The 57,671-nt window shown below is 37.5% G+C and carries 62 protein-coding genes and 1 other annotated feature (2 of these 63 running past the window's edge); of the genes, 38 read left to right on the top strand and 24 right to left on the bottom strand.

Features of this window, described 5'->3' with window-relative positions:
• From BN999_RS13035 to BN999_RS13025, 4 genes are all read left to right on the top strand, one after another.
• Window positions 1-181 carry the end of a helix-turn-helix domain-containing protein gene (locus BN999_RS13035; RefSeq protein ID WP_096272028.1) on the top strand. 1,034 nt of this gene lie to the left of the window's left edge, so 181 of the gene's 1,215 nt are visible here — the last part of the coding sequence; the start codon falls outside the window, past its left edge; its stop codon occupies window positions 179-181.
• A 26-nt stretch (window positions 182-207) separates the two neighbouring features.
• On the top strand, window positions 208-351 hold the full coding sequence (locus tag BN999_RS20665) for a hypothetical protein (protein ID WP_176481979.1): 144 nt from the start codon (window positions 208-210) through the stop codon (window positions 349-351).
• A 123-nt stretch (window positions 352-474) separates the two neighbouring features.
• The gene (locus BN999_RS13030) at window positions 475-1,788 is read left to right on the top strand and encodes a hypothetical protein (RefSeq protein WP_096272026.1); all 1,314 of its coding nucleotides are present in this window, start codon (window positions 475-477) and stop codon (window positions 1,786-1,788) included.
• A gap of 59 nt (window positions 1,789-1,847) precedes the next feature.
• The gene (locus BN999_RS13025) at window positions 1,848-2,450 is read left to right on the top strand and encodes a hypothetical protein (protein ID WP_096272024.1); all 603 of its coding nucleotides are present in this window, start codon (window positions 1,848-1,850) and stop codon (window positions 2,448-2,450) included.
• Between the two features lie 93 nt (window positions 2,451-2,543).
• Here BN999_RS13025 and BN999_RS13020 read toward each other — a convergent pair whose 3' ends face one another.
• Complete coding sequence (locus tag BN999_RS13020) at window positions 2,544-4,793, bottom strand: FIMAH domain-containing protein (RefSeq protein WP_096272023.1); 2,250 nt, start codon at window positions 4,791-4,793, stop codon at window positions 2,544-2,546.
• A 261-nt stretch (window positions 4,794-5,054) separates the two neighbouring features.
• Between BN999_RS13020 and BN999_RS13015 the strand changes: the two genes are divergently transcribed.
• The 3 genes from BN999_RS13015 to BN999_RS13005 all read left to right on the top strand — a co-directional run bounded on the left by BN999_RS13015 (window position 5,055) and on the right by BN999_RS13005 (window position 8,711).
• Window positions 5,055-6,074, top strand: a complete 1,020-nt coding sequence (locus BN999_RS13015; protein WP_096272021.1) for a DUF2804 domain-containing protein — start codon at window positions 5,055-5,057, stop codon at window positions 6,072-6,074.
• 55 nt (window positions 6,075-6,129) lie between these two features.
• Window positions 6,130-6,594: a hypothetical protein gene (locus BN999_RS13010; protein ID WP_096272019.1), complete on the top strand. Its 465-nt coding sequence runs from the start codon at window positions 6,130-6,132 to the stop codon at window positions 6,592-6,594.
• Window positions 6,595-6,884: 290 nt separating this feature from the next.
• Window positions 6,885-8,711, top strand: coding sequence for a M6 family metalloprotease domain-containing protein (locus tag BN999_RS13005; protein ID WP_096272017.1), 1,827 nt, complete (start codon window positions 6,885-6,887; stop codon window positions 8,709-8,711).
• Between the two features lie 70 nt (window positions 8,712-8,781).
• Here BN999_RS13005 and BN999_RS13000 read toward each other — a convergent pair whose 3' ends face one another.
• Together BN999_RS13000 and BN999_RS12995 are read right to left on the bottom strand one after the other, a co-directional pair.
• Window positions 8,782-9,234, bottom strand: a complete 453-nt coding sequence (locus BN999_RS13000) for a staygreen family protein (RefSeq protein WP_096272015.1) — start codon at window positions 9,232-9,234, stop codon at window positions 8,782-8,784.
• 109 nt (window positions 9,235-9,343) lie between these two features.
• The gene (locus BN999_RS12995; protein ID WP_096272013.1) at window positions 9,344-10,087 is read right to left on the bottom strand and encodes an SDR family NAD(P)-dependent oxidoreductase; all 744 of its coding nucleotides are present in this window, start codon (window positions 10,085-10,087) and stop codon (window positions 9,344-9,346) included.
• A 287-nt stretch (window positions 10,088-10,374) separates the two neighbouring features.
• Between BN999_RS12995 and BN999_RS12990 the strand changes: the two genes are divergently transcribed.
• From BN999_RS12990 to BN999_RS12970, 5 genes are all read left to right on the top strand, one after another.
• Window positions 10,375-11,292 carry an ATP-binding cassette domain-containing protein gene (locus BN999_RS12990; protein ID WP_096272011.1) on the top strand — a complete coding sequence of 306 codons (918 nt, stop codon included), beginning with the start codon at window positions 10,375-10,377 and terminating at the stop codon, window positions 11,290-11,292.
• The gene (locus BN999_RS12985; protein WP_096272009.1) at window positions 11,285-12,064 is read left to right on the top strand and encodes an ABC transporter permease; all 780 of its coding nucleotides are present in this window, start codon (window positions 11,285-11,287) and stop codon (window positions 12,062-12,064) included. The genes BN999_RS12990 and BN999_RS12985 overlap by 8 nt, the downstream gene beginning before the upstream one ends.
• 10 nt (window positions 12,065-12,074) lie before the next feature.
• Entirely contained in the window at window positions 12,075-12,746 is a 672-nt protein-coding gene (locus BN999_RS12980) for a response regulator transcription factor (RefSeq protein ID WP_096272007.1), read from the top strand.
• 110 nt (window positions 12,747-12,856) lie between these two features.
• On the top strand, window positions 12,857-13,681 hold the full coding sequence (locus tag BN999_RS12975) for a sensor histidine kinase (RefSeq protein WP_255247462.1): 825 nt from the start codon (window positions 12,857-12,859) through the stop codon (window positions 13,679-13,681).
• Window positions 13,682-13,698: 17 nt separating this feature from the next.
• Window positions 13,699-14,295 carry a class I SAM-dependent methyltransferase gene (locus BN999_RS12970; RefSeq protein ID WP_096272004.1) on the top strand — a complete coding sequence of 199 codons (597 nt, stop codon included), beginning with the start codon at window positions 13,699-13,701 and terminating at the stop codon, window positions 14,293-14,295.
• A gap of 141 nt (window positions 14,296-14,436) precedes the next feature.
• Here the strand turns inward: BN999_RS12970 and BN999_RS12965 are convergent, their stop codons facing one another.
• From BN999_RS12965 to BN999_RS12945, 5 genes are all read right to left on the bottom strand, one after another.
• A complete protein-coding gene (locus tag BN999_RS12965; RefSeq protein WP_096272003.1) occupies window positions 14,437-15,261 on the bottom strand; it encodes an MBL fold metallo-hydrolase in 825 nt (274 codons plus the stop codon).
• Between the two features lie 24 nt (window positions 15,262-15,285).
• Entirely contained in the window at window positions 15,286-15,870 is a 585-nt protein-coding gene (locus tag BN999_RS12960) for a GNAT family N-acetyltransferase (protein WP_096272001.1), read from the bottom strand.
• A gap of 19 nt (window positions 15,871-15,889) precedes the next feature.
• Entirely contained in the window at window positions 15,890-16,354 is a 465-nt protein-coding gene (locus tag BN999_RS12955) for a hypothetical protein (RefSeq protein ID WP_096271999.1), read from the bottom strand.
• A 105-nt stretch (window positions 16,355-16,459) separates the two neighbouring features.
• Window positions 16,460-16,618, bottom strand: coding sequence for a hypothetical protein (locus BN999_RS20660; protein WP_096271997.1), 159 nt, complete (start codon window positions 16,616-16,618; stop codon window positions 16,460-16,462).
• Window positions 16,619-16,676: 58 nt separating this feature from the next.
• The gene (locus BN999_RS12945; RefSeq protein WP_176481978.1) at window positions 16,677-17,054 is read right to left on the bottom strand and encodes a hypothetical protein; all 378 of its coding nucleotides are present in this window, start codon (window positions 17,052-17,054) and stop codon (window positions 16,677-16,679) included.
• A gap of 178 nt (window positions 17,055-17,232) precedes the next feature.
• Here BN999_RS12945 and BN999_RS12940 point away from each other — a divergent pair, with 178 nt between their 5' ends.
• From BN999_RS12940 to BN999_RS12930, 3 genes are read left to right on the top strand one after another with little or no spacing between them, the layout of a single operon-like run.
• Entirely contained in the window at window positions 17,233-18,063 is an 831-nt protein-coding gene (locus BN999_RS12940) for a GNAT family N-acetyltransferase (RefSeq protein WP_096271993.1), read from the top strand.
• Window positions 18,064-18,079: 16 nt separating this feature from the next.
• The gene (locus tag BN999_RS12935; protein WP_096271991.1) at window positions 18,080-18,427 is read left to right on the top strand and encodes a DUF4260 domain-containing protein; all 348 of its coding nucleotides are present in this window, start codon (window positions 18,080-18,082) and stop codon (window positions 18,425-18,427) included.
• A 49-nt stretch (window positions 18,428-18,476) separates the two neighbouring features.
• Window positions 18,477-18,671 carry a DUF6366 family protein gene (locus BN999_RS12930; protein ID WP_141249067.1) on the top strand — a complete coding sequence of 65 codons (195 nt, stop codon included), beginning with the start codon at window positions 18,477-18,479 and terminating at the stop codon, window positions 18,669-18,671.
• Window positions 18,672-18,751: 80 nt separating this feature from the next.
• Here BN999_RS12930 and BN999_RS12925 read toward each other — a convergent pair whose 3' ends face one another.
• A complete protein-coding gene (locus BN999_RS12925; RefSeq protein ID WP_096271987.1) occupies window positions 18,752-19,207 on the bottom strand; it encodes a helix-turn-helix domain-containing protein in 456 nt (151 codons plus the stop codon).
• Window positions 19,208-19,472: 265 nt separating this feature from the next.
• On the opposite strand from BN999_RS12925, the gene BN999_RS12920 reads away from it, so the two are divergent.
• Window positions 19,473-19,931 carry a hypothetical protein gene (locus BN999_RS12920; RefSeq protein ID WP_096271986.1) on the top strand — a complete coding sequence of 153 codons (459 nt, stop codon included), beginning with the start codon at window positions 19,473-19,475 and terminating at the stop codon, window positions 19,929-19,931.
• 173 nt (window positions 19,932-20,104) lie between these two features.
• The gene (locus BN999_RS12915; protein ID WP_255247461.1) at window positions 20,105-20,701 is read left to right on the top strand and encodes a YdcF family protein; all 597 of its coding nucleotides are present in this window, start codon (window positions 20,105-20,107) and stop codon (window positions 20,699-20,701) included.
• 117 nt (window positions 20,702-20,818) lie between these two features.
• Here BN999_RS12915 and BN999_RS12910 read toward each other — a convergent pair whose 3' ends face one another.
• The 3 genes from BN999_RS12910 to BN999_RS12900 all read right to left on the bottom strand — a co-directional run bounded on the left by BN999_RS12910 (window position 20,819) and on the right by BN999_RS12900 (window position 24,335).
• Window positions 20,819-21,307 (bottom strand): SRPBCC family protein, encoded by a 489-nt coding sequence (locus BN999_RS12910; RefSeq protein ID WP_096271982.1) that lies wholly within the window; start codon window positions 21,305-21,307, stop codon window positions 20,819-20,821.
• 186 nt (window positions 21,308-21,493) lie between these two features.
• Window positions 21,494-23,155 carry a M4 family metallopeptidase gene (locus BN999_RS12905; RefSeq protein WP_096271980.1) on the bottom strand — a complete coding sequence of 554 codons (1,662 nt, stop codon included), beginning with the start codon at window positions 23,153-23,155 and terminating at the stop codon, window positions 21,494-21,496.
• A gap of 283 nt (window positions 23,156-23,438) precedes the next feature.
• Window positions 23,439-24,335, bottom strand: a complete 897-nt coding sequence (locus tag BN999_RS12900) for an EamA family transporter (RefSeq protein ID WP_096271978.1) — start codon at window positions 24,333-24,335, stop codon at window positions 23,439-23,441.
• A gap of 86 nt (window positions 24,336-24,421) precedes the next feature.
• On the opposite strand from BN999_RS12900, the gene BN999_RS12895 reads away from it, so the two are divergent.
• The 3 genes from BN999_RS12895 to BN999_RS12885 are packed head-to-tail and all read left to right on the top strand — an operon-like array spanning window position 24,422 to window position 25,785.
• Complete coding sequence (locus BN999_RS12895) at window positions 24,422-25,039, top strand: NUDIX hydrolase (protein WP_096271977.1); 618 nt, start codon at window positions 24,422-24,424, stop codon at window positions 25,037-25,039.
• Between the two features lie 58 nt (window positions 25,040-25,097).
• Complete coding sequence (locus BN999_RS12890; protein WP_096271976.1) at window positions 25,098-25,580, top strand: GNAT family N-acetyltransferase; 483 nt, start codon at window positions 25,098-25,100, stop codon at window positions 25,578-25,580.
• Between the two features lie 16 nt (window positions 25,581-25,596).
• Window positions 25,597-25,785 (top strand): hypothetical protein, encoded by a 189-nt coding sequence (locus BN999_RS12885; RefSeq protein ID WP_096271974.1) that lies wholly within the window; start codon window positions 25,597-25,599, stop codon window positions 25,783-25,785.
• Between the two features lie 72 nt (window positions 25,786-25,857).
• Here BN999_RS12885 and BN999_RS12880 read toward each other — a convergent pair whose 3' ends face one another.
• Window positions 25,858-27,048 (bottom strand): coenzyme F420-0:L-glutamate ligase, encoded by a 1,191-nt coding sequence (locus BN999_RS12880; RefSeq protein WP_096271972.1) that lies wholly within the window; start codon window positions 27,046-27,048, stop codon window positions 25,858-25,860.
• A gap of 128 nt (window positions 27,049-27,176) precedes the next feature.
• Between BN999_RS12880 and BN999_RS12875 the strand changes: the two genes are divergently transcribed.
• Together BN999_RS12875 and BN999_RS12870 are read left to right on the top strand one after the other, a co-directional pair.
• Window positions 27,177-28,058 (top strand): LysR family transcriptional regulator, encoded by an 882-nt coding sequence (locus BN999_RS12875; protein WP_096271970.1) that lies wholly within the window; start codon window positions 27,177-27,179, stop codon window positions 28,056-28,058.
• A 212-nt stretch (window positions 28,059-28,270) separates the two neighbouring features.
• Window positions 28,271-29,530, top strand: a complete 1,260-nt coding sequence (locus BN999_RS12870) for a DUF5068 domain-containing protein (RefSeq protein ID WP_255247479.1) — start codon at window positions 28,271-28,273, stop codon at window positions 29,528-29,530.
• Window positions 29,531-29,618: 88 nt separating this feature from the next.
• On the opposite strand, the gene brnQ is transcribed toward BN999_RS12870, so the two are convergent.
• Window positions 29,619-30,950 (bottom strand): branched-chain amino acid transport system II carrier protein, encoded by a 1,332-nt coding sequence (brnQ, locus tag BN999_RS12865; RefSeq protein ID WP_096271966.1) that lies wholly within the window; start codon window positions 30,948-30,950, stop codon window positions 29,619-29,621.
• Window positions 30,951-31,003: 53 nt separating this feature from the next.
• Window positions 31,004-31,249 (bottom strand) — a binding site (T-box leader).
• Between the two features lie 227 nt (window positions 31,250-31,476).
• On the opposite strand from brnQ, the gene BN999_RS12860 reads away from it, so the two are divergent.
• The 3 genes from BN999_RS12860 (at window position 31,477) to aspA (ending at window position 34,404) form a co-directional block, all read left to right on the top strand.
• Window positions 31,477-31,932 carry a hypothetical protein gene (locus BN999_RS12860; RefSeq protein WP_096271964.1) on the top strand — a complete coding sequence of 152 codons (456 nt, stop codon included), beginning with the start codon at window positions 31,477-31,479 and terminating at the stop codon, window positions 31,930-31,932.
• 195 nt (window positions 31,933-32,127) lie between these two features.
• On the top strand, window positions 32,128-32,841 hold the full coding sequence (locus BN999_RS12855; RefSeq protein WP_373453634.1) for a MerR family transcriptional regulator: 714 nt from the start codon (window positions 32,128-32,130) through the stop codon (window positions 32,839-32,841).
• Window positions 32,842-32,973: 132 nt separating this feature from the next.
• Window positions 32,974-34,404 carry an aspartate ammonia-lyase gene (gene aspA, locus BN999_RS12850; protein WP_096271961.1) on the top strand — a complete coding sequence of 477 codons (1,431 nt, stop codon included), beginning with the start codon at window positions 32,974-32,976 and terminating at the stop codon, window positions 34,402-34,404.
• Between the two features lie 55 nt (window positions 34,405-34,459).
• On the opposite strand, the gene BN999_RS12845 is transcribed toward aspA, so the two are convergent.
• Both BN999_RS12845 and BN999_RS12840 read right to left on the bottom strand, forming a co-directional pair.
• Window positions 34,460-34,882, bottom strand: coding sequence for a pyridoxamine 5'-phosphate oxidase family protein (locus BN999_RS12845; protein ID WP_096271960.1), 423 nt, complete (start codon window positions 34,880-34,882; stop codon window positions 34,460-34,462).
• A 156-nt stretch (window positions 34,883-35,038) separates the two neighbouring features.
• A complete protein-coding gene (locus BN999_RS12840) occupies window positions 35,039-35,416 on the bottom strand; it encodes a VOC family protein (protein WP_096271958.1) in 378 nt (125 codons plus the stop codon).
• A gap of 297 nt (window positions 35,417-35,713) precedes the next feature.
• Between BN999_RS12840 and BN999_RS12835 the strand changes: the two genes are divergently transcribed.
• The 4 genes from BN999_RS12835 to BN999_RS12820 all read left to right on the top strand — a co-directional run bounded on the left by BN999_RS12835 (window position 35,714) and on the right by BN999_RS12820 (window position 40,377).
• The gene (locus tag BN999_RS12835) at window positions 35,714-37,222 is read left to right on the top strand and encodes a malate:quinone oxidoreductase (protein WP_373453633.1); all 1,509 of its coding nucleotides are present in this window, start codon (window positions 35,714-35,716) and stop codon (window positions 37,220-37,222) included.
• 647 nt (window positions 37,223-37,869) lie between these two features.
• Complete coding sequence (locus BN999_RS12830) at window positions 37,870-38,415, top strand: DUF7010 family protein (protein WP_096271953.1); 546 nt, start codon at window positions 37,870-37,872, stop codon at window positions 38,413-38,415.
• A gap of 149 nt (window positions 38,416-38,564) precedes the next feature.
• Window positions 38,565-39,581: a DUF1646 family protein gene (locus BN999_RS12825; RefSeq protein ID WP_096271951.1), complete on the top strand. Its 1,017-nt coding sequence runs from the start codon at window positions 38,565-38,567 to the stop codon at window positions 39,579-39,581.
• Between the two features lie 46 nt (window positions 39,582-39,627).
• Window positions 39,628-40,377, top strand: coding sequence for a hypothetical protein (locus BN999_RS12820; protein WP_096271949.1), 750 nt, complete (start codon window positions 39,628-39,630; stop codon window positions 40,375-40,377).
• 75 nt (window positions 40,378-40,452) lie between these two features.
• On the opposite strand, the gene BN999_RS12815 is transcribed toward BN999_RS12820, so the two are convergent.
• From BN999_RS12815 to BN999_RS12800, 4 genes are all read right to left on the bottom strand, one after another.
• Window positions 40,453-40,959 (bottom strand): universal stress protein, encoded by a 507-nt coding sequence (locus tag BN999_RS12815; protein ID WP_176481977.1) that lies wholly within the window; start codon window positions 40,957-40,959, stop codon window positions 40,453-40,455.
• Between the two features lie 174 nt (window positions 40,960-41,133).
• Window positions 41,134-41,958 carry an ammonia-dependent NAD(+) synthetase gene (gene nadE / locus BN999_RS12810; protein WP_096271945.1) on the bottom strand — a complete coding sequence of 275 codons (825 nt, stop codon included), beginning with the start codon at window positions 41,956-41,958 and terminating at the stop codon, window positions 41,134-41,136.
• A 54-nt stretch (window positions 41,959-42,012) separates the two neighbouring features.
• Window positions 42,013-43,461: a nicotinate phosphoribosyltransferase gene (locus tag BN999_RS12805; RefSeq protein ID WP_096271943.1), complete on the bottom strand. Its 1,449-nt coding sequence runs from the start codon at window positions 43,459-43,461 to the stop codon at window positions 42,013-42,015.
• A 787-nt stretch (window positions 43,462-44,248) separates the two neighbouring features.
• On the bottom strand, window positions 44,249-45,073 hold the full coding sequence (locus BN999_RS12800) for a class I SAM-dependent methyltransferase (protein ID WP_096271941.1): 825 nt from the start codon (window positions 45,071-45,073) through the stop codon (window positions 44,249-44,251).
• A gap of 270 nt (window positions 45,074-45,343) precedes the next feature.
• Between BN999_RS12800 and BN999_RS12795 the strand changes: the two genes are divergently transcribed.
• From BN999_RS12795 to BN999_RS12775, 5 genes are all read left to right on the top strand, one after another.
• Complete coding sequence (locus tag BN999_RS12795) at window positions 45,344-45,853, top strand: HD domain-containing protein (protein WP_096271939.1); 510 nt, start codon at window positions 45,344-45,346, stop codon at window positions 45,851-45,853.
• A 275-nt stretch (window positions 45,854-46,128) separates the two neighbouring features.
• Complete coding sequence (locus BN999_RS12785; RefSeq protein ID WP_096272398.1) at window positions 46,129-48,156, top strand: catalase; 2,028 nt, start codon at window positions 46,129-46,131, stop codon at window positions 48,154-48,156.
• A 77-nt stretch (window positions 48,157-48,233) separates the two neighbouring features.
• Window positions 48,234-48,383 (top strand): hypothetical protein, encoded by a 150-nt coding sequence (locus BN999_RS20655; protein ID WP_176481976.1) that lies wholly within the window; start codon window positions 48,234-48,236, stop codon window positions 48,381-48,383.
• Between the two features lie 115 nt (window positions 48,384-48,498).
• Window positions 48,499-48,972, top strand: a complete 474-nt coding sequence (locus BN999_RS12780) for a CBO0543 family protein (RefSeq protein WP_096271937.1) — start codon at window positions 48,499-48,501, stop codon at window positions 48,970-48,972.
• A gap of 73 nt (window positions 48,973-49,045) precedes the next feature.
• Complete coding sequence (locus tag BN999_RS12775; protein ID WP_096271935.1) at window positions 49,046-49,594, top strand: NADPH-dependent FMN reductase; 549 nt, start codon at window positions 49,046-49,048, stop codon at window positions 49,592-49,594.
• Between the two features lie 47 nt (window positions 49,595-49,641).
• On the opposite strand, the gene BN999_RS12770 is transcribed toward BN999_RS12775, so the two are convergent.
• Window positions 49,642-50,637 (bottom strand): LysM peptidoglycan-binding domain-containing protein, encoded by a 996-nt coding sequence (locus BN999_RS12770; RefSeq protein ID WP_096271933.1) that lies wholly within the window; start codon window positions 50,635-50,637, stop codon window positions 49,642-49,644.
• A 300-nt stretch (window positions 50,638-50,937) separates the two neighbouring features.
• Here BN999_RS12770 and BN999_RS12765 point away from each other — a divergent pair, with 300 nt between their 5' ends.
• Window positions 50,938-51,711: a tyrosine-protein phosphatase gene (locus tag BN999_RS12765; RefSeq protein ID WP_217988482.1), complete on the top strand. Its 774-nt coding sequence runs from the start codon at window positions 50,938-50,940 to the stop codon at window positions 51,709-51,711.
• A gap of 81 nt (window positions 51,712-51,792) precedes the next feature.
• Here BN999_RS12765 and BN999_RS12760 read toward each other — a convergent pair whose 3' ends face one another.
• The 3 genes from BN999_RS12760 to BN999_RS12750 all read right to left on the bottom strand — a co-directional run bounded on the left by BN999_RS12760 (window position 51,793) and on the right by BN999_RS12750 (window position 55,649).
• Entirely contained in the window at window positions 51,793-52,602 is an 810-nt protein-coding gene (locus BN999_RS12760) for a CPBP family intramembrane glutamic endopeptidase (protein WP_096271929.1), read from the bottom strand.
• 196 nt (window positions 52,603-52,798) lie between these two features.
• Complete coding sequence (locus BN999_RS12755; RefSeq protein WP_176481974.1) at window positions 52,799-54,178, bottom strand: amino acid permease; 1,380 nt, start codon at window positions 54,176-54,178, stop codon at window positions 52,799-52,801.
• Between the two features lie 256 nt (window positions 54,179-54,434).
• Window positions 54,435-55,649: a DUF346 domain-containing protein gene (locus BN999_RS12750; protein WP_176481973.1), complete on the bottom strand. Its 1,215-nt coding sequence runs from the start codon at window positions 55,647-55,649 to the stop codon at window positions 54,435-54,437.
• A gap of 237 nt (window positions 55,650-55,886) precedes the next feature.
• Here BN999_RS12750 and BN999_RS12745 point away from each other — a divergent pair, with 237 nt between their 5' ends.
• The 3 genes from BN999_RS12745 to BN999_RS12735 form a co-directional block, all read left to right on the top strand.
• Window positions 55,887-56,528: a TerC family protein gene (locus tag BN999_RS12745; RefSeq protein WP_255247478.1), complete on the top strand. Its 642-nt coding sequence runs from the start codon at window positions 55,887-55,889 to the stop codon at window positions 56,526-56,528.
• 115 nt (window positions 56,529-56,643) lie between these two features.
• Window positions 56,644-57,498: a carbon-nitrogen hydrolase family protein gene (locus BN999_RS12740; RefSeq protein WP_096271925.1), complete on the top strand. Its 855-nt coding sequence runs from the start codon at window positions 56,644-56,646 to the stop codon at window positions 57,496-57,498.
• 16 nt (window positions 57,499-57,514) lie between these two features.
• Window positions 57,515-57,671 carry the start of a GNAT family N-acetyltransferase gene (locus BN999_RS12735; RefSeq protein WP_096271923.1) on the top strand. 515 nt of this gene lie beyond the right edge of the window, so the window shows 157 of its 672 coding nt (coding positions 1-157); its start codon is at window positions 57,515-57,517; the stop codon falls past the right edge of the window.

Genomic DNA, 57,671 nt, shown 5'->3' with positions numbered 1-57,671 from the left:
AGCCAAAAGCTATAAAAAGAAATTATTTTCCCAAGTAGAATTTTACTCATTTATTGAAAATATATTATATCCTTATTATAAGAAAAATAACTTTTCTAAAGAAGCACAAGATCTAGCAAAAGAATTAATAGATTACTATTCTAGTAATGGTAATAATTTTAAAAAAGCGTCCTACTATTAAGCTGAAGTTCAACAGGAGGAATATACATGAAAAAAATATTAGTTACTTTAATGTTAGCGGTATTATTAATAACAGGAGTAGGGTCATTTAGTAATAAAGATATGGCGACACCAGATGAACCTATCCATCCACCTACAAATATTTCTAGCATAAACGAAATTATTCAATAAAATTTATGAAAAGTCCAACCTAAAATAATATATTTTCCCAACTAAATGTAATAGATGCACCCTCTTAAAATGTGCTACGTTTAAAACGAATAGTTTTTAAATATTTTGAGAGGGGAATGTAAATTGAGAAAGGTTATCTCGTTGCTATTTGCAATTACTTTTATTGTTACAAGTAGCATAACAGTATCTGCACAATCTACTGAAAAGAATGAAGAAATTTTAAGAGGGAAAGCTTTGTTAGAGGTACCTGAAGACGGTATTGAAAGTTTAGAATCTATTAAGCAGAAAGATGTTCAATTTATTGTAGAAGATTTATCTATGAATGGATTGAACTTACATCTAAAAGGTGAAATTTCATATAATGATCAAGTATACAGTATAAACAAAAAAGGGAAGATTAAGGGCAGTGCACAAAATAAAGGCGATTTAAACATTGAATTTAAAGAGAAAAAAGACTCTAACCAAGAAATTTCTCTTGTTAATGCTTTAGTAAAATACGATGTCGCAGAAGAAAATCTATTAGTAAATAAGTCTCTTGAAAATAATTCTATTATTCAATTAATCTTCTTAAATAACATCACAAATGATTTGATAATCGTAGAGGACAAAATTTCTGATATTAATGGAAAGGCCCTACAGCAGGTAAATAAAGATACGATGGAAAAAGCAGACTTTGATGTGTGGGGACATAAAGTCTTTAAAGCGGCTAAAGTTGAACAAAGAGATGTTACAGCTCTTTATCAAAAGGAAGAAGATGGACTTATTAGTATTATGAGCACGAATGTCAGTGATTATGTCTACAGAGATTTAATAGCAAGTTATCGAATTGTGGGCGGAACGGAAACTCATGTTACAACAGTAAGAGCATCAATAACCGGATCATCTGGATGGAGTGGAACACAACCATTTTTTACTGAGTTAGAAGTTTACTCTATGAGATATACTGATAAAAATGGTAAAAGTCATTCCGGAGCCTCGGTAGTACAGGCAGGACACTATAGTAATCCAGTAAAATGGTATGCTGAAATTAACAAGGGGTCATCATCTAATAGAGATATTCTTCAAAAGATTGGATGGGATAAATCAGCAATATCAAAATCAAGCGGAAACCTTTCATTAAGTTTTGGTATAGGTTGGGGCCCTCTAAGTTATTCTTATACACCTAGTTCTTTTTCACAGACTGTTACAGAAGCTAGCTCCACACAAATTTATAGTGGCGGTAGTCGATATCCTGGAGATGCAAGTGTAAGTTTTTCAAATACCTACTTACATAGGTCGGGACAATTTTATAACGGTACACTTTGGGTAACTCATAATGGTAGTAATACAACTAAGAATGCTAAGTCTGTTTATACAATCCCTTATTACAATAATGATACTTTGGAATACCTTGGTACTGCAACATTGACTACAGATGTGAATTATATTTCAAAATAAAAATAAAAGTTAAGTAACAGTCTAATGTAACTGTTACTTAACTTTTTTGGAGAGAGTATATGAACAAAACTAAACTGATTTTCACCTTAATAATTGTATTTTTAGTTATATTAATCGCGCTACTTGTGCTTAGCAAAAATAATAATAGCAACTTACAGGAAATGTATATTAAAAATAGTATTAGTGAACCTTTAACCCAATTTGCAGATAACTTAAAGATAATAAATACTCAATTGGAAGACGTAATATCTACCAGAGAGATAACATTGGATGAATTGAAGAACTTAGAAACTAATGTAATACTAACCTCCCAGTATTTGAGTGATTTTAAAAATAACTATAATGAATTTATAAAAGATGAAGATGACTTAATTTTGGATGCAACAATTCCTGAAAGTAGGCTTATCCAGGTGCAGAATAATCTACATTCTATGAATGAAATGTTAGTAGATAGAGATTATAATCTAAGTAAAATTCATGAACTTAGTCAAGAAGAATTAGAACTATTGGAAAGCAACCAAGTCATTACATCTTATTATGATAAAGTAATGGGCACATTAGAAAACCCATTTATAAACGAGACGATAAAAAACAAAAGTGATTTTAAAAGAAGTGAACCTTGGTTAGATTTTATAAAAGAATTAGATGGCGATATTCAATAGTTAACAGGAGAACCACTTCAGCCTTACTAGAAGTAGTACAGACTTCTTCTGAATGATAAGAAGAGCACCTTACTAATGTAAGGTGCTCTATTTTTAAGTTGCTGAGGTACCTGTCCTCATGGCACTTTTTATCTCATCCAACAATATCTCTTTAACGTCACTATCCGTATTCCATCTCTCCAAATGTTGCACCATTTTCTGTAGGTGTCTTTCTACTTTCGCTGGTTCACCTTTTTGTTCAAAGTGTTTTGCCTGTTTTAATTGGTTGGTTAATTGCTTATAGGTTGGATGTGGTAATTCACCTTCCTGATAATAGGAATCAATAAAGGAACCTAATGAATCTAGCGTTTCCTCTGTAGCAGGTGGCGTTACTTCAATCTTTAATAACTTTGTACGATTCTCGATTGGCGCATAATAGATATGACCATTCTCCCCAAGGGTAAATGTCATCGTATCCGTTATATATTGGAATTCAAGTGTAACTGGATCAATTACATATAACTTAGAACCAGCATTGGCGTAAAGGAAGCCATCTTTTGACCATTCTAGATGAACATTATTCCACGCGCCTAAGGCAGGATTCGGGACAATATTAACACTTTTAACAACCTCTAGTGTATCCGGGTCTAGTGCAAACACAAATCCTTTTGAAGCTCCCCAAATATAATCATCGTTCAAACCAACTTTAAGTTGGCCGATTTGAGCTGGCTTATCTAAACCATCTATGGATAAAGTCACTTCTTTTGTTTTCTCTTCCGTTTCCGGATCGAATACAAATAGTTTTGCTTCTTCTGCTGTTGGGGTACTTCCAAGGCCACCTGTAATGGATGTTGCACCATATACGAGGCCATTATGATAAATAATGTCATTAACACTTTGGTCTTCCACAATATGACGGAAGACTTTATGTGTTTCGCCATCATAAACTGTAAGTGCACCGCCTAGTTTCCCGTATGTTGGAATACTACCGATGAATAGTTTACCATCACCAGAAGCCATGGAATGAAGTCGTTCCTGCTCTTCTCCAATGACAAATAATTCGGTAGGTTGTGCATATGGATCTACTTCAGGATCAGAAACCGCAACACTTCCTGATGGATACAGTCCGAAATACATCTTTCCATCCATCTCATGCATCACATCTGCCTGTCCTAAGGTGATGCTAGTCATTTCTTCTGTCAGAGGATTAAATACCGCACCAACTGCTCCCGTCATCCCACTCATATAAATCTTGTCTTCTGAATAGGTGAAGAATTTATTGGTGACATTCGCAGTAGGTGGAACCATATCTTTATATTGAAGAACGGTTTCGGTTTCAATATTAAAGAAGGTCACCTCACCACCAAATGTAACCGTGGCAAGACTCTTACCAGGTAGACGTTCATCTCCTTCAATCTCCACCCAGTCAGCCCCTCTTAAGCCTGAACCATAAGCCATGTTGGTACCATGAACTTCAAGCGTTTCTAAATTAACATACTTTAATATTCCATCTGCCACAAAGTAAACATTTCCTTCAAGTGAATCTGCAACATGAAGTCCTGTGACATTTTCTAGTACAACATCTAGCCAAACACCTTCTTGAATATCATAAATATACATTTTCTTCGAGACCGAGTATCTAGCGAAAACATATCGGTCATCTACTACATTAAGGTCATAAACAAAGCCAGATTCATTCAGTTCTTCTGCGATATCTACTTTTTCTCCTGTTTCGAGATCTAAACGAATTAACTTATCATGAGCAGTTCCAGCGTAAATATAGCTATCATGATAGTCCATTGATCGAACATACTCTTGCGCCTGGTCACCAATCATTTGTCCATAATCATGTAATTCACCAGTTGCCTTTTCATATTTAAAGACCTTGCCACTAGGATATGTTCCAATATAGGCATTACTCTCTTCATCAACGGCTAATGCCCATAGGGAAGCCTCTGGAATTTCTGCTAGTGCTTGAATTTCTTTGGTCTCAGGAGAATAACCCCAAATAAAACTTCCTCCAGTAACATAAACGGTTCCGTCTGGAGCAACCTCATGATGCCAAGAATCATGTGCCCCTTCCATCATTAATGTTCGTAATGTTTCCCCTGTATCCAGGTCGATCACACTAAATTGTGCAGGGATTCCCTTTGTTGTCGTATAAAGCACATCATGCCCATCCTCAAATCCAGCCGCACCATCGTAAATCGCTGTTCCACCACTTAAAGGAAAACCTAGTTCCACTGGGTCTGAATAAGTTGGAAATGAATTGTTCTCAGCACTCGCTTGACCAAACGGTGTTGATACAAGTGCAAGCATAGTTACAATCATAAAAACTTTTACGAAAAAAGATTTATTTCGCATGAACTTCCTCCTAGCTATTTTAAATTTGCATAAAACTGGATATAGAAGCTTCTTTAACGTTAAAGCGCTTTCAATAAAATATAAATGAATATTTCCTTTATTGATAATATTTATAAAATATCCAGTGAGAGAAGACAAGTCTATTAAGAGGCGTTAAATTAAATGAGCATTTTGAATGAGGACGAAGGAACCAGTTACAGTACACTTGTGGTAATATGATATTAATCAAAACGAATCTTTCCCGAGAAAGGATGTTTACCCATGAAACCCGGCGAAATAACAAGTCTGACAAAGTTAAGCCTCCAAAGTGGTCTTCTGAATGAAGAAAGCATCGGATGGGCTCGGAAACCGTATATCATCAGTAATGTAAAGGGAAGTTTTCTGCGCAAGAAAAAGTGGAATTATTGGTGTGTCACGACGCCAGAGGTATTATTTTCAGCAACGATCTCTCATATTGATTATGCTGCGGTGATGTTTGTTTATATTTTAGATTTGAAAACGCTTCAATTCCATGAGAAAACGACACTTGTCCCTCTAGGCAAGAAGATTACCATGCCAGAAGGGGTACAGGAATCAGTTTCCTATGAAAGTAAAGGGATGACGATTCGGTTTAAAGACTCTGGACAAGTGACGACTATAACGGTACATTGTCCGAACTTTAGTGGTGATGGACAATCGCTTGAAGCGGATCTAGTGTTAACTAGACCGGAAGACTATGAATCTCTGAATGTAGTGGTTCCTTGGAGTAATAAACGATATCAATTTACGTCAAAGCAACCAGCTATTCCGGCAACAGGGAGAATTACTTGGAGAAATAAGCAATTCCAATTACAGGAGAATGATGCTTTTGGCTGCTTAGACTTTGGACGTGGGAAGTGGAACTATCAGTCCACTTGGAACTGGGCCTCTGCTTCTGGTGTTGTGGAAGGGAAAAGAGTTGGTCTTAATTTCGGTGGTCAATGGACAGATGGGACCGGTCAAAATGAAAATGGTATTCTGGTAGGAGACAAGCTTCATAAGATACATGAGGACATTACCTGGGAATATGATACAAATAACTATATGAAACCGTGGAAATTGTACACGAAAGAGACGAAACGTGTTTCGCTAGAATTTACCCCGTTATTTGAAAGGATTGCGACTACAAATGTGGTCATTATCAAGTCTAGTGTTCATCAGATGATAGGGCATTTTAATGGGTCTATTACAACAGATCAAGGGGAGAAAGTTGAAATACAAAATATGCTAGGATGGGCAGAGGACCATATGGCAAGGTGGTAAGATAATAGAATGATAGATAGTTCAATTCCTACATAAATCTTGAAGGAGAGTAATAATGGAGAATTTCTCACATAAACAAATGGCTGTAGAGTGTTTTAATAAGGCATGGGACCTTCTAGACAAGAGTGACCGAACTTCTATCGAAGAAGAGCAAATGATTCACCAATGCCATACATCATTCTGGCATTGGACACAGGTAGAAGATCATACGCCTCAAAATATATCGATAGGGTATTGGCAGCTTTCTAGGGTTTACGCAGTGGTCGGTCAAGGTGAACGAGCATTGCATTATGCAGAGCTCTGTGTAACCGTTAGTAAGGAAGCAGAACTTCCCCCATTTTTCATTGCTTATGCTTATGAAGCACAAGCAAGGGCGCAGATTGAATTAGAACAATGGGAAGAAGGAGAAAAAAGCATAGCCCGTGCAGAGGAATACATGCCGTTAGTAACGGTGGACGATAGTAGGAAATTGGTGGAAGCAGATGTGTTGGAATTAAGAGCCATGCTTGATAATAGGTAATAAATGAAGAACAACGCGGGGACAGGTACCTTGGCTAATTCCAAGGTACCTGTCCCCGCGGTTCTTTTATTTAATAAAAATACTTTTTTACATAGAACGACAAGAGAATCTAGAAAAAATAGATAATTAGGTCTATTTTCGCAAAAAAATCAGCAGAAAGTTTAGTAGTTTTATATCATTTCTACAGTTTTCTAAAGACATGTTGTCGAAACCTGTCAATATATTTTTCCCTAATTCACTGATTATTCTGATACACTAGTCCTTATATTAACGTTTAAGGGGTGGTTATCTTGTTGAAAGTCCTATCGAAAGTAGGGTTGGTTCTTGCTTTAGCAGGTGGCGTTGTGTTCTCGGGTCTGCAATTAAGCGATTCGACCGCAGAGAAAACAAGTCAGTATGATTTCAGCCCAGCAACCTATGTGGGGGTATCTCCGGATTTGGCTGATAAAGCGAGGGAGCTAGGGATTGATGTCTCCAAAGTAGATCCAACTGAAAAAATGGCGAATCACGGTAAAAAGTTCCAGCAAGCAGGGGATAATCGTGTTGCCTATAGCGAGACAAAAGGGGATGTACCCGTACTTGTATTATTAGCGAAGTATAAAGATGGTGATGAACCAATTGGGGACATGGAAGGACAAGTTCCTGCCGAATACTATGAGGATTTAATCTTTGGTACGGAGTACAATCCATATGAACTAGATGTATTTAAGCAATATGACGGTCCAGATGTACCAAAGGATCGGACGATGCAAAATGCTTATAAGGAATCTAGTTATGGGGCAGTAAATCTAGTACGTAAAGAAAATACAGAGTTCGTATGGGTTGAGCTACCAAAAGGGGCTTCCTATTACTTAGATCAAGAGGGTACCTATGCAGAAAATGGTACGTATGTATTTGGGAATGTGAACGGGGATGCACACACAGGTGAATTCATCCGTGATCTATTAAAAGCAGCGGATGAACAAGTGGATTTCTCTCAATATGCTGAAGACGGGGAAGTTCCGAATGTGTTCGTCATTCATGAAGGTACAGGTGCTGAGTTTAGTAGTGATCCTGCACAGTTCTGGTCTCATAAGTGGAATCTATTAAGTGCCCTTTACTATGGGAAATACTATGAAACAGGATTAACACCAGATGTGATTGAAGGAGTCAGTCAAGCTGAGTGGATTGATCGTACTGTTGCAGAGGATATGACGTATGATGGTGTTGTGGTAAACAACTACAATATTCAACCGGGTATTGGCGGAAACGTTGCGGGATATAACGCTGCAACAGGTGAGTATGATGAGGCTTTGAAACAAGGTCCATTCCCAGCTCAAACTGGAGTATATGCTCATGAATTTGGTCATGCTCTTGGACTACCAGATTTCTATGATACGACTTATTCATCAGAAGGTGTTGGTAACTATTCGATGATGGCGGGTGGATCGTGGATGCGTTATCCAGATGCTGCACCTTATTCTGGAAACTCACCGACACACTTTGATCCATTCTCTAAGATTTTCTTAGGGTGGGTAAACCCAATTCAAGTAACACCTGAAGATGGTAAACAAGAAATTACCTTACCTCCTGTTGATCAGGCAGATGCTGATAACGGAATCGTTAAAATGGAAGTGCCTGGTTCCAATGGGACAGAGTATTTCTTATTTGAAAATGTCCAACAAAGTGGGTTTAACAAAGGGCTAATCCGCCAAGGCGAAGACTCACACGGGTTAGTAGCTTGGCATGTGGATGAAAACATTATTAGCCTATATCAAACAGCAGGATTCCGTGTGAATAATGTGGAAAACTGGATGAATAAGCGATTCCAGTATAACCAATCTGAAGTTGCAAGCGACGGTACCGTGGTTACACATTATGGTTTGTCAGTTCTTCAAGCAGATGGGAAGTATGATTTAGAGAAATACGTAAACCGTGGTGATTCAGGTGACTTCTTCCAAACAGGATCTCAGCTAACACCTAACTCTAAAAATGTTCATACAGGTTCCTACTATTTCTGGAAAGGCTATGGAAATACACCGGCTGATTCTGGAATCCATGTAACAGATATTGTAGAAAATGAAGACGGATCGGTAACCGCTAAATTCTTCTATGGTAAAAATAAGAATAAAAAATAAGATTAAAAAGAAAACCATGGGGACAGGTACCTTGGCTCATAAGCCGAGGAACCTGTCCCCGCGGTACTTTTTACAATCTATATCTTTGAAATTCACCCCAGTTTTCTTGACCGGAAGACTGAGGAAATACTGATATAAAATGTACAAAGATTGGTACAAAATCAAGATTTGGGTAGAAAGAAAATAATTTCTGATCGCCATAACGAATAGCTTCTAATGCCAGTGGTAATTCGCGTCTAAAGACTTCATGACGTTTCTTTGATTCGCTTTCGTTATATGGTGATTTATCTACCTGTACATAAACACAATACACCATATGTTCTCCATTTGTTAACCATTCCCCTAAAACTTCGTCCCCCATTGGATTAAGTTTCTCCCAGGTAAATTGCGTTCCTATAGTGAGAAATAAGTCGCCAGTAAAATCCGAATGGGTTAAGGTATATCGGCGCGAGAAGAGTGGTCCAATAGCTGATACACCATCTACATACTCGGTTGTTAACTTTTCCGGTTTAAAGTTGCTCATAGTAATCAGCTCCAATTATTTAATAAAACATTATATTAGGAAGGCTTGGGAACTGTCCCCGTGGTATAAGTGCACGAAAAAAAAGACCCCTAGGGGTCTTTTTCAATTATTATAGGTCAGAAATCATTCCGCCATCTACTACAAATTGTGCTCCAGTGGAATAGCTAGAATCATCAGAAGCAAGGTAAACTACTAAATTAGAAACCTCTTCTACTTCTGCTCTTCTTCTTAATGGAATATCTTGTTCTAATTGCTTCAAGTATGCTTCAACATCAGGTTGGTCCGCCATTGGTGTTTTAATAATTCCTGGGTGTACGGAATTGACACGAATGTTATGTTGTCCAAGCTCTGCAGCTGCCCCTTTTGTCATACCGGTTACAGCATGTTTCGAAGCACTATAAGCGATTGCGGTTGGCGCACTTACTAGTCCATCTACTGATGAAATGTTAACAATAGAACCTACGCCAGCTTTTTTCATGGAAGGAAGTACTTTTTGCATTCCTAAGAATACACCAAGCTCGTCCACTTTAAATGTTAGTTCGAAGTCTTTCACTGTTAATTCTTCTAGTGTTTTGAAGATACCGATTCCAGCATTGTTTACTAAAACGTTGATTGGACCAAACGCTTCTTCTGTTTTTGCAACAACGTCTACCCAGTTATCTTCATTAGCTACGTCTAATTGAAGAGCTATTGCGCTTTCTCCTAACTCCTCAGTTAATTGTTGTGCACCTTCTAAGTTAAGATCTGTGATTGCTACTTTCGCGCCTTCTTCTACAAATTTACGAGCATGCATAGCACCCATACCTTGTGCTGCACCTGTAATAATGGCTACTTTACCGTCAAGTTTACCCATGATGTTTTCCCCCAATATTTAGAATGATTTTAGATAATGGAATCATGTATCTCGAACTTATTATTTGTCAGCAGGATATTATTACTCCTACATTTCTATAATTATTTCTAATTCGAGATATTTGATTTAATTATAATTTTAACACGGAAGGAAGTTAATTCAAGTTTTCTGCCTAGATGCCGTGGGGACAGGTTCGTTTCTTTACACTTTCTTTATACTTTACTAGTCTATTTATTTAAACTTGTTCCCTATACTAATCTTATCAACAAATAAAAGGATGATTAGTTATGTCAGAAACAATTCTTAAATCAATGAATGTCTCCAAAATATATGGTAAACACAAAGCTCTTGATAAAGTTTCCATCGAGATTAAACGCGGAATGATATATGGCTTAATCGGGGAGAATGGTGCGGGTAAATCAACGTTTATGCGCATTATTATGGGGTTGATTACTACCGATGAAGGCAAGATGGAGTTGTTCGGCGAAACCGATAAGAAAGGACTCCAACATGCACGAAGAAGAATGGGACAATCGATTGAGACACCTGCACTTTATCCGGAGTTAACAGCCCGTGAAAACCTGCGTGTCCAAGCAGCAAATGGTGGGGTTAGTGAACGAGAGATTGATGACTTACTTCACTTAATGAAGCTAGAACATACCGGGAAGAAAAAGGCGAAGAACTTTTCATTAGGGATGCGACAACGTTTAGCGATTGCATCTACTCTGATCACAAATCCGGAATTCTTAATTTTAGATGAGCCGACTAATGGTCTAGACCCTTCTGGAATTGTGGAAATGCGAGAAATCATTCAACGATTGGTGAACGAACGGGGGATCACGGTCTTGCTATCGAGCCACTTGCTTGATGAACTTTCACAGATAGCGACCCACTACGGTATCTTACATAAGGGGAAAATCATTAAGGAAATATCCAAAGAAGACCTTGCACTTGAAACTCGTCAATATGTTGAACTAGAGACTTCAGAAGTACAACAGGCAGTTACCGTATTAGACGAATTAGGGGTAAAGGATTATGAAGTAAAAAGTAAAACGGAGATTCATATTTATGAACGCTTAGACGATGTAGCTACAATAAACCGTTCATTGGTCTTAGCTAATTTGGATGTATCGCGGATTGGTACAACTAGACAGAAATTAGAGGATTATTTCTTGCAATTAACAGGAGGAAACCGTCATGTTTAATCTATTGGCCGCAGAAAAAATTAAATTATCACGAAGTAAAAAATTAATGATTGTAATTGGTATTTTTCTTTTGCTACCTATTATTCAAGTAGTGAATACGCAATTAAATGTTTCCAATGGGAAGGAACTCGTCCAGGCAGTTGATACCGTTATTAATGGTGCATCAGGTATTCTTATGATAGATAAAAATGGACTTACGATATTACTAGTGATTAGTGCATTTATAAGTTTCTTTATTGGAGAAGAATTTCAAAATGGTACCATCCGAAATGCCTTGTCATTAGGACGTAGCCGTATGCATTATTATTTATCCAAATTGGCGACCGCAGCGATTGTTTCTTTACTTGGGGTGTTTGTATTAACGGCAATGGGTATGATAAGCTTTTCCATAGTATTTGGCTTTGGAAGTGTTGCCGAAATTAGTAATTACCTTCCATATGCAATGAAAACGTTTAGTACGTTATATTTATTAATCCTGGCTAATGTTTCGGTCTATGTCATGATTAGTTTTCAAACTAAGAATAGTGGTGTATCCATGGTATGGTGTTTTCTTTATACGATTGCTACCGGTTTTTTACCTGATATCTTTCAACAGACAGAAAACTTTAAACATGTTTCAGACTGGTTTACAGAAACATTCTTGTTTTATTATGATTTTGCTAGCATTGAAGGATTAGCTACCTATCCAGAAATGAATCTAGTGAGTCTTATCACTATTCTATTATCATCCACATTAGGTATTATCTTATTTAATCGAACAGATATAAAGTAGGTTGATCTATATGGCAACGATATTAATTGTAGAAGATGATGTTACGATTCACTCTCTTATAAAAGAAACTCTTGAACTGCATGGATTTCTTACCGTAAGTGCCTACTCGGGTACGGAAGGGAAATTGGTGTTCGAACAACAACCTATCGATTTGGTTCTTTTAGACTTAATGCTTCCTGGTATGGATGGAGAGGAGCTCCTTCAAGCATTTAGAAAACAAGCTTCTATTCCTGTTATTGTCATATCAGCAAACCATGACCAAACTTCGAAAGTAGAGCTATTAATGAACGGAGCGGATGATTACATCACCAAACCCTTTGATGTAAAGGAACTACTTGCAAGAATTAATATTCAATTGCGTCATGCGACATCGTCTTCCGCCAGTAATCGAAAGGAAGTACAATACAACGATATTCAAGTCGATCTGGATACACGAGAAGTAAAGGTGAAGGACCAATTAATCCACCTTACAGGACGCGAGTATGAAATCCTTCTATTATTTCTTGAAAACCCGCAGAAGGTATATAGCCGAGCCAATATTTATGAAAGTGTTTGGAATGAACCGTTCTTTGATAGTGATAAAACGATCAACATGCATATAAGCAATTTGCGAAATAAGTTAAACGCAGCTGAAGCAAACTATATCAAGACAATCTGGGGCATAGGATTTCGATTTGATTAAACGAAGGGAGTGTTCATGACATGTGGGGATGGATATTTTTCTTACTATCATTAGCGCTCCTTTTTTACATATTCTTCTTAAAGCGGGAGATAAAAAAAGTACAGCGGGAAGTGAAGGAGCTTCCTACTCGTTCAAGTTACGGCAATAGACTTTCACTTGATTTTCGAGAAAGGACATTACTTGATTTAATCGATGAACTAAATCGAATGGTCGATAGCTATGAAGAAAAGCAGCGTCTCGCTAAGAACATGGAAGAGAATGTGAAATTAACTATCGCTGGGCTATCCCATGACTTGCGTACACCACTTACATCGATCCATGGCTATGTTCAACTATTACATGCCACAACCGATGAAGCAAAACGAGCAGAGTACTTAACCATTATCGAACACGCAGTCAAACGATTGCTCGAGATGACCGATCAGTTCTATGACTTAGCACAGATGGAAACGAATCAGAAAGCCCTAACCTTAGTCTCCATGTCCCTTCCTAATTTAGTGGAAGATATTTTCTTATCTTTTTACGCACAATTACTAGAAAAGAACATTGAGGTTCACTTTCCGGAAGACGTATGTGAAAGTCAGGTTATTGCGGACAAGATCATGCTCACCCGCGTCCTGCAAAATATGGTACAAAACATATTGCGTTATGCTAAAAGTGAAGCAGTAATCAGCTACCATCGCGATGGTGATTTTCTTATACTTAGCGTAAAAAACGACATTAAGGCGGAAAGCGAAATAGCCGTGGAAAAAGTATTTATGCGATTTTACACTGAGGTGACCAGTAGAACAAATACAGAAGCAAGCGGGCTTGGTCTATACCTGTCCAAAAAGCTGGTAGATAAGATGAGTGGAAAAATGGATGCAGAGTTGCAAGGGAAATGGTTTATTATTCATCTGTATATGCCTGTGAATAGGATTCAAAGTATGAGTTGAAAGAAGGGAAGTAGGTTATGGAAAATAACGTGTTTGAACAGATGGCAATGCGATATGATACGGAAGAAAGAAAACAACTAGCTAAAATAATTGCGGAAGAAGTAAAATCAGAATTACAAGATAGTAAATCAAAGTCTTTGATAGACTATGGGAGTGGTACTGGTCTAGTTAGCCTGGAGTTAACAGACCTAGTAGATACGGTATTGTTAGTAGATTCATCCAAACAAATGTTGGAGGTTGCAGAGGGTAAGATTTCTCGCAAAGGAGTTACCAATGCGAGCGTATTATACTCCGATTTCACCCAAGAAACGCCTAAACTAGAAGCAGATATCATTTTCATGTCACTGGTCCTCCTGCATATTCCAGATACTATTAATATTCTACAAGAACTGTACGACATATTAAAAGTGGGCGGGAAGCTAATCATAGTAGACTTTGATAAACATGACAAAATCAATCACCCGAAAGTTCATAATGGCTTTGTACATGAAGAATTGGAAAAACAATTATCTGATGTAGGATTTGCCTCTACTGAAATTAGGACGTTTTATCATGGGAATCGGATTTTTATGAATCAAGACGCATCAATGTTTATATCAAGTAGTATCAAGTAATATAATATTGCTTACTTCATATCTGCAGCATGGCGAATATCAACAAAGCGGATTAATGAACAACAATAATTAGCTTGAGGGTAAGTTGAACCTCAAGCTCTTTTGCATATTGCGTTATGCATTTGTAGAGTCGTTCACTAATCATAAAGATACCTCTTGGTACTCTTTTAACACCGAATGCACAATATGAAGAGAATTCCATTCACCAGAGGAAAAACGAATAATAGGATACTTTTTTGGAAATAAGGTTTCATTAATTTGTTTGGGTGTCTTGCCCTCATGATACAGTTCGATGATTTTACCTTGCAAATCCAGAAGGTACTCCAGTTTTCGTTTTAATGCCATACGTCCTTCATGCAAGTAACCGGCATGGCTGCAGAATGCATCAGTAAAATCATAGGTTAGTACGGTTTGCAATGACTCGATAATATCGGGAATGCTTTCTTCCCGCAACACAACTTTTGTCTTCTCTTGGCAGTATAGATCACCTGTAAAGAGCTGACCGGTTTCGCTGTTTAAAAATGCTAGGTGGTCCTGAGAGTGGCCCGGGGTCTTAATCACTTTCCATAAGGCATTGGCAGAAGTAAATGAATCTCCAATTGGCTCTGCCTGAAACGGCGGGCGCCTTCCCCAATATAATTGCCGGTACATAGGATAATCTGGCTTCTTCTTGCAATAGTCTATCATCCTGTCATTCATCCAAATTGGCACGTTTTGCTCCCTTTGCAATAAAGCGGCACAACCGGTATGGTCCTCATGGTAATGTGAGATGACAATTTGCTCTATTTCTAGTTCTTTGAAAAACGGCATAAACTGCTTTGCCAAAGACCTACCCCCAGAGTCAATCAGCACACCATCAAGATAAAAAGAATGGACATTTAATTTTATCCCTTGAAATGAGATGGAACCGTTGCCCATCCGCACTCCATTTACTGACTCTTGGGTGAAATTCTTTTTAAACAGCATCGGGTCAACTCCTCTTCGGCATCTTTATAATGTCTGTTCTGTTTTCATATGCTTAGATGGATCCCAATCTCGTTTTAACAGAGAGTAGGAATAATGATCATAATAGTTACCCCTAAAGTAATGCTTATCTCGATAGACGCCCTCATTAACAAAACCTAGTTTATCTAATAGTTTCATAGAATTAACATTGTCTAAAGCCACATAGGCATTAATTCTATTTAATTTCATATGATTAAATCCACTCTCAATGGCACTAATTAATGCTTCCTTCATATATCCCTGTCCCCAATATTCATGCCATAAATCATAGCCTATTTCAGCAATATGGTTCCATTTGTCCCAATTATCATAACCACAGGTTCCAATTGGTTCTTGATTATCTTTTTGAACTAATACCCAGCGGTTATAGCCCTTTTCCTCTGGATCTTTATTCCACTCAACAAACTCTATTGCATCCTGTTTACTTGTAAATAATTCTTCATCATAAAGAAATTCACAGACTCTTTCATTGCTAAAATGTTTATAAATAAAATCGACATCTTCCATCGCTACATTTCGCAATAATAATCTCTTAGTTTCTAAGGTTGGGAAGTTTTTATGTGTAATCATGTGGACAGCTCCTAATTATCTAATGTGATCTAGATAATACTTCTTCTTCAAATTGAGTCATCTTTTCCCAATCTCGCGTAATTTTCAATTCATCATCATTTACTAGAATCGTCAATTGCCCTTCTTTTTCAATAATCTCAGATGACTGATCATCATAGTAATCTATTTCTAATGTGTAGTTGTAATTGATTGATCCGTCTTCGTTATCTTCCACTTTCTCCAAACTGATGGTTTCTAACTTCACTTTTTTATTAGCAGCAATTGCAACATTAGGCGTAACTAAGAAAAAACGATTTATTGTTAGGTTTTCCAGTTCATCTTCTGAAAGATAGGACTCTAATTTCTCTGTAAATATAGCGTTGATTTCCACTGGATGTTTGCCAGCTAGCTGAGTTAGATCATTAATGGTGTATTGTTTTGTTTTATAATCTTTTACAAACGCCTCAATATTGTGTTCAGTTGTTGACTCACTGCAAGCCGTCAAGCTGATTATGATTATTAATAAGAAAAGTATCCCAAGTGACTTTTTGATATGATCACCCCTTTGGTAAAGTAAATCACTACGACAAGTAGAGTTTACATCATTAGATTAATTTCCATTTTTGTCTCTTTCCCATTTAATAGCAAATACTAAAGCAAGTAATTGACATAGAAGTCCAAATCCCCAACCGATAAGTGGCGAAAACTCAACGTATTCCTTAAATGCCAATCCAAAAGCTATAAATGAAGTACCTAATAAGATAAACATAATGGTTATTTTCTGATACCTATTGATTTTTCTCCCTCCCTGTAGAGTTGAATATAAATTACTCCTCTGAAATGACCTCTATCTTATCCGTAATCCGTAAAGGTGGATCAGATTCGAACTCAGCATCAAAATAAGCAGCTATTCGTATACCTATGTTTAAGTCCAGTTCTTCATACTTTTCTTGGCTAATCTCGTAGTAAACACCATTGTTTTCTTGTGCTAGTTGAATTAATTCATCTTCCGTTTTATCTAAATAGGTAATGTTCTCTACACTTGGCAAAGTTAATACTACGTAATTTTCATTCGAGGTATCGTACTCTATATGAACAATGACACCTTCATCTCGTTCATCATTAGAAGTGATTTGGTTGTTATCCTGTTGACTACAAGCTCCCAGCATGATAACAAGGATTAGAAGAGTTAATACTCTTTTCATAAACACACCTCCATTCGACGGACTTAATTTTCTAAATATTCTACTACATCGTAACATAAAATAGTATCATCCCTTGATTTTCTTTCCAAATTTAGAAGCACTATTTTTAGAATATTATGCTAACATAAAGACATATTAGCTGGATTTGTTTTGATTCGTTAGGGAAAAGAGGTATTCTATGATTTCTGAACTGAAAACAGAGGAATTTTATCGGTGCAAAAGGATTATCAATCAGCAGGGACAACTAGAAGTAAAAGCTGTAGTGGAAGGTTATAACCCCGGTCGTATCTTTGTAGACAATCCCAGCTCTCCAACTACTGGACTTGTCTGGTTAGGGAATAATGATGGATTTTTCTTTATTGGAAATGAAGAGAATGAGTCGTTCAATCAAAAAATTAATTCATACATTGATACCGTGATCATACCAGAAGCGCGAAAAGTAGGCTTGAGTTGGTTTGAAGACATTGGCAATCATGCCAAATGGGATAAAGTTATCGAGAGGATATTTGAACATCGTACATTAGGGAGTTGGAATCAGAAAGTGTACATGCTACCTGATGAAGGGTATCAAGTAATGAATGATCCAGTCACTGACCATGAGTACCGTGTTGTGAAGAACGATAAAGCTTTCTATGAAAATAAAAATGAGATACATTATATGGAATTATTACATGGCAAAATTTTAGAGTATTGGTCATCCCCAAATGAATTCTTTGAAAACGGAATAGGTTATTGCATGGTACATAACAATGAAATTATTAGTTTATGTTTCTCTGGTTTTGTCGTTGGAAATGTACATGGGGTGGATATTGAAACAGAAGCGGTTCATCGGGGGAAGAAGATAGCACAAAAGTTAGCTCAGATGTTTGTCAAAAATTGCTTGGAACAGGATCTTCTTCCATATTGGGACGTGATGGAAAGTAATAAACCCTCTATTGCCGTTGCGGTGAATATTGGATTAATCAATGTGTTTAATTATGTAGGCTATGAATTTTCGTTTGATAAATAGGATTGGGGGAATTTATTTGAATAAAATTCTATTGCATGTAGAAGGTCTTGCGGTCTTGGTGTTAAGTCTTTACTTTTATTGGGACAGTCAATTTAGTTGGGTCTTATTTTTAGTCTTGTTGTTTGCACCGGATATTTCCATGCTAGGTTATGTCGTTAATAATAGAATTGGTGCTAGGATTTATAATATTTTTCATACTTATACAATCGCGATTATTATTATTTTCGTAGGGCTTTTATTTGAGAATCAAACGGCTTTAGCGATCGGTTTAATCTGGTCGTCCCATATTGGAATGGATAGAATGATTGGATATGGATTAAAATACCCGACGGAATTTAAAGACACTCATTTGAATCGTGTTTAATGTGGGATTTAAATTGCTAAGGGGTGCGTTAGGAAAGGGTGATATTGTGGTGAGCAATAACCAAGAAACACCTGAAGAAAGAAGAGAGAAAATGCGGCAAGAAGAATTAAAAAGAAATCCCGCTGGTAGTGTTCACGGTGGAGGATTAGCCGATTTAGTCGGAAGAATGAGTTGGAAAGGTACTTTGATTCTAATTGTTGCACTCTTACTTGGATTTATTATCTATTCCGTATTCTTTCGCTAACATTATAGGTTCAATATGGTAGCACCCCAAAAGTCAAAGAGGCAACTGTAACTCTTGGGGTGCAGTAGTTATCATATATGTTATTCAATGTACTTCTTTTTCAAGCTATCTGTACCGATGCCACCGATAACCATTAATACTAATGGTGCAAAACTTACCATGCCTTTTGGTAATCCTTCTAGAATCATAATATTTGTACCAAAAAAATGATTTAAGCCCAATATAATTAGTTTTGCTAGTAATAGAAAAGCTCCTAACATAAATACACTATCAAAAAACGTTTTCCACTTTGGATATGCTAATTTCTTACTATCTTTAATTACTTTTTCTGTCAATTCTTCGTCACTCCTCAACATTTCATCTATGGTGATACCGAATAAATCACTCAACTCGATAATAATTTCGATACTTGGATAATTCTTACCAGTTTCCCATTTTGAAACGGATTGGCGACTCACATGGATTTTATCAGCAAGATCTGTTTGTGACCACCCTCTTTTTTCTCGTTCCTTTTTTAATCGTTCACTAAAAATCATGTTAGTCATCACCTTTCCATATTTCCCATTATTGAGGAATCGATTAGCTAAAGTAAAGATAGTTATAGGTGCATCAAGGTGCAACCTCACGTTGCATATGAATTATCCTTGTTTTATTTATGGTTATTATTCTTTATGTTACGTAATAAATGCTAAGGATTCATTATACTGCTTGGGAGAAATCTGTGATATTATTTTGAAGGAAGGTACACGTTTCAAGATGCTAAGGTTTAATAAATCGTTGCTTTTAAGGCTGGGTTAGGGGATGACGAAGATAAATAACAATAATAAATTCATTTCAAAACTTAAAAAGTTCTTAGCTTTTATACTCATTTCAAGTATTTTCATTAGTATTTCCTATCTTATTGTGTATAAGCTTTCCATCTTACCTAATGGATACGATATAGAAGAAGTACAAAAAGATTATATAGCATTACGATCATTCAATATTATCGGAGTAGAAAAAGAATTAATCACGCAGTCCTTTTCGGAGCATGAGAACTGGAAGATATACGAAATTGAGTATGAAGTAAATAGACAAAAGGAATTTTTATGGCTATTATTTTCTGCTGTTACGATATCGGCGTTTTTGTTAATTTATAAGCTGCGAAATGGATTGGGATTCTGGAATGCAGTTGTTGGAAGCAATATTATTCTTGCGGTTTTACTTCCGCTATTACCTGTTATTAGGTCATTAAATAGGATAGTGGACTTAATCGCTTGATTACTCTAATTGGGATGCCATATTAAAAAGGTGATCAATGGAGATCGCCTTTTTCTAATGGTTAAATAGCCGATTTAAGTTTCTGAATATTATGTTAAAATTTAGACAGAGGTTATTATACTACCAGGCAGTTTTGGTCAATAAAACAGAGGTGACTTATGTATATTTCGCAATTGAATTTTGAAGAATTAACTAGAGAGCAAATAACCAACCTCATATTTAAGGATATGGAGGATGATTATCATACTGGTGATTGTATCTTGGTTGTAGGGAGTAAAACAGCAGTCCATTACAGATTGCCAACAGCAATCGAATTATATAAACAAGGTAGAGCGAAAAAAATATTGTTTTCTGGTGGAATGAAATTTGAGGGAAGTGAATCGACTGAATCCGCATTATTAAAAAAGGAAGCATTGGACTTAGGGATTCCAGAAAAGAATATACTTACAGAAGGAGAATCATTAAATACTTTAGAAAATGTATTAGCTTCATTATTGGTATTACAAAGGGAATTTCAACTTCATCGTATCAATAGATTACTAGTAGTAACCAACTCCTTTCATATGAAGAGGTTAGTCATGACATTGAAAACATACATGCCTAGTTGGATTAAATTTACCTTATGTCCAACCCATGATGGTGTAACCCGGGAAGATAATTGGCATTCAAGTGAAAAGGGAAGAATCCGTGTTGGCACTGAGGCGGAAAAAATCATTAAATATGTAAAACAAGGTTCTATAAAAGACGAAAAACTTAAGTTCACATTATAATCTAGTAAATGAAATAGGATTTTGTAGTATATTGGTTTGTATAATTTAAACAGTCACGAAATAAAAAATAAACCATCTATATATTTTAACAATATAGATGGTTTACTAAACATGTTTTTAGGGTTGGCAACATAATTTCCCTTCGCCCTTTTCAAGAGCAGATTTCAGGCTATCTAGAGCACCCGACCAGGCCATTTGATGCCAGTTCATTGCTTCAAGCCATTCCTCATTTTCATTAAATCCATTATGTTCAATGATCACCTTTGTATTATTATCATGGATTGATTCGAAACTTACTCTAACAAGGGTTAACTCACTTTCTTTGTTCATCAAGGTCTCGAATTGGTCTGGACCTTTCCAGGTAAAATGTAACTCTTTTTCGTTAATAAGTTTTGTGATCTTACAACCCTTGGTATTCATACTTGTACGATTTCCAGGTATAAAGTATAGTTCGTATGCTCCACCTTCTGTCAACTCTATTTCCGCTTCAGGGGCAAACCATTCAGAAACTCTTTCAGAGATAGTCCAGGCATACCATACTAAACTTACTGGTGCTTGAATTGTAACCTCATTAATAATAGTTTTATCATTTGTGGTTGTTGTCAAAAGAAACTCCTCCTTTTGAATTGTTATTCCTATATAATAATAACATTATTGGGAAAACTTAGAAATAATGGCTTTGTTGTTTTTAACCTGTTAAACGATCGGTTGCCTAATTGATATAAGAAAAAACGCTTGGGACTTTTTCCAAGCGTTTTGCATGTTAGTTGTTTTTTATATGAACTCAATAACTCAAAAAATCCCTACCGCATCAAATCCACTCTCCACAGCTGCAACTTCAGGACTACCATCCCCGTAAATATCTGCAGCAGACTGAACAATAGCATTTCGTGCATCGCTAAAATCAGATGTAGGAGTTAGATAGACTGTTAGAGCACGGTAATATATTTGGCCAAGTTTTTCTTTTCCAATTTCTTCACCAATTAGGAATGCGGCATGGTTTGTAATAGAGGAGTTGACATGTACGCCGCCATTGTCTACATTAGCTGGCATATCATAGAACTCATCCATATGTTCTGGATAATACCCATCCCCATAAGGAGCTCGTTCAGCAGATACAGGGAATTGATCTGGGTTACTTAGGCTACGTAAGGCCGTTCTTCCTTCTGCTTTAGCAGCTGGTGCCATGATGTCTTCACCCATTTCCCAATCGTCCTCGTCAATTAATGCACCAAAGACATCCGCGAAGGATTCGTTTAGGGCACCAGATTGGAATCGGTATTGTAGATTCGCGGAATTGGTAATGACACCATGTGTCATTTCATGTGCTGCTACATCTAGTCCTGCTGATAATGGAACCATGAATTCTCCGTCGCCATCGCCATAGGCCATATATCGTCCGTTCCAGAAGGCATTATTAAAGTTAGTTCCTACATGTACATACGAGATGATCGCCATCCCATTATCATCTAGAGAATTTCGGTTGTGTTCCTCTAAATAATAATTATACACTTTCTCCGAATTATATTGTGCATCTACTGCAGGAGCTAAATAAGGATCCTTCCATGAGGAACTAGGATTTGAAAATATCTCACCAGTGTTGTAATCCAAGGTATAAATTCCCTCTAGGTTTTCATGTGATTCATCATATAGTTTGAAGACGGTCGGACTACCTTTTGAAATCTCTTTAGTGGTATGGATATGTCGTAATTGCCCATGTACTCCCTCTCCAACCCCATTATGATGTTTCTTTTTGACCTCTTCTGCATGTAGCAGTGCATTGATCTTATCGATTACTTTTCCAGAGTTTGCATCCACATAAATAAACCAGTTTCCAGGTTCGTCATCTACGAAGGTGAGATTGACTTTATGTGCCAGGTGGTTCTTTCCTTCAAATGGGTAAACGACCAGCTCTGATTCTGGCTCAAAGGCCAATTCCAATGGCGCTTTTACTGAGGACTTGGCCTCTTTTATGGCTAGATCTTTTGATACAGTAGCAGAGGTCGTGAGTTTAGTATCTGCTAGTGCTGCCTGATTAATATGTCCATTCACACTGACGACTTGGTGGTCTTTATTAAAATGAACCACGATTTCAGCTCCATCTACCTTTACATTGTTTTTCGTTTGTTCAAAACGAATATGTGTCATGCCTAAGCTATCTTTCTCGATGTTTTTAACTTTTAAATTCTGTTTGGGGTTGTTGATTCCTAGTTTCCCCTCTTGTTTCGCTAGGAAATCTAGTGCATTCTTTACATTGCTAGATTCATAGTTTTCTGCGAATCTTTCTTTTACAAAGATGGGGACGTTGGCCTTTTCATTCCATTGTTTTTGGGTTTGTACTTGGATGGAGTCTGCAGCTTCATGGGGTTTTGCTAAGACGGTACTTGGTGAAAGAGATCCTGCGATAAACGCTGTAGATAGTAGAATTGCTGGGAGTAGTTTTTTCTTCTTCATCTTTATCCCTCCTATTCGTATTGGAATCTATTATAGGGGAGAGAAGCTATAATAACATGATGATTTAGAATTAATTATCAATTAGGGAGTAGTTCTCAATTTGATCCTTTCTTCTGTTACTTAAGTAGCTATTAATTCGAGTGTCGAAGTAATTTATAGGGAATTGTTGTTATTTTTATGGTTGATAGAAGGAATATGACCTGATATGTGGAACTCTATATAGATGGAGATTTTTTATTATGGATAATTCATTGGTGAAGGGAAGAACTACTCTTCCCGTTCACTATGTTTTGGCTCGTTTAAGATAGTTCGCGCCGAGCTCATTTAAGGCAATGGCTCCAAGGATAATCGCTGTACCGATCCACTGAAGCGGTGTTACCGTTTCTGAGAGTAAAATACTAGCTGATAGAATCGCTACCGGTAATTCAAAGGATGTTAAGATATTAGCTAGCCCGCCTGAAATCAATGGTGCACCAGCTGTAAAGAATAACGGAGGCAGGACTGCCCCAAATAAAGCAACACCAATGGCCACTGCTACTAAACTTCCTTCTAGTGGGATGATAGTAGGGATGTCACGCATGAATAAGACAAGCACTAAGATGGTTGAACCGGTCACCATGATAGATGTTCGGGTCCATGCATCGACATGTACGGCAACTTTTCCACTGAAAAAAATAAAACCCGCATAGGTGAATGCAGATAGAATTCCGTAGACAAATCCCTTAATAGGTAGGCCCTGTATATCACCGGTTATGATGTCTGAAGCAAAAAAGACGCCTACTAAAATGAGAATGATCGATACCACGGTTATAGGTGCAGGCTTAACTTTCGTGAAAATCCAATCCAGTATGATCCCAATCCAAACAAATTGGAACATCAAGATGATGGCAAGTGATGCGGGTAGATACTGCATGGATCCGTAGTAAAATATACTCGTTAACCCGACAAAACAGCCAGTCATGATGATTGGTAGGATATTCTTTCGGTTAACTCCTTTAAAGCTTGCCCGTTTATTTAATAGAGTCAAGACCCATAGTACTAGAAATGAAATGAGCATTTGGACAATTGTAATTTGTCCTAGAGAGTAGCCATAGCTAAACCCTAATTTGGCAAATACCGGTGTGAATCCAAAACATCCAGCCCCGATTAATACCAAGATAATTCCTTTATTGAACCTCATGATGAGTCCTCCTTGATGCAGAAAACTAATTCTATTATTATAGCATAAAGTAGCTAGAAAAAGAGACTTAAGGTAGGTGTTCTTACTTGAGTAATAAATGGTTAGAGTGGGCGAGAAGAATCCAATCTCTATCACAAGCAGGATTAGCATTTTCAAAAGATGCTTTTGAGATCGAACGATATGAAGAATTGCGAAATATAAGTGCTGAGATTCTAACGGAATACTCAGGATTAGAAATGAAAGTAGTCAAGGATATCTTCACCCATGATACAGGTTACCAAACCCCAAAAGTAGATGTTCGTGGGGTTGTATTTAAAGAGAATACAATCCTCCTGGTACAAGAAGCAAAAGATAGCCGGTGGTCTTTACCTGGTGGGTTCTGTGATGTTGGTTTGTCACCTGCTGAAAATATTGTGAAGGAGATAGAAGAAGAGTCGGGGTTTGAGGTTGTACCTACAAAACTAGTAGCACTACTGGATATGAATAAACACCCCCATCCTCCACAAGCATTTCATTATTATAAGGTGTTTATCCAATGTGACATAGTAGGTGGCTACGGGAAACCAGGATTAGAAACAAAGGCAATTGATTTTTATGAAAAAGATAATCTACCAGAACTATCAACCAGTAGAAACACAGCGTCGCAAATTCAAATGTTATTTGAATTTCTAGACGATCCGAATAAAGAAACTATTTTTGACTGATGGATGTCGTTTCTACTAGTTTTAAGAAAAAGTTCTTGGGTGTAGGGAGTATGAGGAAATGCCATATTTACAAAAGGTAGAGACAAAAGAAGAACATATATTACATCATCTCATGCAATTTTATATTTATGAATTTAGTAAGTACATACCGGTTATTCAGGTAGAGGAGAATGGGGCATACAAGCCCTTTGATTTAGAAAAGTATTGGGAACAGAGTCAAAATCATGCTTATTTCATTAAAGAAGATACGGAGTTAATCGGATTTGCACTGGTGGAAAGTGCAACAGAATCAGGCCCGAACACAATAGAAGAGTTTTTCATAATGGCCAAGCATAGTGGCAGGGGCTACGGGAAGATCATTGCTCAAGAATTGTTTTCTATGTTTCCTGGTGATTGGGAGATTACACAGATTGAAAAGAACCAACCCGCCCATGCGTTTTGGTCAGGGTTGATAAAGGATATTACAGATGGAAACTTTATAGAGCATTTTGAAGAAGGAAAGTATATTCAAACGTTTCATACCAAATCCATATTGAGATAGGGAGAGAATTTATAAGATGGAGAATAAAACTCGAACGGTCATTACACTTGTTTGTAGTGGATTAATATTTGGTGCTGGTTTATTTAGAGTTCTAACAGAATCTATATCATCGACCTCCTTATTTATACCATATGTACTCTTAGTAACTGGTCTAATTGGAGTAATTGAAAATGGTGTCGTACTTAGTAAGATGACTTCTAAGTAAATGAATAAAAAGCCGCGGGGACAGGTTCATTGGCTCTGAAAATGAGCCGACGAACTGTCCCCATGGTCTTTCTTACTTCGTATAATTATCAAAATACCCTTGAATATAAATCATCGGAGTACCTTTATCTCCACTACCAGAAGTTAAATCAGATAATGAACCGATTAAGTCTGTTAACCTACGAGGTGTTGTACCTTGTGCTTCCATTGCTCCAACAAGGTCCTCGTTTTTATTCTGGATGTACTCTGAGATAGCTTGTTTAAGCTCTTCCCCACGTAAATGAGAGAAGTTGTTATCGGCTAGATATTTTAACTTCACTTCATTTGGAGTTCCTTCCAGTCCTGTTGTGTATGCTGGTGACACAACTGGATCTGCTAGTTCCCAGATTTTTCCGACTGGATCTTTGAATGCTCCGTCACCGTAAACCATTACTTCTACTGTCTTACCAGTGACTTCTTTTAATTTTGCTTGAATACCATCCACAATTGGTTGGCAGTTATCCGGGAATAATTTGACGCTTTCTTCGGTTGATTTATTTGAACCAAGTAGGCCATATTCTTTATTGAAGCCACTACCATTGATCGACTCGGTCAGAATATCATCTAATCCGAATACTTTCTCTGCACCGTTGTTCGAAAGGATACGCTTAGTGCGGAATCGGGAGTGGATATCACATGCCAATACATTCTTTGTGTAGTCTAGGATTGTTTTGGCATTATTAGAGAAGATTACTTCACAAGTAGCACCTTCTGCTTCAATTAATTCTTTATAGTATTCGATATAATCCACACCTGTAAATGGATGTGTTTTATGACCGAAGTGCTTACGGAAATCTGCTTCTGACAATACATCTGTCCATGGATTAATTCCTTTAATATCAAGCTCATCAATGTCAACTAGATGATTACCCACTTCATCAGATGGGTAGCTTAACATTAAGACAATACGCTTTGTCCCTCTTGCAATCCCTTTTAATATGTTAGAGAAGCGGTTACGACTAAGGATTGGGAAGATAACCCCAACTGTATCCTCACCGAATTTTGCTTTTACATCTGTTGCAATATCATCAATGGATGCGTAGTTACCTTGAGCACGAGCGACAACAGATTCGGTAATGGTGACAATATCGCGGTCTTCAATCGAATAGCCTTCCTTTTCTGCCGTATGTAAAACTGTATCAACTACAATTTCCTCAATATTATCTCCAGTATTAATGATCGGTCCGCGAAGTCCGCGTACGACTGTTCCAACTACTCTTTCCATGATTATCTCTCCTCAAATAAGAGTTTTCTTCTTTATGGGTATTATTTATTCAACCCTTAGTTACTATACCTTGTAGATTGATATAAGTAAAATTAATATTTATAATATCTCGTATAAGGAGTGCTTATATGATTGGGAAATTAGATTTATATCGTATTTTTAATGCAGTAAGTAAGAATAAAAGCTTTTCCAAAGCAGCAATTGAATTATACATGACACAACCTGCGGTTAGTCAGGCAATTTCAAAGCTGGAGAAGGAATTAGATATCCCATTATTCAACCGAACATCAAGGGGAGTTGAATTAACCATTGAAGGACAACTGTTACATGATCATGTAACATCAGCGCTTGGTATGATTCAGGTTGCCGAAGATAAACTGTCTGAATTTAAAACGCTGCAAACAGGTCAATTACGAATTGGGGTTGGGGATACGATTTCTCGGTATTTTCTCCTGCCATATTTAGAGGAGTTTCATCAAGAATACCCTGGAATTACGTTAAATATTTTAAACCGGACCACATCGGAGATTATCAATTTAATTAAATCGGGAAAAGCAGAAGTGGGAATATGTAATTTACCAGTAGAAGATGACCAACTAAAAGTCACCCCATGTAAAGAAATCCAAGATATATTTGTTTGCGGGGAAAAGTATAAAGAAATCACGGAGAAGCCCATTAGTTTAGAACGCTTAATGCAGTTACCACTCATTTTCTTGGAGAGAAAGTCAAATTCTCGTATGTTTGTGGAGAACTTCTTGAAAGAGCGGGGATATCAAGTGTCACCAGTATTTGAGCTTGGTTCCTATGATTTACTCTTGGAGTTTACCAAAATAAACTTAGGGATAGCGTGTGTTATTAAGGAATTTGCGAAGGATTACCTCGACCGAGGGGATTTATATGAAGTGCAATTGGAAGAAGTGTTACCGAAGAGGAATATCGGTATTTGTTATTTGAAAAATGTACCATTATCACGTGCAGCTAGGCAGTTTGTAGACTTAATAAATACCTAGTTGGCCTGAAGATATCGAACTACAATTAGCGAAAGTTATTTGGTAAATCGTCCTAAAGTAGCATGACTTCAGGCATGAATTCCTCATGCTTATTCCTTACAATCACTACTTTCTCCTTATATTACAAGCGAATGTATTGTGTTAGAATGTTACCAGTTTGTAATAATGGAGGTTGGAAAAAATTGGGCAGAACTTGGAAGCTTCTCATCATCATGTTGCTAGCAATGCTTATTGTTAGTGGTTGTGGAGATGATAAAGATGAAGCTAAAGCAGATGAAAAAGAAAATGTAACGGAAGAGAAAGAAGAAGTAGCGAAAGAAGAAACTGAAACAGAAGAGGTAGAGGAAACGGAAGAAGCGGAAGATACAGAAGAAGCAGCGGAAACGAGTGGTGCTGCGACAAGCGACTTCTCTGATTTACTTACCTATATGGAAGATGAAACTCAAGGAACAGTCAATGTTCTATATGAAAATAAGGAACAACAAGTACATGAAATGGATGGTGTAACCGTCTCTTTAGATGCTTATACACTAGTTGAGTTAAACGATTTCCATACCGATTTTAGTATTCCTTTCAATGATGAAACCAATGGTGGTGTCATTCTCGCACAATATACCGTGACCAATGATTTAGATAAAGATGTGTATTATATGCCTGCTTTCTATCTGTCATTTACAGGTGCGGAGAAAGTTTATAATAACTATAGAGACCTACTACCAGAAGAAGAGCAATTGCCAATTAAATTATCACCATCAAATGATTACTTACTGAAACCTGGTGAATCGGTTACAGGTTACTACACATACCCGTTAGGTAAAACACATCTAGATGCAGCAATGGAAGTATCCACTGTAGCAGTTGAAGTTCCTGCAGCTCAAGCAGTGAAAGGTGACTTTGGAAACCCAATTGGGTCAGATGGTAAGTTTACATTGAGTTTAAATGAAGCTGGTGCAGAAAAAGTTGCTGCTAATGAGGCTTTTTATAAAGATAGTGTGACAGTAAATGATATGGGTGAAAAGAAAATGCTGAAGGAAGAAAGTGGTATCGGTAAAAGCGAACAGTTAGGCGATGTTACCGTTACATTAGATGGCTACCAGTTTACAGAATTCACTCCGAATGAAGTAGAAGCACCACGCTTTACAGATTGGACAAATGGAATTGTGTTACTAACGGTAAAGTTCAATCTAGATAATAAAGGGTCAGATGCAATTGGGCTATCATCTATGAGTTCAAAACTGACAGTTAATGATGGAGCTCAGTATATGTTTGATCAAGGAATGTTACTAGAATATGGTTACAATGATGTGATTGATGAAGGTAAGTCTGGTGAGTATCTACAAATCTATGTATTGGATAAAGAGCAATACGATAAGATTTGGAAGGAAAAAGTATTCGAGATCGAATTTGGACCAATTAAATCTCAAGATGCAACCGATCTTTCTAAAGGAAAGAAAGCAACGTTTGAGTTGTAATTCATAACTAAATATCGAAATGATAATGGGAGAACCGATTGAAGAAGACTTAATCGGTTCTCCCTGTTTTATGGAAGACAAACATTTGCTAGTTTCCTAGATTTTCACCTAGAATTGGTTCTGGTTTTTTCCCGAACTTCGCGATAACGACGCCAACTAGTGTACCAACTAATGCAGGAACCACCCATTCTAATCCTACATCTGCTAGTGGTAGTGTGGAGCGTAACCCTTCAATTGGCCCCAAGTCTAATCCAAAGGCATTTAATCCACTAATAACAGCAAATACCCCCGCAAATGACAATGCACTTACATAAACCAATCGTGCACCACTAAAACGATAATGGAAGAAGGTTAGCACGATTAATACAATCGTTAACGGATAAGCCGTTGTTAAGAATGGAACGGATACTTTCAGAATTTGGGCTAGTCCCATATTAGTCAGAGTAAAGCCGATGAGCGTCGTAACTAGGACAACGACTTTATAGTTCGCTTTCGGAATAAGCCTTGAAAAGTATTGTCCACAAGCAGACGTCAAGCCAACAACGGTTGTAAAACAAGCAAGTGTAAAGATTAATCCAATTAATGCTGTTCCACTTTGACCAAATAGATTAGAGGAAACGGCAGAAAGGATTTGGGTGCCATCTGCGAATTCGCCCGTGCTAGCCATTTTTCTACCGACAATACCAAGTGATACATAAACAGCAGCGAGGAGCGTCCCTGCGATAAGTGCCGCCTTAAACATATAGCCTTTTAATTGTTTCTCATCCGATACGCCACGTCTACGAATAGCAGTTAATATAACAATCCCAAAGGCCAGTGCAGCTAAGGCATCCATCGTATTATATCCCTCTAAGAACCCTTTAAAGAAGGCACCAGATTCATATCCCCCTGTTGGAGCTTGTGGTTTGCCGTCTAATTGCACAAAACCAACGACACAAAGAATAACCATGGAAACTAATAGAACAGGAGTAATAAAACGACCAAGATATTTTTCTAGATTAGTAGGATTTAAGCTAATAAGATAAACAAGTAAAAAGAAAACCGCCGAAAATAATAATAAAACAATCGTTGTATTAGGTGTACCCTTCACGAAAGGAATCACACCCATTTCAAACGCCACATTCGCATTTCTAGGAATAGCTAGGAATGGTCCAATTGACAAATAAACAATCACCATAAAAACAGTACTGAATACAGGATGAACCCGGTTACCAATTGCTTGAATGCCACCTTTTACTCGAGCAATGGCAAAGAGAACAATTAGTGGTAACCCAACTGCAGTAAGGATAAAACCTGCCATTGCTAACCAAAATGATGTTCCGGATAGAGCCCCTAAAAATGGTGGGAAAATTAGATTACCAGCTCCAAAGAACATAGAAAATAACATAAGACCGATAAAAAATGAATCAAATTTGCGCATGTGTTTCTCTCCCTTTTATGTGTTTTAAAAAATAAAAAAAACCCGCCCCTTCAATAAGGGGCGAGTTTGCGCTCGCGTTACCACCCTAATTCTACAGTGAAAATAAAAAACTGTAGATCTCAGCAACGTACTATCATACGTGTTCCGTTGTAACGGCGGACAACCCGTCAAAGCTTACTCATTTTCAGCTTTGCATCTCAGAGATGATTTTCGGATAGGGACTGAACACCGTTTTTCACCAAACAACGGCTCTCTTTGGATCAGTTTTCCTAACGTACTGCTCTCGTCATCGATTTATATATTAAACGTAATTTATCAGATAAAAATAATTCTGTCAATGTATTTTTATAATTTACTAAAGAATAAAATAAAAATATAGTTGGGATAATTCTAATCTCGCTTTGATATGTATGGCCTCTTAACGTAAAAAAGAAATTGCTTATTATTGTTAAATGCCATAGTATGAATTATAGTAATATTTTGAAATAATATAATGAAGTGAGAACAAGAAGAATGGAGAGATTCTTTGAAAAGAAACAAAATTATTTATATAATAGCTGGATTTTTAATGATTGTTGTCCTTGTAATGGGGTATTTTAATGTATCCTTTTCTTTACCGACTACATTTAAAGAAATGGTAGAAAAGCAAATTATTCAAGATGAACAACTTGTTATGACTAATCTAGATATGGAAAGAATTGCTTCCATACGTATTGAAGTTCCTTTTTCTGGCGAAGAAGAAGTCAGAATTAAGGATAAAGATGTGATTTCTACCTTACTTCATCATGAACTACGTATTTATAATGGTGGGAGATATAAAGAAAGTAATGACGAGTTTGATCTATATATTCGGTTTTATGGTTCAACTCATAGGTATACAATCGCTAAAGAGTATATAAAAACGGATGATGGTAATTACATAGTGTTAGATGATAAAAATAGTCTTTTTGAATATATGGAAACCTTATATGAGGGAAAATAAATGAACAAAAAATAAATAAAAAAGTAAATCCTACTCTGAGGTTAGGAGTAGGATTTTTTATTGCTATAACAAAAATATAGGTTAATTGTTAATTAATCTAAAAATTTTTTGCTATTTATCAAACAACCCATTACGACTTGTTTTATACTAAAGAAAATGACCAGGGAGTGAGGGAAAGTGTACACAATCGGGAAATTGTCTAAAAACACAGGTGTAACCAAAAGGACATTAGATTATTACGATGAAATTGGATTACTTCACCCATCATCCAAAACAGAAGGAGGACACCGGTTATATAGTGAGGATGATGTCATGCAGCTCGAGCGGATTTTAGCACTAAAGTATATGGGTTTTTCCTTAGAAAAGATTAAAGAGATACTTGGCTCACAAGCGTTGAATTGGCAAGAATCTATTCAACAGCAATTAGAAATGGTCAAGCGTGAACAAGAGCGGTTAAAGATGTTGGAACAAGCTCTTCTCGGGGTATCTTATTCGATTGAATTTGAGGAAGAGGTCAATTGGTCTATCATTTATCGTATCATTCAGTTTTACCATCAAGATCCAGAGGAAGTATTTCAGGAATACCATCATCACCTTGGGATGGAAGAGATACAGAAGTTGGCCGATATCAATGCCAGGATGACAGAAGAGGATGTTCATGAATGGATGAAGGCTATTCATGATATTAAAAAACACATCCATATAGACCCAAGTTCTAAAGAGGCACTGGAGCTTGCCAAGCGTTGGCTGGATCGAGCTGAAAAGATGTTTGAAGGGGATGAAGAGTTTATGGAGGGATTATGGGAACCCCTTCAAGACTTACAGGAAGGCATTGCGTTTTATCCAATGGATAAAGAGGTGGTTGGATTTTTACAGCGTGTCTCGGAAGCACATGCAGCTGGCAAGTAATGTTGAGTAGGAAAAACTATCCTTTTTACTCCAACATATTGATTTTTCCTAAATAAGTTCTATAATTACCTCGGAGACCATTAAAAATTTCTGCTAACTAGTTTAATATATTCCGGAAATCGGGGGAAAAACATGGCAATTAAATTGAGCAAAACTCGTATAGAAAAAGATTTTTTAGGAGAAAAAGAAGTTCCGGTTGATGCCTATTATGGCATTCAAACATTACGAGCTGTTGAGAACTTTCCTATTACAGGATACCGAATTCATGAAGAATTAATTAAGGCAATGGCCATTGTGAAGAAATCTGCAGCTCTTGCTAATATGAATGGTAAGCGCCTTCAAACAGAAGTTGGTGAAGCAATCGTTCAGGCAGCAAGTGAATTAATAGAAGGAAAGTGGCATGATCAGATTATTGTCGATCCAATCCAAGGTGGGGCTGGAACATCGATTAATATGAATGTAAATGAAGTGATTGCGAATCGTGCTATTGAAATCCTTGGGAAGGAAAAAGGAGATTATTCTATTTGCAGTCCAAATACCCATGTTAATATGTCACAATCAACCAATGATGCATTCCCTTCTGCTATTCATATTGCGGTACTTAACTTAATGGAAAAATTAATACTAACCATGGATGAGATGCAACATGCCTTTCAACAAAAAGCGATAGAATTTAGTGATATCATTAAGATGGGACGCACCCATCTACAAGATGCGGTACCGATTCGATTGGGGCAAGAATTTGAGGCGTATAGTCGTGTTATTGCACGTGATATCAAGCGTATTAAGCAATCCCGTCAGCATCTATATGAACTAAATATGGGAGCGACGGCTGTAGGAACGGGACTTAATGCAGATCCTCGTTATATTGAAGTGGTAATAGCCCATCTTGCGGATATTAGTGGATTACCATTAACTGGTGCGGAACACCTTGTAGACGCAACACAAAATACGGATGCGTACACCGAAGTATCGTCCGCCTTGAAAATTTGTATGATGAATATGTCCAAAATGGCAAATGACCTCCGTCTCATGGCCTCGGGTCCAAGAGCAGGGTTAGGTGAGATTTCATTACCAGCTAGACAGCCAGGTTCATCGATTATGCCTGGTAAAGTGAACCCGGTCATGCCAGAACTTATAAATCAGGTTGCCTTCCAAGTAATTGGAAATGACCATACAATTGGTCTTGCATCTGAAGCAGGGCAGTTGGAATTAAATGTAATGGAGCCTGTTTTGGTATTTAATTTACTACAATCTATCAGTGTGATGAATAATGCATTCCGTACATTTACAGACCATTGTGTAAGAGGCATTACAGCAAATGAAGATAGATTAAAAGAATATGTAGAAAAGAGTGTCGGGGTAATTACAGCAGTTAATCCGCATATCGGCTATGAGCGTGCCGCACAAATTGCATCGGAAGCAATTCAAAGTGGTGTGCCTGTAAGAGACCTGTGCTTGAAATATGGTGTGCTCACAGAAGATGAGTTGAATATCATCTTAGACCCATATGAAATGACCCATCCGGGTATTGCTGGTAATGGACTACTGGAAAGAAAGTAATCATTTGATAGGGACTGCCATTTATCGTAATAGATAAGTGGCAGTCTTTTTATGTTTATAACTCTAATGTAATGGGGGTATCTCCTTTATTATTCATCAGGCGAATCTCAGTTGGTTCAATTTGAAGAATGATTAAATTCGGATCATCAGGACCACTAAACCAAACGGCCATATGATCGTTCCAAAGCTTATTTTTCAGATCAGTATCTTCTTTAATGGTAACGTTGCCCGCATAATCTACATAGGAATCCCCATAACCTTCTCCGTCATATCCAATTAATATATGGGTATGAGGATTTTCGGCAAGTTCCTCTGCTTTATCGGTGTCTTTGCTGGTAGGAGTATATAGGACCAGATCTTCATTGTAGAAAGTCATATATCGTACATGTGGCTTATTTCCCTTTACAGTTGCCATAATCCCCGCGTTGTCACTAGCTAGGATATCTTCAATCGATTTCCTTACCTCTTGTTGTTCCATTTATCCATCTCCTTCATTCTAATAAAAAAGTCGTGCAAAAAGGCATTCCAATCTTATTATGAAATATTAGGAAATAGATATACGTAAAAGTATTATTTTTCAGGGCGAAACCATGGGGACAGGTTCTTTGGCTCAATTGTACTGGCCCCGTAGTATTTAAACCCCTACCTCACTCATAATTGCGTGTGTATTTCCTTCTGTATCCCTAAAGAATGCCATCCAGATCTCAACATTGCCCATTTTTCCAACCACATGTGGCTCATCAACAAAGGTAACTTCTTTTTCAAGCAATTCTTCGTAGTATTCATGAAGATTATTCACTTGAAAATAGATAACAGAACTGGCGTAAGCAAATTCCTCTTGTTCAGGTAGACTTAACATGAGTCTGAGGCCATTACATTCAAAAAATGCCAACCCATCCGTATGAAATAATAGTGTAAGACCAAGTGTATCTTTATAAAACGCAATTGCTCTTTCTATATTTTTGACAGGTATTCCGATTTGACCAACTTTTTCTATTTGATATATTTCCATTAATCTAACCCCCCAATATTTTACGGATTTTTCAGATAAATATATTATATAGGACGATAGGGTATTATTACTAGAAACAAAGAAAATAGAAAAAGATTAAATACCTAGGGATTTTTCTTCTGAAGAACCAAGGAACCTGTCCCCATGGTATAAATCGCATCAGATTAGTAATAGGAAAATAATTCTGATAAACTATTAATATGATATAATGAAATCAGAAATGATGTATTACTAGGTTGAATCCTTTGTTTTTAAAAGGGGAACCTGCATCGTTTTCTGCACTTCTAGAAGATAGGGATGGGGAAAATGGGCAACAATGAAAATAAAACAGATGTTATTTTAATTGGTGCCGGTATCATGAGTGCAACTTTAGGTTCACTTTTGAAGGAATTAGTACCGGACTGGAATATTACTGTGTTTGAACAATTGGGTAAACCCGGTGAGGAAAGCTCTAATGAATGGAATAACGCAGGAACGGGGCATGCTGCGCTATGTGAGCTTAACTATACACCAGAAAAATCCGATGGAACAATCGATATTACGAAAGCGATTAAGGTGAATGAACAGTTTCAACTTTCTAGACAGTTTTGGTCTTATCTTGTAAATAAAGATTTAATTCAAAATCCTCAGGACTTTGTTATGCCGTTACCTCACATGAGTTTAGTTCATGGAGAACAGAATGTGTCCTTTTTGAAAAAACGATTTGAAGCGCTATCAAAAAATCCTTTATTTGAAGGAATGGAGTTTTCGGATGATCCAGGGAAGCTAAAAGAATGGATCCCAGTAATTATGGATGGCCGTACTTCTGATGAGCCAATCGCTGCAACGAAGATTGAATCGGGAACAGATGTTAACTTCGGTGCATTAACTCGGTCCTTGTTTACGCATTTAGAAAATCAAAATGTAACCATCCATTACAAGCATAGTGTGAAAAACATGAAACGTACCAGTGATGGTTCATGGGAAGTGAAAGTAAAAGATATTGAAAGCGGAACCGTAAAGCGCCATACAGCTAAATTCGTCTTCCTTGGAGCTGGTGGTGGAAGCTTACATCTTCTACAAAAGTCAGGAATCCCAGAAGGAAAAGGAATTGGTGGATTTCCTGTTAGTGGTCTATTCATGGTGTGTAATAATCCAGAAGTGGTCGAACAACATCAGGCGAAAGTCTATGGGAAGGCAAAGGTTGGTGCGCCGCCAATGTCTGTACCACATCTAGACACACGATATATCGACAATAAGAAATCATTACTGTTCGGACCATATGCAGGATTCTCGCCAAAGTTCTTGAAAACAGGATCATATCTAGATTTATTCCTTTCTGTAAAACTGCATAATGTTATTAATATGATTGGTGCAGGTTTAAAGAATCTTGGTCTTACGAAATATTTAATTCAACAGGTTCTACTATCCAAAGAAAAGCGTATGGAAGAATTACGTGAATTTATTCCGAATGCGAAGAGTGAAGATTGGGATATGGTGGTAGCTGGTCAACGTGTTCAGGTCATTAAAGAATCAGAGGCTGGTGGCAAAGGTACACTTCAGTTTGGTACAGAAGTGGTCAATGCTGCAGACGGCTCAGTAGCAGCTTTACTAGGTGCTTCTCCTGGTGCATCCACTGCTGTTCACGTAATGCTAGATGTATTAGCAAGATGTTTCCCAGAACGTATGGATGAATGGGAACCAAAAATAAAAGAAATGGTCCCTTCCTATGGCGTATCACTAACCGATAACCCAGAGCTTGCAAGAGACATTCATACAACAACAGCTCAAGCTCTTAAATTAACGAATGTGTATCAAGAAGCGTAAATGAATTGATGATAGAATGGTAGCTCTGATCTTAAGAGTTACCATTTTTTGTTTATATCTAAGAAATATCGCATTCTGATTATTTATTCAGAAATGAAAAAATACTCTCGGTTTATTGTGTTATACTTGTACTAAAATATGATTCTTTTTCTTTGGTTATTTTTTATAGATTGTTGCTTAACTCGTGGCTAATAACTTTTTGGGGGAGCACCATACCCGCTACGGAAATACACTCCGCTGGTATTAAGTGAATATTAAAAGCACTTAAAACCAACGCAAAAGTCGTTTACTACCTTAAATTAGAAAACCCAAACTAGCGCAGGCAGAATACGGAGACTCCTCGAAATAAAGAACAATTTTCTTCGTGCGATGTTTATGCTGCCGAAGCCTTCCTAGTCCTACGGGAATAGCACGTGTCCGAAGACTCCTAGAGAGGCGAACTTTCCTCGAGGAGGCTGAGGCCGTGCCCGTGGAAAGCAGAGTATTCTGCCGGAGCGGTGTCGCACAGTTATACCCATTAACTAATTGTGTTGTATTTAAACCAGTTAGTGCACAGTTTCTATCGACTATTTGATAGGTTAGCCTAACCTAAACACCAACAATCTCTTTAGAAAATAACCATCTTAAATGACTTGGGGGACAGCTGCATGAATGCAATAGAAACAAAAATGGATTTAATGAAACGAACGAAAAAGGGTATTGCCATGTTTTACGTTGGAACAGTGTTTTGGTTGTTAATGGGGATTCTAAGTTTCATTGATATGCACATCAATCTATTAGGATTATTTCATTTGATCGGGATAGGAATGCTATTCCCTTTGGGGCTACTTGTATCAAACCTATTAAAGATTGATTTTGTTGCGAAGGATAATCCATTATCCAATATAGCTGGCGTAATCGGAGGTATGCAGATCCTGTTTGCACCAATCTTAATTCTAGTCTACATAGAAAGAATAGAATGGCTACCATTTGTTATAGCGGTACTAACTGGAGCACACTTCCTACCATTCAGTGCATTATACAATAGTAAAGCATTTATTTTTCAATCGATAGCTGTTGTTGTATTTGCTTCCGTTATGGGCTTAATATTTATGGAGCATGTTTATACGATTCTACCATTTGGGTTAAGTATCATTTACTTGATTACTAGTATATTGTTAACGAAGGAAAATAAGAGATTGACGCAAAAATAGCATAATGATGATAAACAAAGGGGACCGAAGCAATAACTTGCGGAGGTCTTTTATTTTTTGTTGAGAATACACTCATGAATGAGAGAGGCAATAAATATAATGACAACAACGTGATTTATTAAGTAAAAATATATTGGGAGGAAGTAGCTATGACTGCAGGTCTTACTATCATCTTATTACTAGTATTATTATTACCATTCTTCGTAAAACCGATAGAGAAAAATCTAGAACCCTTTTTATTTCTAATGGGATTGGTAGCGGCAAAGGTTAGTGGTGTTTTTCATTGGGAATTATTTGTACAGGCCATGAAGGACCCAATTTTCATTACCATCGCTGTTTTAGCTGCAGGGCTATTATTCAAATGGTTGAAAACTCCAGTTGAAAAAAGAATGTTGATGATTAGTAATAGGGTTGATATCCGCTTGTTTCTTTCGGTGATCATTGTTGTTTTAGGATTGTTATCGAGTGTGATTACTGCGATTATTGCGGCCATTGTGCTTGTGTCAATTGTAAGTATATTGAATCTGGATCGGAAGACGGAAGTACAAACGGTCATTTTAGCTTGCTTTTCGATTGGTTTAGGTGCGGTATTAACACCAATTGGAGAACCTTTAGCAACCATTACAACAAGTAAACTTCAGAAGGACTTCTTTTATTTGTTTCAATTAATTGGTTTTGAAGTCGTACTGGCTGTTGTTGTAATTGGCTGGATTGCCTTTTTCACATTGAAACCTAAAAAAAGTACGGATAGTTTAAAAGGGATTAATGAAGCAGAAAGCTATGCGGAGATTATGATACGTTCCTTTAAAATTTATTTGTTTGTAATGGGATTAACATTGCTTGGTGCAGGGTATGAGCCATTAGTAAATCGTTATTTATTGGACTTACAACCAGGGATGCTTTACTGGATTAATATGATCTCCGCTGTGTTGGATAATGCTACATTAGCTGCAGCAGAAATTAGTCCGGCCATGAGTACAGAAACTATTCGATTCTTGCTGTTAGGCTTAATTATTAGTGGTGGAATGCTCATTCCTGGAAATATTCCTAACATCATCTCTGCTAATAAGCTAGGGATAACTAGTAGAGAATGGGCAAGATATGGAGTGCCTTTTGGTTTGATGGTGATGATTGTGTTTTTCATTTATTTGCTCTTTGTGGGATAAGTTATCGTAGTTATCTATGCTATGATAATGACGTGGAGGGAAAATGATGAAACATATCTATGCTTACGAGAATACGAGTGATTACGAAAAATATCAGAGTACGATTGAACGGTTTTCAGAGGACTTATTTGCGTATCAACAAGAATTACAGGAGAATTTTCAATTAAGGGATTTGCCAAAGGGAATCGTATGGACAACATCGGAACTTGCTACGACGACTTTTTCCACGATTCCAATCCCGGCTTTTACCAATAAAGATTTAATCTATTTCTCGCCAGATGAGGATGATTGGAGAAAGCTGTTTATTAACCAATTAGAGGGTAAGAAACATCCTGAAATAGAAGATTTTTATTTAACAATGCCTGATGTACATATCTTTACTATTTTAGCACATGAATTGACCCATCACTTGGATTTGTTCCCTGATGAGTTTGATGAGGAACGCCGTGATAGTATTTGGTTTGAAGAAGGAATGTGCGAGTATTTGCCGCGGAGAATTATTCTGAGTGATTTTGAATTTGACCGATTTGCACATATTGAAGCGGAGTTAATTAAGATGTTCAAAGATAAATACGGGAGACACTCCTTGGATGAATTTGGACAAGCAAGTTACAAGGGAAGTCTAACTAGTATTATGTTTGATTATTGGAGAAGCTTTCATGCGATCAAATACTTGGTTGAGGAACGAGCTAATCATAATGTTTATCAAGTGTTTGAAGAGTATCATCGGTGGTATGAAGAAGGAAGGAAACAACCATTGACAGCGTTTTTGGGGATAGAGGATCTATTCAGATAATAGTAAGCTGGGTATCAGAATACATAACGAAAGAACCACCTGGTAAATCCTACAGGCATTTACCAGGTGGTTCTATTATTTAACAACTAATACGGGACAATTCGCTTCATCCAATACTTTTTTACTCACACTACCCGTCACAATCTTCTTAAGGCCACTAATTCCACGGTTACCCATGATGATCAAATCAATATCCTCTTTATTTGCAAATTCGATAAGTTTATCTGCGGGCTTTCCTACTAACACTTCATAGTCAGCTTTAATAATGGTTGAAAGTTTTGACCTTGCATCAGCAACGATTCGTTCTGTTATATGATCTAGTTGCTGGGTGTTTTCTGTTTCCCGGTATACTCCTTCACCTGGAGTGGGCACTACTCCAACATAAGTGCTGGAATAAAATAATCTAGGATTATCGTTTGGGGTGGCTCCCGGTTTTAAGCTTGTCTCGGTTGATGAATCATGCACATAAGTAACGGTTAGCTTTGCGTCACTTAACTTTGATAAGTATTCCGCTTTTTTTAGAGCTAATACACTAGAATCAGACCCATCAAATGCAACTAAAATATGATTAAATCCTTCCACGTAAATCTACTCCCTTCCCGAGTTCGTGTGCTTTAGGATTTACTATTCTATTCACTTTTTATGGGTCAAATAAACATAAATGGTGTTTAAAAACAGATGACAATAATATTACAAGGGAATCTAAATAAGAAAAAAAGCATTGGAATTTTCCAATGCCCGAGCCTCCTGAGACTGCTATTTCCACCACTCATCATAAATAGATACAGCGGTATTTCGTTTATGTCTTGAATTCATGTATAATGTTTCAATTCGTTCCTTACTTGATTCGGATACTTCTTTTCCTTCTAAATATTGGTCAATTTCTTCATAGGTTACACCTAATGCTGTTTCATCCGGAAGTGCTGGTTTATTTTCTTCTAAGTCAGCTGTCGGGGTTTTTTGATATAAATGTTCTGGGCACCCGAGTTCTTTTAGTAATTGTTTGCCTTGACCTTTATTTAATCCGAATAGTGGTATTAAATCACATCCGCCATCACCATGCTTTGTGAAGAATCCTGTAACGGCTTCACCTGCATGATCAGTTCCAATGACAAAGCATTGATGAGTTCCACCAATACTATACTGTACCTTCATTCTTTCCCGAGCCTTTTCATTACCTTTTAGAAAATCACTGATGGACACGCCGGCATCATGTAGTGAGGCAACACTGGCATCAACCGCATTTTTAATATTGACAGTAAAGACTTTACTTGGATTAATAAAGTCAATCGCATCTTGACAATCGTCTTCATCAAACTGCTCTCCATAAGGAAGGCGAACCGCGATAAATTGATATTCTCCTGAAGTGGATTCATTTAGTTCATCCACAGCTAATTGAGCGAGCTTCCCAGCTAGTGTAGAATCTTGTCCACCGGATATACCTAATACATATCCTTTTGAGAAACTGTTCTTCTTTAAATATTCCTTTAAGAAGTCCACTCGTTTTCTAATTTCCTCTTTCGGGTTGATAGTAGGTTTTACTTCTAATTCTTTAATAATGGTTTCTTGCAAGTTGCTCATAACGATACCCCCTTGTATAGTGCTATAGTAGAACATCTTTTATTATTTTGTCTACTATTTCTTAATGTTGTGACGTACTTCTTCAATCTTTTTCATTTTGTTTTCCCATGTTTTTGTACTTAGGTCCACCGGGTATTCCTCTGGGTTAATCGTCCGTTTATATTCATCCCATAACAGATCTAATTGTTTTTCTACATAGTCTTGTATATCGGTTAGACTTGGTGTTTGATACACTAATTGACCATCCTGAAAAATGGTATGATGTAATTCAATTGCTTCAAAACAGGTCACAAACTTACTAATGTAGGTGTGGATGGGATGGAACATCTTAATTCGTTCCTCTTGATTCGGATCTTCATGCTCGAGGGTAATATAGTCCCCTTCAGAACGTTGATTGGTTGTATTGATGATGCGATATACTTTCTTTTTCCCTGGTGTGGTTAGTTTTTCTGGATTACCAGATATTTTGATTGTATCTTCTAATTCACCATGTTCATTTTCGATGGCAACTAATTTATAGACCGCACCCAAAGCAGGTTGGTCGAAGGCGGTAATTAGTTTCGTACCTACCCCGTACACATCAATCTTAGCCCCTTGGGTATGGAGGCTAGCGATTGTGGATTCATCTAAATCATTTGATGCGTAAATCTTCGCGTCCTTAAATCCAGCTTGATCTAACATTTTTCTTGTTTCTTTTGACAGGTATGCTAGGTCCCCGCTATCTAAACGAACTCCTAAGAAGTTAATTTTGTCCCCGTATTCTTTTGCTACCCGAATGGCATTGGGTACACCGGATTTTAAGGTATCATACGTATCCACCAAGAAGACACAGTTTTTATGACGTTCAGCATATTTACTGAAGGCTACATATTCATCTTGATAGGCTTGAACCATCGCATGTGAATGGGTTCCAGCGACTGGGATGCCGAATAACTTTCCAGCCCGAACATTACTTGTAGCGTGGAAACCACCAATGAAAGCAGCGCGAGTACCCCAGATGGCAGCGTCCATTTCTTGTGCTCTTCTAGAACCAAATTCCATGAGTGTCTTATCTGTAGCTAGATGTTTAATACGAGAGGCCTTAGTGGCAATTAATGTTTGGTAATTAATTATATTTAATAGAGCTGTTTCGAGCAGTTGGGCCTCTACTAACGTTGCTTCGACACGGAGTAGCGGTTCATTTCCGAATACGATTTCCCCTTCTTGGACAGATTGAATGGAACCGGTGAAACGTAATGTTTTTAAATAACTAAGAAAATCTTCTTTATAACCTAACTCTGATAAGTATTGGATGTCCGTCTCCGTAAATTTAAAGTTTTGGATAAAGTTGATTACCTTTTCCAATCCGGCAAAAACAGCATAACCGTTTCCGAATGGTAACTTGCGAAAGTATAAGTCAAATACTGCGCGGCGTTCGTGGACATTATCCGCCCAGTACGTTTCTGCCATATTGATTTGATATAAATCGGTATGAAGGGCCAGACTATCATCCGAATAGTTCATGACAACAACCTCCTAAAGTGGGTGTTATGTTATTCTTTCCAATTTATTTCTTACAATTAGTTTTTTACTACTTTTCGTATGGATACCGGGTAATTCTCATTCGATTGAAGTGCCTTTCTTTATATTATAAGCAATAATCTTTAGAAGGACCAAAAGAGGTACGGTAATTACCGGAATTATTTAGACATTTCATAGCAGATGCGAGGTTGAAAGGAAGAAAGAGCATGTGCCGTGCATCATTTTGAAGGGGAATGTAGATTGAAAAGAAGAAAAGGCATGTGCCGTGCATCATTTTGAAGAGGAATGTAGGTTGAAAAGAAGAAAGGGCATGAGCCATGCATCATTTGGCAGGGAGATTTAGGTTGAAAGGAAGAAAGGGCATGAGCCATGCATCATTTGGCAGGGAGATTTAGGTTGAAAAGAAGAAAAGGCATGTGTCGTGCATCATTTTGAAGGGGAATGTAGATTGAAAAGAAGAAAGGGCATGAGCCATGCATCATTTGGCAGGGAGATTTAGGTTGAAAGGAAGAAAGGGCATGAGTCATGCATCATTTTGAAGGAAAATGTAAGATGAAAAGAAGAATGAGCCCAGGCTATGCACCTATATGAAAGGACATTTAGGCTGGAAGTACGATAGCAACTAGACATGAAAATATTTGGAAATGGACATAACCTGTTGAGAGGAAGACATCCTAATAAAAGAAATGCAACTCAACTAATTGGTGAAAAAAGCACTAAAAAACAGACACCATACCAAACAAAGTATGATATCTGTTTTGCCCTATTTTTATTGAGCAATAATCACCATGCTATCAAGCGACTCCTGATGACCACTTGCTTGATTCATTATTTCAAAATAACTATGAACCAGTGTTTGAATTCTAAAAGGAGCTTGTTGGAATTCTGCTCGTATATGATTTGCATAATCTTGTTCCCATTTACCATCTTGTAGATAGGACGCATCAAGTGTTTGTTCTTTCGTAATGGTAAAGCCTGCTTTAAGTAAGAACTCTTGAATTTGTGTTTTGTGGAAAAGATTTTGGATATTTCCATCATTGTTTACGAATGAGGAATATAGCGCCAAGATCGTAGCGGCACAGAAGTGGTTACGCTGGGATTCCCGCGTGTAATCCAGATTCCATTCTGCAAAGCAGATTCGTTTTGCTACTTGTTTTATCTTGTTAAAGTAGTGAAAAAGATCTTGTGGTTGTCGGAAGTACCATGACGAATGGGATAACACGACAGCATCAAAAGTCTCATCCACTTTAACATTACTAAAATCGGTTTCGAAATGAAACGTAATTCGTTGACCTAATTCAGACTGCTTCAGAATATCTGTCGCTTGCCTTAAGGTTAATGGGGCTCCGTAATCTGGACTTGCAATATCAATCGCCACAACATGCCCATCCTTTCCAACAGCATCTGCTAGAGCGACTGTTGTGTCACCTTGACCACAACCAATTTCTAATACACGCATACCCTCTGTGATTTCAAAAGCATCCACCAAGTCTAAACGATGTTGTAGCTGAACTTGTTGAATTGGATCGTTTTGAAATAAGTTGTATTGATTTATAAAGCGAGATGTTTTTTCATTTATATTTAACCGTTCCATGTGGTTGTTCCCCTCACTAAGTTTATAGAATATGGTATAGCTTGAGGAGGTTCTGCACTCCTCATTCGTTAGTTGTCTGTAACATCCACCATCAATTCATCGACTCCTTCGTATGTTAGTTTTAAGTTTATCATGGGTAATGTAGCGTGTATATGATTTATAAATAGGTAGGGCAGTTAAAAGGGGACCTGAGTCCATTGGTTTTCCAATTGAATAATATAAGTAAAGGTGATAATATAGCGATAATTTAACCATTTGGAGGTATGAATCATGAGAAGTGTCACGTTAACCGATCTATATAACCACCCCATCACACAGAAGTATGTTAGACGTTCTGGAATGGCTCATGCTATTGCAGTTGCTCATCATGCCTTTGATTTGGCAAAGGAACATCATGTAAACCCAGATCTCGCAGCAAAGGCTGGATTTCTGCATGATATTGGTCATTATGAATGGTATAACGACGGAGAATGGGATTATGATCTGTATCGAAATTATGATATTCATCCCATTAAAGGAGCAGAACGAGCACATAAATTACTCGTTCGATTAGGTGAGGATAAACATGCGGCAAAAGAAATTGCACATGCGGTTCTATTTCATACCGATTCCGCTCTTCCTAAGGGAGATTATCAACTTTCCCCATTACAAAAGGTTGTTCACCTAGCGGATGAGATGGATAAACAACCCGGTGATTTTCACCATTATCGTAGCAGCGACAAGGAAAAGGAACTATCCCTTATTCAAGAACTAGACCGAAAAATTGATTCCTCTCTCTAACATGTAAATTCCCACCATTTCAAAGGCTGTCGAAACAACAGCCTCGTCACCTCCCCTTTCTACAATACAAACACCATTTCTTCCAAATAGAAAGCCTGGTTTGGGGTTGAATCCTTTGAATTTACCTCCATGGCCTGTACTATTTTCTAGTTTTTTCGCACAATTAGTATCATTTCTTCTAGGCAAACATACTATTATTCTGGCAGGATTATATTTAGGTGAGGGAGGACAATTCTGTGGATAAGGAAAAAGATCAAAATAGGCAGCAAAAACCTATGGATGAAAAGGATGCTCAATTAGAGCAATTCCGGGAAAAGAATACTGGTCCTGGCAAGAAAATGACAGATGATACGGGCGTACGGGTATCCAATGACCAAACGACTTTAAGGGCAGGAAGAAGAGGCCCTCTACTTTTTGAAGACTTTCATTTCTACAAAAAACAATCCCACTTTAATCGTGAACGGATACCAGAGAAGGTCGTTCATGCTAGAGGTTTCAATGTATATGGTGACTTTGTTGCCTATAAATCTCTTAAACATCTTACAAAAGCTCATTTCCTCGGAGCAGAAGGTAGAAAAACCCCTGTTAATGTACGCTTTTCTAATTTCCAAGGTAATAAAGGGTCCAAGGACACAGCAGTTGATATTAGAGGGTTTGCGGTTAAATTCTATACACAAGAAGGAAATTATGACTCTTTATCGCTTCAATTCCCCGTGTTTGTTCTTGCAGATGCGATGAAGTTTATGGATGTGGTGCATGCAGCTAAACCAAATCCAAAGCATCATATTCCACAAGCGACTACAGCACATGATGAATTCTGGGATTATGTAGCAAACAATCAGGAGTCAGCACATATGGTCATGTGGTTAATGTCCATGAGAGGACGTCCGAGAAGCTGGAGAATGATGGCAGGCTGGCCAATCAATACATTCCGTTTTATTAATGATCAAGGAAAATCAACCTTTGTTCGGTTTAAATGGGAACCTAAATTAGGAGTCCATTCCTTACTACTAGATGAAGCGAATATAATTGGCGGGGTAGACCCTGATTTTCATCGTCGAGATATTATTGAGGCAATTAATAAGGGTGCATATCCAGAGTATGAATTAGGTATTCAATTGATAGAGGAGCAAGATGAGTTTAAGTATGACTTTGATATTCTAGATGATACGAAATTCTGGCCAGAGGAAATCATTCCGGTTCAGCCGATTGGTAAAATGACATTAAATCGATTAGTAGATAATTTCTTCTCAGAGTCAGAACAATCAGCATTTGACCCGGCTGCATTAGTACCTGGGATTGACTTTACAAATGACCCTGTATTACAAGGTCGAGCTTTTGCCTATCGAGATACTGAATTATATCGCCATCACTCGGCTAACTTTGAAGACTTGCCTGTTAACCGGGCGATTGTAGAAAGAGATTTTAACTTACGTGAAGGTCGGATGAGATATCGTATTGATGTGGACCGGATCCATTATCACAAGAACTCACTTGCAGGTAACACACCATCGGAAGCTTCGTTTGAAGAAGGCGGATTTGTTAATTATCCGGAAAGAGTGGAAGGACACAAGACTCGTGAGGTTCCAAGTGATTCCTTCATCGATTTCTTCTCGCAGTCTAGATTATTCTGGAATAGCTTATCCACAGTGGAAAAACAAGACCTCTTTGAAACGTTAACATTCCATCTGCAGTATGTAAAAAGTAAATCCGTTAGAAAGCAAAATGTGGATATGTGGGTAAATGTCGACCGCGAAATGGCATGTAAGCTTGCTGATGCCTTAGGTGTAGAACGTCCTACCGGAAATCATGTTCCTGTGAACCAGAAGTCACCAGCAGTGAGCCAGATGAATACACCGTTTTATGCATTCACGCAAAAGGTGGGTGTGTTAATTGGAGATGGATATAATGGCGCGGAAGTAAAGAGTGTACTGGGAGCATTTGAGAAAAATGGCGTGTTCTATGACATCATTAGTAATCGCATTGGACCAATAATGGGTGCAGATGGGATGACAATTGAAGCAAATGAAACGGTATTAACCAAGCATCCAGTTCTTTATGATACGTTATATGTCGTTGGTGGAAACAAAGACCAAGTTAAGTTTAATCAGGAAGTGCAGGATTGGGTCAATACTGCTTATAAGTATTATAAACCTATTGGAGTAGCAACAACCGGGAACTCCTTTATTCGGAAGTCAGATACCAATAACTTAGCGGGTGTTGTGTTTGCATCCGATAATCCTGACTTCCCTCAAGACTTTATCAAGGCAATCGCCAAGCAACGATTCTGGGATAGAACATAAGTAAATTAATAAGGATTAATGCGGTGGAGGAATATTCTACAAATAAATGTAAAACCTACATGTAAGGAGGTTATTACATGAGAAAATACTTGTTGATGCTATTATTAATTCTTCCTACATTCACCTTGGCAGCCTGTGGAGATGACGAAATGCCAGAAGAAGGAGAAGATATAGAAGAAATTGAAGAAGAAGATGAAATTGGCGATGGCGAGATAGATGATGAATAAATTGCTTTAATCAGTGGGAGCAACACTCTAAAGGGGTGTTGCTTTTTCTATTCTTAGAATAGACTGGATTTCCATAGAGATAATAAATGGAAGAACATTCTAAGGAGAAAGTACCATGAACCCTCAACACTATATTTTAATATTCTCAAGTGTAGCAGCTGTTGTTTTACTATTTATATTTGTTCCGAAATCAAAAGTGTTGGATGCACATATTATCTTTTTATTCATGCAGGCACAGGCTTGGTTGTATGGTGCTTTGGTAAGCGAGTTTCGCTTAATTGTATACCCGGTAAGATTATTAGAGCGAGGCGATGTTTCCAATATTGCTTTTGAATATATTGTCTTACCTGCCATTGCTGTATTTTATTGTTTATATTTTCCGATAGCAAAAAGCATGTACTTTAAGAATTTTTATATCGTATTATACCCAACCATGATTACGACCCTTGAAGTGTGGCTAGAGAAATCAACGGATTTAATTGTTTATACCCACTGGACTTGGTATTGGTCATGGATCACCTTATTAATCACCTTAAACATTACATTATTTTATTACAGATGGTTTATGGAAAAAGTGAAAATAAACTAATTTTTTTGACTTTAGGTTGTATATTCCTTACAATTTCTTTTATATACAAATTAAAACAGTAAGGATGATGAATATGACAAAGGTTGGAGTATTAGTTGGTAGTTTGCGAAAAGAATCCTTTTCATTGAAACTAGCCAAAAATGTGATGTCGTTATTTCCAGAAGGATATGAAGTAGAGTTGGTTGATATTAGCAATCTTCCATTTTATAATCAAGACTTTGATGATGAGAATAATGTACCGTCAGAAGTAGTAGCGTTTCGAAATAAAATTGCCGAGCTAGATGCGTTCTTATTTGTAACACCAGAATATAATCGTTCTGTACCTGCCGTATTAAAGAATGCATTAGATACTGCTTCTCGTCCAAAGACAGATAATAGATGGGGCAAAAAGCCAGCGGCCATTATTAGCCAATCGCCAGGTGGGCTAGGTGGTTTCGGTGCTAATCATCACTTGCGTCAATCACTTGCATGTTTAAATGTTCCATTACTCCAACAGCCAGAGGCATACATAGGTAATGTAGCGACTCTACTAGGAGAAAACGGTGAGATTACAAACGAAAGTACGTTAGAGTTTTTAACCAAGTTTGTTCAACGCTTTATTGAGTTAATTAAGAAATATTAAATCTAAATCATGTCACCCTTCCTGAACATGACAAGGAAGGGTGACATTTATTTAGCCAATCCTTCTAATTCCTTCATCTTCTCTTTCACTAATGGATAAAAATACTTCTTTGCGCTATTTGTTGAGTTGCCTCCAAAAAAGTTTGTTCCTGGACACGATTTTACCTCATAGCTTTTGGCGTTATCTAGTACCCGTTCTTTTGTCTTGTAATGCCACCAGTGATGATATGTGATGGTATCGATTGAAGGGGTTAACCCAAATTTCAAACTAAGTAATGCCGTAATATAGACGATCGTTTCTTGGTGCTCTTTTGTCATCACGTCATGGCCTTGATCAAAGTTTCCAATATGTTCAATTGCAATTCCATGCTTATTAGCCTTAGGACCAATGGACCCTTCTGGCGCCGTGTTTAAAGGTCTAGACACAGCAATCTTTCCATCAGGGAAGGTGGTAATGTTCTGCGCAATATTATCCCATCCCATTGTTTTCATATGGTGATGTTGCATGCTATTTAATAATTGAAAGTGATTATTTCCGTGAAAGTTCTTATAAGATGGTTTCCAAGTATGATGCTGCTGAATTAATTGAATATCCCTAGTGATCTGTTGATTAAATAACCAGTCCTTAAATTCATCCCTATTCATCAGAATATGTTGGCCATTCATATTCATTTTCTTTGGTTTAATGGTTAAGATTTGCCCTGGATATACATGGTTTGAAGTAAGGTTGTTCGTTTCTTTGATTGTTTGTATGGTGGAGTTATTGGCCCACGCTATTTCCTCTAGATTCTCTCCAGTGGTTACCTCATACGTAACAGGTACCCAAAGCTTTTGTCCTTTAATTAAAGAATCTGACTGCAGTCCATTGGTTATTTTTAACTCATGAGTACTAATGTTATAACGCTTGGCAATGCTAGGTAATGTATCAGCAGTTTGTACTACATATAGGTTGGGAGGAGTCGTGTCAACCGCCATTGTAGGGTAAGGAAGCAGTATCAACATTATGGAAATTAGTAATAGGATACAACTATATTTCTTATTCATCAGTCATTTCCTTTCATCATTCTTATTTATAGTCTCAGGTGAAATGGGGTTTCTATACACGGAAAAGGATAGTTTTATTTGTTTGGTTGTAGGCTATTTAAAGGGCTAATTTCATTCATCAACTCAACTCCGACTAGCTCAATATCAAGCCTCCTGAAAATTATCGCACATTCCCTTACAGAAGAATTTCAATTTATAAGCGGGTTTGTTACAATAAAATCTACTAAGATAGCAGGATTAAAGTATTTGCGGTTACACGGTTACATAAAGAAAAATATGAGAATATTGGGGGAAAAGATGATGGAACAAGTTTTACGAGAAGTGCATCTGGAAGGTACTTTTAATTTCCGTGAATTAGGAGGTTACCCGACTAGTGATGGACGACGGGTTAAGAGTGGAATTCTTTTCCGTTCTGGAAATTTAAGTAGATTAACAGAACAAGATTTTGTAACGATAAGCAAATTGGGTATAAAGAACATTTGTGATTTGCGCGATGATGATGAGGTTGGCAATCATCCGGATCCAGTCATTGAAGGTGCTACTTGGAATCATATCTCCCTGGTTAATGATGAAAAGGCGGTAAGGCAAGTTGGTGATTTAAGTCAATTTGAAAGCAAGTTGATGAATAGTAAGCCTGGCGAAATGTTAACCAATTTAAACCGAGATTTAGTAGCTAATACCACTGCTTTTGAAAAAATATTTAGGGTGTTATTAGACGAACCTGGTAAGCCGATGCTTTTCCATTGCATGGCTGGTAAAGACCGAACCGGTGCTGTTGCTGCGCTTTTATTAAGTGTAATCGGTGTAGCTCGTGATGTGATTGAGGAAGATTATTTATATACGAATAATACATTAGAAGCCATGCAGGAAGATTTTAATGCCATTGGATATACCATGCCAGATTTTATAGATAAAGAGGTTGTCCAGGCCATGTATGAAGCGCGAGTGGAGTATATTAATGCATTTTTTGATGAGATTGAACGAGAATATGGAAGTGTGGAGTCCTATGTGTTAAATGGAATTGGACTGGAGAAAGAAGATATTACGAAACTTAGAAGTTATTTGCTTGATTAATAATAAAAGGCAGGAAAGTAGTTTTTGAGTGGTATGGAATGAGCATTGAATTTGCATGACAATTTAATGCTCATTTTTCATTTAATTCAAGGGTGTCTTATTATTCCAATTGTATTTTGGATTTATAAAGGACAGAAGAGTTGCTCCAATTGCACTTGGAAGCAATATAAATGCAATAAATTGCAGTGTTAAAAATCCATTCACATTAAAGTGTCCGTGAATAGGACCGAGAATTTGAGTGGCAGTCATAATTGCAGTGTGAAACCCAATAGATGTCCAAACATTTCCTGATATCGCTCTAAACACGCCTAAAATAATGGCAAAACCAGGGATGAATTGAAGCTGTTCAACGGAATAAATCGCCCCTATCAAATAGGCAAATACTGTGAACAATAATGCTTGTAAAATGATAGTGCTCCAATGGGGGAATAAAGCATTTAAGTAACGATATATATATCCCCTAAAAATAAGTTCTTCTGGTAAAGCTTCTATCAAAAATACAGTTACGAATAATATCAAAATACTCAACAAAAGAGTATTAAAATTTGTATAAACTGTTATTTCAACCCATCCAAACATTAAACAGATCAATAAACCAATCATTGCAGGTATTGTCCAGAGAAGGAGACCAAGAAGAAATGAAAAGGTGTTTGTTTTTAAAGTGGATTGTCCGACAATTTTCCACGAAGTTTTGTCAGTTCTAAGTAGAACTTGTATAAGAATAATGGCTAAAACAGCTGTGATAAGAGCAATTATGAAGTGACTTAACGGATTATATTCTTGCCCTATAAAAGTATCATTAAGGTAAGCAATAAGATTCCAAATGATAATACTTAATACTAAAACTACAACAATTCTTATCATGATGCCTTTCATTCTAACATTTTTCACCCTTCATCCACTCCACTCTCACCCTGCAGATTTTTGAAAAAGACGTTCTTTAACCTATTTTACCAAAAGAAATATCAATCCTATGATTTGCATCATTAGTTCTACGAAAAATTTTATATAAAAAAGTAGTTCCATAAAGGATACATTACACTTTATGAAACTACTTAACAGTCTAGAGGTTCTCCTTATATAGTTATTACTTATTCATCAAACTATGTCCCCTACCATAAAAGAAATAAATCATTAATCCAACTAAGAACCATATTCCAGATGCTATCCATGTATCAACCGACAGTTGAGTAATTAAAAAGGCACAGGATAAAAACGATAATATCGGAATAAAAGGAAATAATGGTACTTTAAATCCTCCAGGTGGTAATTGTTTATCCATTCTTAAAAATATCACCCCAATGGACACGATCATAAATGCGAGCAAGGTTCCCATATTCGTCATTTCCGCAAGTTTTTCTAATGGGAGTAACCCAGTACAAAAGGCAATAAGAATAGCAAAGATCCATGTACTCATAACGGGTGAGTTGTTTTTATTTAGGCGACTCATGCTTTTTGGCAATAACTGGTCACGACCAAGCGCAAATAGTAGTCTTGTTCCCCCATAAAGAAGTACAAGAATGACGGTCATCATTCCTGCTATGGCCCCAAGTGAAATAAATCCAGCCACCCAATTCTGATTGACCATTTCCATTGCAAAGTTAACAGGGTCACTCACATTAAGGTCGGTGTACGGGACCATACCAGTAAGTACAAGTGAAACAGTTACGTACAATGCAGTACAGATTAATAAGGACCCAATGATTCCTATTGGCATCGTTTTTTGAGGATTCTTCACTTCCTCTGCAGCAGAAGAAACAGCATCGAATCCAAGGTAGGCAAAGAATACAAGTGCAGCTCCAGTAAACACCCCATCCCATCCAAACGGTAAGAAGGGCTCCCAATTGGTTGGTTTTACATAGAAAACACCGACGATAATAAATAACAATATAACGCTAATTTTTATAAATACCATGATCTTATTTAACCGATTGGATTCTTGTAATCCAAACGACAGGAAGAAAGCAAGTATTAGTACAATTGCAATCGCAGGGAGATTGAAATAGGTTCCCTCTGCTGGGTTAAACGGACCCGTTAATGCATGTGGTATGACAATGTCGAATCCCTCTAATAAGGAAACAAAATATGCAGACCACCCTGTCGCAACCGAAGCGGCGGCTAATCCATATTCCAGTACTAAAGCCCATGCCACAATCCATGCAACGATTTCGCCAAAGACAGAATAACTATACGTATACGCACTTCCGGTAATTGGAATGGAAGATGCAAATTCGGAGTAACACATGGCAGCCAAGGAGCAAACAATCGCAGCAATGATAAAGGAGAAGATAATAGCTGGACCAGAATGCAAAGCAGCAACCGTTCCGGGAAGAATGAAAATACCGGTACCAATAATAGCTCCAACCCCAAGCATAACTAAGTCAAATGCACCCAATGTTCGCTTGAGTTGTAAGCCGTCATGTTTGTTTAGCATGTCATGAATGCCTTTTTTTCTAAGTTTGTTCACACTAAAACCTCTTTTGTTTTGGCTGTTTTCATTGAGTTATTGGTTTCTTAGATGATGTGCGACACGCAATCACTCATCTTTTCACCGCAGTTCCATTCTCAAAATAAAAACAGCCTTTAATTTTATGTAAGTGTAGTTTATGTAAAAATACTGATTTCTCTCACCAGAAGCTTTACAGAAAAACATCTTCTCATTATACCAAAAAGAAAATGGGGTACAAGGTGAAATTGTACCCCATTAATTTAGTACTTTTGCATTACCTACCCATCCATGAGTGGATCAGGGATTGATTTTGCCCTCTAGCGAAGACATCAATTCGGTTTGGCCCCCAAGATACAGCTGCTGGTGCGGATGTTAGTGTGCCGCCAAGGTTCTCCCAGCTTTCCCAACGAGTTCCGTTCCAGGTGCGTTTGTAAAGGCGATTTCCAGTACCGCGTGCAAACACATCTAGTTGATTTGGACGGCGAGATGAAACTGTTGGTGCACTAGTTAATGTGCCTCCAAGGCTTTCCCAATCACTCCAACGATTACCGTTCCACCACTTGTGAATTAAATTATTGTTCTGGCCTCTGGCGAAGACATCGATTCGATTTGGCCCCCAAGATACTGCTGCAGGCTCAGAATTTAGATTTCCTCCAAGATCTTCCCAATCTAGCCAACGAGACCCATTCCAAGATCGCATATATAATCTGTTTCCGGTACCACGTACAAACACATCTAATTGGTTGGTCCGACGAGAAGAAACTGCAGGGCCACTGGTTAATACCCCACCAAGACTTTCCCAATCATTCCAACGGGAGCCATCCCACCACTTGTGAAATAGGGTATTATCAGTACCTCGAGCAAACACATCAATTCGATTCGGTCCCCAAGAAACAGCGCCTGGAGGGCTTGTTAAAACACCGCCAAGGCTTTCCCAATCTAGCCAACGAGAGCCATCCCACCATTTATGATATAGTGCATTATCTGTCCCCCTTACAAACACATCTAGACGATTAGGCTGCCAAGAAGCAACGGTTGGAGCGGATGTAAGCACGCCACCTAAGTCTTCCCAATTGGACCAACCTTGCCCTGGTCCAGGTCCAGGCTGGTCGCCTCCACCTTTGATTAAATCTAGTACGATTTGAATAAGCCTTTTTAGCACACGATCCGCAACACTTTGAGAAACATTTAACTGTCTAAAGATCAAGTTAAACCATGGAACCTGTCTTTGGAATTGTGAATAGATTTGGTTTGCATTTTGGTTGGTATTAGCTTGGTTTACTACATAATTCACCATAAAGAAAAAGACATAATCAATTACTTGCCTATTCATTCCTGCATTTTCAAGGTCCCGATATAAATTCCTATGTTCAGAACTAATCGTTTGTAGTAGTTCTTGAACATTTGGTTGCTGCCTATCTAAATATAACGGTTGCCCGTAATACTGCACTGGTACAAACTGTGGAAAATAATACTGGTAATAAAACATCTACATTCCTCCGCTTTTTAACTAGAATATGCGGAGAGGAATGAAGTGGGAGTGATATTAGCCTATTTCTTGGAAAGAAAAGTCAGCGCTCCCTGATCCTTACCCTAGTAGAACTTAAATAAAATCGTCCAGTTTTTTTATAAAAAAGTAATGTAATAGCTTTTAAGCTCATAGTTTTTTTAGGACAAGCATTTTTTACGACGAAAAAGAGTGGGGTGAGGAATTTTATTGGAATTTGTGGAGCCTTTTGTAAAAATATTACTGATAAATCTAATCTTGAGTGGTGATAATGCAGTTGTTATAGCTATGGCAAGTCGTAATTTGCCATCCAACTTAAAGAACAAGGCGATTGTCTGGGGAACGGTTGGGGCAGTGGTATTTCGTATCCTATTTACGGTGATTGTCATGTATCTATTGAAGCTACCTTATATCCATTTAATTGGGGGCATTCTCCTGTTAGTGGTGGCATATAAACTTTTGGTAGATGAAGAAGCGGACGAAAGTCAAATTAAAGTCGGTAATTCCTTAAAGGAAGCAATCGTAATTATTATTTTCGCAGATATGCTGATGAGTCTAGATAATGTATTAGGGATTGTAGCGGTATCTAATAACAATATGATGTTAGTTATCCTAGGGATTATTCTAAGTATTCCTATCATGCTATTTGCAAGCCAATTTATATTACGTATCATGGAAACGTACTCCTTTGTTGTCTATATTGGTTCAGCACTACTGGCCTGGACAGCTGGGGAAATGCTAGTGAAAGAACCATTCATACAACGTAGTCTCTCATCTAACACGTCTATGGAAATAGTCCTGCTAATTGGGCTGATTGTCCTTGTTTTATCCATTGGTGGAATACAACGGAGGTATCGCTAAAGCCGTAGAAATGAGGTCTCTATGGAATTTTGGTAAACTTGTAAAATTATTATTGTGCAAATGGAAACAATGAAATATAGTACAGGTATAACTAACGAAAAGGAGTTACCTCAAAATGAAATTACGTGTATCTGCGGTACAATACCACTTAGAAAAAATAAATAGCTTTGAAGACTTTGCAGCTCAAGTAACTCATTATGTTCGGACAGCTAATGAATATGATTCGGAATTCGTTCTTTTTCCAGAATTTTTTACGACACAGTTACTTTCTATTACAGGGAATACGGTTGGACTTGTAGATGAGTTACCTAACTACACAGATCAATATATTGAATTGTTTCGAGGATTAGCACAGGAAACAGGGATGCATATTATTGGTGGTACTCATGTAACCAAAAAAGAAGGAAAATTATATAATACGGCCCATCTCTTTTATCCAGATGGTCGTGTGGCAGAACAAGCAAAACTCCATATGACACCAACAGAGAAGAAAGATTGGAATATTACCCCTGGTGAGTCCATCCAAATCTTTGAGACAGATAAAGGAAAAATTGCCTTATTAACTTGTTATGACATGGAGTTTCCAGAAATCGTAAGGATGGTCCGTGGAATGGGAGCGGATGTGATCTTTGCTCCATCTTGTACAGATGACCTTCATGGATTTAACCGTGTTCGTTATACATGCCATGCTCGAACAATTGAAAATCAAGTATATGTTGTAACCACTGGTACGGTTGGAGCACTTCGTAATGTTGACTTTATGCGTGCGAATTACGGACAAGCAGCAGTGATTACGCCAAATGATATTCCATTTCCGAAGAATGGAATATTAATGGAAGGCGAATTTAACCATGATATGATCATTACTGCTGATTTAGATTTGTCACTATTATACAAGGTAAGAGAAGAAGGATCGGTTACAACTTGGACCGACAGACGCCTAGATCTATATCCCGACCTAAGTAAATAAGAAGGGACTAAAAAAGATGCGATACAAAAAGCATGTTTATCTTAAAGATGATCAGGGTTATGTAGATGCACTAGTTAGAAATTACGGGCAGGTAGATTTTGATGAATTAATTAACATTCAGGCGGAAAGTTTCCCTCCGCCTTTTCCATCCGAATTGTGGTGGAACAAAGAAC

Source organism: Paucisalibacillus globulus, from assembly GCF_900184735.1.
Lineage (GTDB): Bacteria > Bacillota > Bacilli > Bacillales > Amphibacillaceae > Ornithinibacillus > Ornithinibacillus globulus_B.
This window is presented reverse-complemented; position numbering and strand designations above follow the sequence as displayed.

Excerpts from the sequence above, each read along its gene's own strand:
- BN999_RS12845 (WP_096271960.1), bottom strand. The coding sequence starts at position 34,882 with ATGGAACAACAAGAGGTAAGGAAATCGATTGAAGATATCCTAGCTAGT.
- BN999_RS12780 (WP_096271937.1), top strand. The coding sequence starts at position 48,499 with ATGAACCCTCAACACTATATTTTAATATTCTCAAGTGTAGCAGCTGTT.
- BN999_RS20665 (WP_176481979.1), top strand. The coding sequence starts at position 208 with ATGAAAAAAATATTAGTTACTTTAATGTTAGCGGTATTATTAATAACA.
- BN999_RS13015 (WP_096272021.1), top strand. The coding sequence starts at position 5,055 with ATGAAACCCGGCGAAATAACAAGTCTGACAAAGTTAAGCCTCCAAAGT.
- BN999_RS12875 (WP_096271970.1), top strand. The coding sequence starts at position 27,177 with ATGATTGGGAAATTAGATTTATATCGTATTTTTAATGCAGTAAGTAAG.
- BN999_RS12925 (WP_096271987.1), bottom strand. The coding sequence starts at position 19,207 with ATGATTTTTAGTGAACGATTAAAAAAGGAACGAGAAAAAAGAGGGTGG.
- BN999_RS12965 (WP_096272003.1), bottom strand. The coding sequence starts at position 15,261 with ATGCTGTTTAAAAAGAATTTCACCCAAGAGTCAGTAAATGGAGTGCGG.
- BN999_RS20660 (WP_096271997.1), bottom strand. The coding sequence starts at position 16,618 with ATGTTTATCTTATTAGGTACTTCATTTATAGCTTTTGGATTGGCATTT.
- BN999_RS12805 (WP_096271943.1), bottom strand. The coding sequence starts at position 43,461 with ATGAACTATTCGGATGATAGTCTGGCCCTTCATACCGATTTATATCAA.
- BN999_RS12800 (WP_096271941.1), bottom strand. The coding sequence starts at position 45,073 with ATGGAACGGTTAAATATAAATGAAAAAACATCTCGCTTTATAAATCAA.
- BN999_RS12740 (WP_096271925.1), top strand. The coding sequence starts at position 56,644 with ATGAAATTACGTGTATCTGCGGTACAATACCACTTAGAAAAAATAAAT.
- BN999_RS12840 (WP_096271958.1), bottom strand. The coding sequence starts at position 35,416 with ATGGAAATATATCAAATAGAAAAAGTTGGTCAAATCGGAATACCTGTC.
- BN999_RS13010 (WP_096272019.1), top strand. The coding sequence starts at position 6,130 with ATGGAGAATTTCTCACATAAACAAATGGCTGTAGAGTGTTTTAATAAG.
- BN999_RS12825 (WP_096271951.1), top strand. The coding sequence starts at position 38,565 with ATGACTGCAGGTCTTACTATCATCTTATTACTAGTATTATTATTACCA.
- BN999_RS12870 (WP_255247479.1), top strand. The coding sequence starts at position 28,271 with ATGTTGCTAGCAATGCTTATTGTTAGTGGTTGTGGAGATGATAAAGAT.
- BN999_RS12890 (WP_096271976.1), top strand. The coding sequence starts at position 25,098 with ATGCCATATTTACAAAAGGTAGAGACAAAAGAAGAACATATATTACAT.
- nadE (WP_096271945.1), bottom strand. The coding sequence starts at position 41,958 with ATGAGCAACTTGCAAGAAACCATTATTAAAGAATTAGAAGTAAAACCT.
- brnQ (WP_096271966.1), bottom strand. The coding sequence starts at position 30,950 with ATGCGCAAATTTGATTCATTTTTTATCGGTCTTATGTTATTTTCTATG.
- BN999_RS20655 (WP_176481976.1), top strand. The coding sequence starts at position 48,234 with ATGAGAAAATACTTGTTGATGCTATTATTAATTCTTCCTACATTCACC.
- BN999_RS12750 (WP_176481973.1), bottom strand. The coding sequence starts at position 55,649 with ATGTTTTATTACCAGTATTATTTTCCACAGTTTGTACCAGTGCAGTAT.
- BN999_RS12970 (WP_096272004.1), top strand. The coding sequence starts at position 13,699 with ATGGAAAATAACGTGTTTGAACAGATGGCAATGCGATATGATACGGAA.
- aspA (WP_096271961.1), top strand. The coding sequence starts at position 32,974 with ATGGCAATTAAATTGAGCAAAACTCGTATAGAAAAAGATTTTTTAGGA.
- BN999_RS12785 (WP_096272398.1), top strand. The coding sequence starts at position 46,129 with ATGGATGAAAAGGATGCTCAATTAGAGCAATTCCGGGAAAAGAATACT.
- BN999_RS12920 (WP_096271986.1), top strand. The coding sequence starts at position 19,473 with ATGACGAAGATAAATAACAATAATAAATTCATTTCAAAACTTAAAAAG.
- BN999_RS12880 (WP_096271972.1), bottom strand. The coding sequence starts at position 27,048 with ATGGAAAGAGTAGTTGGAACAGTCGTACGCGGACTTCGCGGACCGATC.
- BN999_RS12990 (WP_096272011.1), top strand. The coding sequence starts at position 10,375 with ATGTCAGAAACAATTCTTAAATCAATGAATGTCTCCAAAATATATGGT.
- BN999_RS12795 (WP_096271939.1), top strand. The coding sequence starts at position 45,344 with ATGAGAAGTGTCACGTTAACCGATCTATATAACCACCCCATCACACAG.
- BN999_RS12940 (WP_096271993.1), top strand. The coding sequence starts at position 17,233 with ATGATTTCTGAACTGAAAACAGAGGAATTTTATCGGTGCAAAAGGATT.
- BN999_RS13025 (WP_096272024.1), top strand. The coding sequence starts at position 1,848 with ATGAACAAAACTAAACTGATTTTCACCTTAATAATTGTATTTTTAGTT.
- BN999_RS12885 (WP_096271974.1), top strand. The coding sequence starts at position 25,597 with ATGGAGAATAAAACTCGAACGGTCATTACACTTGTTTGTAGTGGATTA.
- BN999_RS12770 (WP_096271933.1), bottom strand. The coding sequence starts at position 50,637 with ATGAATAAGAAATATAGTTGTATCCTATTACTAATTTCCATAATGTTG.
- BN999_RS12905 (WP_096271980.1), bottom strand. The coding sequence starts at position 23,155 with ATGAAGAAGAAAAAACTACTCCCAGCAATTCTACTATCTACAGCGTTT.
- BN999_RS12820 (WP_096271949.1), top strand. The coding sequence starts at position 39,628 with ATGAAACATATCTATGCTTACGAGAATACGAGTGATTACGAAAAATAT.
- BN999_RS12775 (WP_096271935.1), top strand. The coding sequence starts at position 49,046 with ATGACAAAGGTTGGAGTATTAGTTGGTAGTTTGCGAAAAGAATCCTTT.
- BN999_RS12980 (WP_096272007.1), top strand. The coding sequence starts at position 12,075 with ATGGCAACGATATTAATTGTAGAAGATGATGTTACGATTCACTCTCTT.
- BN999_RS12900 (WP_096271978.1), bottom strand. The coding sequence starts at position 24,335 with ATGAGGTTCAATAAAGGAATTATCTTGGTATTAATCGGGGCTGGATGT.
- BN999_RS12995 (WP_096272013.1), bottom strand. The coding sequence starts at position 10,087 with ATGGGTAAACTTGACGGTAAAGTAGCCATTATTACAGGTGCAGCACAA.
- BN999_RS12830 (WP_096271953.1), top strand. The coding sequence starts at position 37,870 with ATGAATGCAATAGAAACAAAAATGGATTTAATGAAACGAACGAAAAAG.
- BN999_RS12765 (WP_217988482.1), top strand. The coding sequence starts at position 50,938 with ATGGAACAAGTTTTACGAGAAGTGCATCTGGAAGGTACTTTTAATTTC.
- BN999_RS12985 (WP_096272009.1), top strand. The coding sequence starts at position 11,285 with ATGTTTAATCTATTGGCCGCAGAAAAAATTAAATTATCACGAAGTAAA.
- BN999_RS12945 (WP_176481978.1), bottom strand. The coding sequence starts at position 17,054 with ATGAAAAGAGTATTAACTCTTCTAATCCTTGTTATCATGCTGGGAGCT.
- BN999_RS12960 (WP_096272001.1), bottom strand. The coding sequence starts at position 15,870 with ATGATTACACATAAAAACTTCCCAACCTTAGAAACTAAGAGATTATTA.
- BN999_RS13000 (WP_096272015.1), bottom strand. The coding sequence starts at position 9,234 with ATGAGCAACTTTAAACCGGAAAAGTTAACAACCGAGTATGTAGATGGT.
- BN999_RS13020 (WP_096272023.1), bottom strand. The coding sequence starts at position 4,793 with ATGCGAAATAAATCTTTTTTCGTAAAAGTTTTTATGATTGTAACTATG.
- BN999_RS12835 (WP_373453633.1), top strand. The coding sequence starts at position 35,714 with ATGGGGAAAATGGGCAACAATGAAAATAAAACAGATGTTATTTTAATT.